This window comes from Lysinibacillus sp. NPDC093712, assembly GCF_050280025.1.
In the GTDB taxonomy this organism is placed as follows: Bacteria; Bacillota; Bacilli; order Bacillales_A; family Planococcaceae; genus Lysinibacillus.
The window spans coordinates 115,343-166,931 of sequence record NZ_JBNNUU010000004.1 but is presented as its reverse complement, the minus strand read 5'-3'; the positions used below and the strand labels follow the sequence as shown (position 1 = coordinate 166,931).

The window sequence follows — 51,589 nt, the reverse complement described above, 5'->3', positions numbered from 1 at the left end:
TAAAATATAAGCACCTGAAATTTCTTTTCAGGTGCTTATATTTTTGCTATGATTAAATAGCACATTTATGTATAAAGAATAGTCCTAAAAGGAGGATTTTTAGTATGGCATTAGTATCTATGAAAGAGATGTTAATTAAAGCAAAGGCAGAAGGTTATGCAGTTGGTCAATTCAACATCAACAACCTTGAATGGACACAAGCAATTTTACAAGCAGCGGAAGAAGAGAAATCACCTGTAATCCTTGGCGTATCTGAAGGCGCAGGTAAATATATGGGTGGATTTATCTCAGTAGTACACATGGTAAAAGGATTAATGGAATCTTATGGTATTACAGTTCCAGTTGCTATTCATCTTGACCATGGTTCTAGCTTTGAAAAGTGTAAAGAAGCTATTGATGCAGGATTTACTTCTGTTATGATTGATGCTTCACACCATTCTTTCGAAGAAAATATCGCAACTACTTCAAAAGTAGTTGAATATGCACATGCCAAAGGTGTCTCTGTAGAAGCTGAGCTTGGAACAGTTGGTGGGGACGAGGATGGCGTAATTGGTGGTATTATGTACGCTGATCCAGAAGAATGCCGTAAAATGGTTGAATTAACAGATATTGATTGCCTAGCACCAGCACTTGGCTCTGTACATGGTCCTTACAAAGGAGAACCAAACTTAGGCTTTAAGGAAATGGAGGAAATCTCAAACTTAGCAGATCTTCCTTTAGTATTACATGGTGGTACAGGTATTCCAACAAAAGATATTCAACGCTCAATTTCATTAGGTACTGCTAAAATTAACGTTAATACTGAAAATCAAATCGCAGCTACAAAAGTGATTCGTGAAATTTTGGACAATGATAAAGATGTTTACGATCCTCGTAAATTCTTAGCGCCAGCTCGTGAAGCGATTAAAACAACAGTTGTCGGTAAAATCCGTGAATTTGGAAGTGCACAAAAAGCATAATTTAGCTTCTTATATTGTACAAAAGCAAAGATGAATACACATAATAAGAGAAGTGTTGATGCTCGCAATCGACCTTCTCTTGTTTTTGACATAATAACTTTTTTGAAAAAAATTAAAAATATAAACAAATAGGGTTTAGGAGGAAATATTATGAAATTCTTTATTGATACAGCAAACTTTGACGAAATTAAAGAAGCACACGCATGGGGTATTTTATCAGGTGTTACGACAAATCCATCATTAGTTGCAAAAGAGGAAAACGTTTCTTTTCATGATCGACTACGTGAAATTGCAGAGCTTGTAGACGGCTCAGTAAGTGGAGAGGTAATTGCATTAGAAGCTGAAGGAATGATTAAAGAAGGTCTAGAATTAGCTGCGATCGCACCGAATATCACAGTTAAATTACCGATGACACCAGCTGGCTTAGAGGCTTGCCGCTTCTTTGCAAACAAAGGCATTAAAACAAACGTAACACTAATTTTTAGTGCAAACCAAGCATTAATGGCTGCGCGTGCGGGTGCTACATATGTATCACCATTTATCGGCCGTTTAGATGATATTGGTCAAAATGGTGTAGAGCTTATTGAAACAATTTCAGATATTTTTACAATCCATAACATTGAAACGCAAATTATTGCCGCATCTATTCGTCACCCTCAACACATAACGGCGGCAGCTCTTGCGGGCGCTCATATTTCAACAACTCCTTTTAAAGTATTAAAACAACTTTTCCACCATCCATTAACGGAAAAAGGAATTGAAGGATTTTTAGCGGATTGGAATAAGCGAAAAGGTGAATAATAAGATTATAAAGTGAGTCAAATGCTAAAATTACTTTCCAATCATGAGGGAGAACGCAAAATGGATGTTTATAAAATTACAGGCGAAAATCGTCTAAAAGGTACAATTAAAGTTAGTGGTGCAAAAAATAGTGCAGTCGCCTTAATACCAGCATCAATTTTGGCGAACTCTCCAGTGACAATTGGAGGGATTCCAGAAATTTCAGATGCTTGGACTTTAAAAGCCTTGTTAGAAGAAATCGGTGGAGAAGTACAATTTGAGAATGGCAAAATGATTATTGATCCTTCCGAAATGCTTGCACTACCTTTGCCAAATGGTAATGTGAAAAAACTCCGTGCCTCTTATTATTTAATGGGGGCAATGCTCGGTCGCTTCAAAAAGGCTGTCATTGGCTTGCCAGGTGGTTGCTTCTTAGGACCGCGTCCGATTGATCAACACATTAAAGGCTTTGAGGCACTTGGTGCTAAAATTACAAACGAGCACGGTGCGATTTATTTACGTGCAGAAGAATTAATTGGTGCCAAAATTTATTTAGATGTCGCAAGTGTTGGCGCTACAATCAATATTATGTTGGCAGCAGTACGTGCAAAGGGTCGTACGGTTATTGAAAATGCAGCAAAAGAACCTGAAATAATCGACGTAGCAACACTTCTTACAAATATGGGTGCCAATATTAAAGGTGCTGGTACAAGTGTAATTCGTATCGAAGGTGTTGATGAGCTGCACGGTACGGAGCATACAATTATTCCTGACCGTATTGAAGCTGCAACTTTTATGATTATGGCAGCAGCAGTTGGCGACGGCATTACGATAGACAATGTAATTCCGCTACATTTAGAGGCAATTACTGCAAAGCTTCGTGAAATGGGCGTCAAGATTGATATAGGTGACGAAAGCATTTTTGTTCCAAAAACAGACCTATCTACATTGCAGGCAGTTGATGTTAAGACGATTGTGTATCCTGGATTCCCTACAGATATTCAGCAACCACTTTCTGTGTTAATGACACAGGCATTTGGCTCCTCAAAAATTACAGATACGATCTATTCGGCTCGGTTTAAACATATTGATGAGCTACGTCGTATGAATGCCAACGCACGTGTAGAAGGGAATACAGCGATAATTACCGGTCAGAGTAAATTACATGGCTCAAGCGTAACTGCAACAGACCTTCGCGCGGGTGCAGCATTAGTATTAGCTGGCCTATTAGCAGAAGGTGAAACTGAAATTCACGATATCTATCATATTGAACGTGGCTATAGCTCACTTATTGAAAAATTACGTGACTTAGGCGCAGATATTCGACGTGAAACAATTATGGTCAGTGTTGCAGAGGCAAAGGAATAATGTGAGGTAAAAGTTTCGAGCCAATTATGTTACAATAAAGGTAATTTGAATGTTTCGGCACAATGAAACATGCCGATAACGGGAGGCAAAACAACAATGGAACGCAGTTTATCGATGGAAGTAGTACGAGTAACAGAGGCAGCAGCAATCGCATCCGGGAAATGGATGGGTCGCGGTTTGAAAATTGAGGCAGATGATGCAGCAACGACAGCAATGCGCTCAATGTTCGATACGATTCCAATGCATGCTACAGTAGTTATTGGGGAAGGTGAAATGGACGAAGCGCCAATGCTTTATATCGGTGAAGAGCTTGGCCTTCGTAATGGCGGTCCTCAAGTAGACATAGCAGTCGATCCTTTAGAAGGTACAAATATAGTAGCAAAAGGTACAAATGGTGCAATGACTGTATTAGCAATTGCTGATAAGGGTAATCTGTTAAATGCACCAGATATGTATATGGAGAAAATCGCTGTAGGACCAGAAGCGGCAGGAAAAGTTGATATTAATGCCTCTGTTACTTATAATTTATTACAAGTAGCGAAAGCAAAAAATAAAGATATTTCTGATGTAGTAGCTACTCTATTAGATCGCCCTCGCCATCAAGCAATAGTAGATGAGATTCGTGAAGCGGGAGCACGTATTAAATTTATTCAAGATGGAGATGTTGGTGCTGCTATTAACACGGCATTCGATGAAACAGGCATCGACATTATGTTTGGAATGGGCGGCGCACCAGAAGGTGTTATTTCAGCTGTTGCATTAAAATGCCTAGGCGGAGACTTCCAGGCCAAATTAGTGCCAGAAAACGAAGAACAGTTAGAACGCTGTAAACAAATGGGCGTAGATGTAGAGAAAGTTCTTTACTTAGATGACTTAGTAAAAGGTGACGATGCAATTTTTGCAGCAACTGCAGTCACTGATTGTGAGCTATTAAAAGGTGTTCAGTACAAAGGAGCTTACGCATTAACACATTCAGTTGTTATGCGAGCAAAATCAGGTACTGTACGATTTGTAGAAGGTCGTCACGCGCTTGATAAAAAACCTAGCTATTAATAATATTTTCTTCTAAAATATACCTAGTGCAACTTATTGCACTAGGTACCTTCTTCTTCATTAAAACCATCCCATAGTTTTACTTAAAACTTCTATGTTTACCCCAATACATGCATTATATTTTGAAAAAGACTGGAGTTGTGCATATGTCTGCATTGACAATCGCTCAATTAGAAAACATGACGTTAAAAGAGCTTTACGCCCTCGCACGCCAATACAAAATTTCGTATTATAGCAAACTAACGAAAAAGGAATTAATTTTTGCTATTTTGAAAACGCGTTCAGAGCAAGAGGGTTATTTCTTTATGGAAGGGGTACTTGAAATTGTTTCGCAAGAGGGCTTCGGCTTCCTTCGTCCAATAAATTACTCACCGAGTAAAGAAGATATTTATATTTCTGCTTCTCAAATTCGTCGTTTTGATCTTCGTAATGGGGATAAGGTGTCTGGCAAAGTACGCCCACCTAAAGAAAATGAACGTTACTATGGCTTACTACAGGTTGACGCTGTAAATGGAGAAGACCCTGAAGTAGCAAAAGAACGTGTTCACTTCCCAGCATTAACACCGTTATATCCTGATCGACAAATTAAGCTTGAAACAACACAGAGCAATCTATCAACACGTATTATGGATTTAGTAGCACCAGTAGGATTTGGTCAACGTGGTTTAATCGTTGCGCCTCCAAAAGCTGGTAAAACATCTTTACTTAAAGAAATTGCCAATGCCATTACTACGAATCATCCTGAGGCGGAGTTAATCGTCTTACTTATAGATGAGCGCCCTGAGGAAGTTACGGACATCGAGCGTTCAGTAAATGCGGATGTCGTGAGTTCTACGTTCGATGAAGTACCAGAAAATCATGTTAAGGTAGCGGAAATCGTATTAGAACGAGCTCGCCGTTTAGTAGAACATAAACGTGACGTTATTATTTTAATGGACTCTATTACGCGTCTTGCACGTGCGTATAACTTAGTTATTCCACCGAGCGGTCGTACGCTTTCAGGTGGTATCGACCCTGCTGCCTTCCATAGACCAAAACGATTCTTCGGTTCTGCTCGTAATATCGAAGAAGGTGGTAGCTTAACAATTTTAGCTACAGCTTTAGTAGATACAGGATCACGTATGGATGAAGTAATCTATGAGGAATTTAAAGGGACTGGTAACTTAGAGTTGCACTTAGATCGTCAATTAGCAGAGCGTCGTATTTTCCCTGCGCTTGATATTCGTCGTTCAGGTACACGTAAGGAAGAATTACTTCTTGAACCAGAACAACTTGAAAAACTATGGGCGATTCGCAAAACATTTTCAGATGCACCAGATTTTGCAGAGCGTTTCTTGAAAAAAATACGCACAACAAAATCAAACGAAGAATTCTTCGAAAAATTAAATGAAGATATGAAAAAGGCCACTAAAGGTAAAGGGCTACTTTAAAAATAAAGACACCATTGACTAGTAATAGTTAATGGTGTCTTTATTTTGTCATTTAACTGCCGTTGATTTCCGCTACTTTAAAGTGCCAGGCACTCAAACAATTTTACTAGTTGATTGGAGCGGAGGGCGGCGACTCCTGCGGGAACGCACAGAACGTAAGACGCAATAAACCGCGCGCCAGCGAGGGTTGCGGCTTACGTGTGTGCCCGCGGAAAGCGTCCGCCTGTAGCGGAAATCAACGACGCACAATTTACCGCTACTCTGACACCAGTAACTAATAATAGTAATTGGTGTTTTTTTCTTGCGCTCTAAAAATTATAATGAAATTGATAATCATTATCAATATAATGATGGTATGTCTTATTAGTTGAGGAGAACGCTATGAATTATGATGCTTACATGCTCCTATGGGAAAATGCACATATCAAGGTAAAACACATTGAATACGTATTTAACAACGAGGTGCAAAAAAAAGAAGTAATGAATTACAGTTCGTTATTAATCATAACAGTTGGTGAAGCAGAAATTGTTATTGGAAATAATCCTTATCATGTGCAACGATTTAGCATTTTTCATATTGGAAAGTCCCAAACACTACATATAAAATCAAAAAAGCCTTTGAATTACTTCCTAATTCACTATAAAGGCGATGTCATTTATGCCGATGCCTTTATGCAACATTTACAAATGCAATATCAGCCTTTTCAAACAGAGTTCTCATGTGTTCCTGCTAATCCTATTGTGATTCACAAGTTGTTACACGACATGTTTAACAAGTGGCAGACAGGTTCTATTCATGAGCATGTATTTGTAAAAGCATCCTTTTATGAGCTCATTTATCGTGTGTTTCAAGAGCTTGCTGAAGGGCAGGGTAGACCACATGAAATAGATAAGGTAGAATTAGCACGTTTGTTTTTAGAAGAACATATAAATGAGCCGTTATCAATACAAACGCTAGCAGATTCACTCCAAATTAGTACACGACATTTATTACGCATTTTTAAAGCTCGTTATGGAATAGGGCCACAAATTTATTTGCAGCAACTCAAAATTAAACGCGCAAAACAATATTTAATAGCCAATCAATATGACATTAAAGAAATTGCGGTTTCTCTTGGATATGAGGATGAATACTATTTTAGTAGAGCCTTTAAAAAGGAGACAAGTATGGCGCCAAGTATTTTTAGGCTGAAATATACAGCCGTTATGTCCGAAATCGCTATTACAAATGAGAATCATTTTCAATACAATAAGAATCAGCTCGAGCAAGCAAAACGATTTAAGATTGGGGAAAATGAAGTCATGATGAAAAAAATGCTTAAACATATAAAGACGCCCTTTTTGCTAAGTTTGTTAGTTTTACTAGCAGCGTGTGGTGAGGATACAAAACAACAAGCAGAAAATAATGATAGTGTACCTAAAACAGAAGAAGCAGAGACTAAAACTATTACGGACGACAGTGGCCGAGAAGTAGAAATTCCAGTAAAAGCACAGCGTATTGTGACAGACTGGTATATGGGACAAATCCTTGCATTGGATGTTGTGCCAGTAGGAGCAATCACAGCCAATTTAGACTATGCAGCATTTTTAAAACCGTACTATAAAGACGGAGAAATTACGAATGTCGGAACAGACGGTAATGCATCATTAGAAAAGATTTTAGAATTAAAGCCAGATTTAATCATTACATGGAATCCAGAAGATGTTGAAAAATATGAAAAAATTGCACCGACAATCGTTTTTTCTGATACAGCCTATAATTCAGCTACTGATGAGGTCAAAGCAATGGGCGAATTTTTAGGAAGACAGGAAGAAGCAGACGCATTTGTCAAAGATTTTGAAAATCGTGTAACGCAAGCACAACAAAAAATAAATGCTGCTATTCCAGATGGTGCTACTTTTACGATTTATGATTTATTTGAAAAAAATGCAACTGTTGTTGGAAATTCAAGTGTGTCAGGAGGACGAGCACTCTACCAAATTCTTGGTGTAAAACCACAAGAAAAAATTCAGGAGCTATTTGATACAAAGGAATCAAATGGCGGGCGCTATGAAATCTCCTATGAAGTAGTCGGTGATTATGTTGGTGATTACGTCTTCGTTATTAATTTCTTTAATAAAGACGGGAAACTCCCTCCAACTTGGACAAATCTTGATGTTATCAAAAATAATAAAACAATTCCTTTAGAAGCGGAATACTATTTTGCTTCCGATCCTTTATCTGGACTACATCAAGCAGAAGATTTAGCTGACAAAATAGTAGAGTATACAAAGTCTCAGGAAAAATAAAAAGTAGAAATGTGGAGAACACATGAGGTGAGCTACCTGATTTGCAATTAGGTAGCTTTCATTTAATAGAGCATAAACAATGCATGTTTATTAGGAGGTACATCCATGTTACTACAACGTTTCTTTACTTATTACAGGCCATATAAAGGATTATTTATATTAGATTTCTCCTGTGCAATTTTAGTTGCCCTAATTGAGCTGGCATTTCCATTAGTTTTAAATAAAGTAATTGATGATATTCTTCCAGATGGTGAATTAAAGTGGATTATGATGGCAAGTGGATTGCTGCTGTTGTTGTATGTTTTTAATTCAATTTTAGATTTTATTGTTTCATATTGGGGGCATATGCTTGGCATCAATATTGAAACGGATATGAGAAGGGAAGCGTTCAATCATATTCAAAAGCTCTCTTTTCGCTACTTTGATAACAACAAAACAGGACATCTTGTCTCACGATTAACAAATGATCTAATGGACATCGGTGAGCTTGCACATCATGGTCCAGAAGATATGTTTATTGCAATGATGACAATAATCGGATCTTTTTGCGTCATGTTTTATATTGATCCTACATTTACGCTATTAATCTTTATTCTTGTACCATTTATTCTTTTGCTAACCATTATTTTTGGCAAGCTTATGTCGAAAGCATTTCATCAAATGTTTAGCGATATTGCAGACTTTAATGCCCGTGTAGAAAATAACGTCAGTGGTATTCGAGTAGTACAAGCATTTACAAATGAAGACCATGAAAAGAAAAGCTTCAAAAAGAATAATGAAAAATTCCGAGCAACAAAATTGTTTTCTTATAAGGTGATGGCTTGGAATGAAGCTCTTTATGGCATATTAACAAAGGTTTTATCATTATTTACGTTATTTGTCGGAGCATACTTTGTTTTAAAGGGCTATTTAACGAATGGTGAATTTATTGCTTTTATTCTTTTATCTAGCATTTTAATTGGACCAATTAACAAAATAAATATGTTTATTGAGAGTTATCCAAAGGGCATGGCTGGTTTTAAACGCTATATTGATTTTTTAGAAACAGCACCAGAAATTGCAGACCGCCCAAAAGCTAAGCTAATAGAGTCTATTGATGGCAATATTACATTTAACCAAGTTTCATTTGGTTATACCGATACAGAACGAACATTAAATAATATTAATCTTACAGTTCAGTCTGGAGAAACAGTAGCGCTTGTTGGTCCATCTGGAGCGGGGAAATCGACCATTTGTAGTTTACTCCCACGCTTTTATGAGGTGAGTGAAGGATCAATAAAAGTTGATGGAATAGATATACGAGATTTTCAGCTTCATTCATTACGCTCACATATCGGCATTGTGCAACAGGATGTTTTTTTATTTGATGGTACGATTCGAGAAAACATTGCATACGGAGATTTACAGGCGAGTGAGAATGATATTTGGTATGCGGCAAAACGAGCACAGCTTGAAGAGATGATACAAGCATTACCAGATGGTATGGATACGTTAATTGGTGAACGTGGCGTGAAATTATCAGGTGGACAGAAACAGCGATTATCTATAGCACGTATTTTCTTAAAAAATCCTAAAATTTTAATTTTGGATGAGGCAACATCTGCTTTAGATACAGAAACAGAACAGGCTATTCAGCAGGCTTTACATGAACTTTCCAAAGGACGCACAACGTTAGTCATTGCACACCGCTTGGCGACAATAAAAGATGCAGACCGTATTGTCGTCGTATCGAAAAAAGGAATTATAGAAGAAGGAACACATGAACAATTAATGGCTATGAAAAATGCTTATTACGGTTTGTACACAGCACAATTTGGTTTGCAAATCTAAAAATGAAAGGAAGTTTTGTATGTCAGTATTGGAGATCGAACATGTGGCGATTGGTTACTCCTCAACGCTTATTGTGGATGATTTAAGTGTTGCCATTCCTAAAGGTCAAATCTCAACAATTATTGGCCCAAATGGCTGTGGAAAATCTACTTTATTAAAGGCTGTTGCGCGTGTATTACGAACACAAGATGGTGCTGTTTATTTAGATGGTAAGGCCATTCATCAATTAAAGACAAAAGAAGTGGCAAAAAAGATGGCAATTTTGCCTCAAACAGCAAGTGCACCAGGAGGATTAACTGTTTTTGAATTAATATCATATGGCCGTTTCCCTCATCAAGGAGGGTTCGGTACATTGCGCAAGGAAGACTACAAATATATTCATTGGGCAATTGATGTGACAGGACTAAGAGAGTTTTGCGATCGTCCCATTGAGGCATTGTCAGGTGGTCAACGCCAAAGAGTATGGATTGCGATGGCATTGGCTCAAGGTACGGATATTTTAGTACTGGACGAACCGACAACATATTTGGATCTAGCACATCAGCTAGATATTTTATTATTGCTTGAAAAACTCAATAGGGAAGAAGGACGAACGATTATTATGGTATTGCATGATTTAAACCACGCGTCTCGGTTTTCTCATTTTATGATGGCTATGCGAGACGGAAAATTGATCGTAAGTGGCAGCCCTCAAGAAGTAATGACAAAGGAGAATTTACAAACAGTATTCAATATCGACGCTGAAATGGCTGTCTGTCCATATAGTAAAAATCCAATTTGTCTATCTTATCAGCTATACAATATGAAAGATTAAGCGGAGGAATGGAAGTTAAGAGGAGGAAGTAGAATGACTGCGTCGACAGGAGTAGAAGGGCTCAGCGATATAGATGAGCTACAGAAACAATCTCACCCAATACGCGGAATAGTAGCTTTGATTTTAGGAGTAATTGCATTAATTTTTGCCATTGGCTTTGCTATTTCTTTAGGAGCAGCAGATATTTCATTAAGTACTGTTTGGACTGCAATTACACAATTTTCACCAGAATTAACAACACATCAAATTATTCATGATATTCGTTTACCACGAGTACTTGGAGCAGCGTTAGTAGGTGCAAGCTTTGCAGTTGCTGGTGCGATAATGCAAGGTATGACGCGCAACCCTTTAGCAGACTCAGGGTTATTAGGATTGAATTCTGGAGCGGCATTTATGCTCGCTGTTTGCTTTGCCTTTTTTCCTGGCATGCCCTATATGTTTTTAATTTTATGGTCGTTTGTAGGTGCAGGACTCGGTGTTGCGATTGTCTATGGTGTGGGCTCCTTGTCTAAAGGGGGCTTATCACCGATGCGTCTAGTTCTTGCTGGCGCTGCTGTTAGTGCTTTACTTGGTGCGCTCGGTGAAGGAATTGCACTTTATTACCGTATTGGACAAGACCTAGCATTTTGGTATGCTGGGGGTGTTTCTGGGACGATGTGGAGTCATCTTCAAATATTATCGCCATGGATATTAATTGCGATGATAGGTGCGCTTATACTATCCCGCTCAATTACGTTGCTAAGCTTAGGTGAAGAAATTGCGATAGGACTAGGTCAACGAACTGTTGTCGTGAGAGTGTGGGGGATGGTGATTGTTTTAATTTTAGCAGGAGCGGCAGTTTCAGTTGTAGGTGCTGTTGGATTTGTAGGATTAATTGTTCCCCATTTTACGAGATACATAGTTGGACACGATTATCGATGGATTATTTCTTGCTCATTAGTATATGGAGCATTACTCGTTGTACTCGCTGATTTAGTTGCGCGTACTATTAATCCGCCATATGAAACGCCGATTGGTGCATTAATTGCTTTAATTGGGGTTCCATTCTTTCTTTATTTAGCACGTAAAGGAGGAAAGGAACTGTGAGTAACAATTTTTTAACACAAAATCAGCAAAAGGTTAGAAGAAAAAATTTCCTCATAATAGCTACACTAATTATTTTGATAGTAATTACCTTTGTAATTAGTATGAATACTGGCGTAATTAAACTGACACCAATGGAAGTAATAAGTACTCTTTTTGGACAGGGCGATGCGCAACAGCAATTAATATTATTTCAATTTAGGCTTCCTAGAATTGTCATTGGTGTTTTAGTAGGGATGGGTTTAGCTATGGCAGGTGCTGTTTTACAGGGCATTTCAAAAAATGCATTAGCGGATCCAGGTATTTTAGGCATTAATGCCGGTGCTGGGCTAGCTGTAATGCTGTATATTTCCTTTTTCTCAACGACTAAATCAGCACCCGTATATTTACTACCAGTACTAGCCTTTTTAGGGGCAGGGATAACAGCGGTATTAATTTATACACTGTCTTATAAACGCTATGAAGGTATCACACCAATGCGTTTAATTTTAACGGGAATTGCGGCGGCTGCTGGAATTAGTTCAGCAATGATTGTATTAACACTTCGTCTTACCCCTGAAAATTATCAATTTGTGGCTACGTGGCTAGCGGGTAGTATTTGGGGCTCGAATTGGAGGTTTGTCCTATCCTTATTACCATGGTTATTAATTTTACTACCATTTATCTATTCAAGATCTCGAGTTTTAAACATATTAAATCTGGGCGAAATAACATCGATTGGATTAGGTGCTTCTATTGAAAAAGAACGTCGTTGGTTATTAGCTGCATCAGTTGGACTGGCTGGAGCTAGTGTTTCTGTTAGTGGCGGTATTGGATTTGTTGGATTAATTGCACCACATCTAGCTCGGCAACTTGTGGGAGCAAACCATCAATTTATGCTTCCTACCGCGGCACTTTTAGGTGGCTTTTTAGTGTTATTGGCCGATACGATAGGTCGCTCAATTTTAGAGCCTTCAGAAATACCAGCTGGAATTGTTGTAGCGGTTTTTGGGGCACCATATTTTTTATATTTATTAGCGCGATTAAAGGAATAAAATAGATTTCTCATATTACTAATTGAGAATGAATATCATTGTTCTTAGGAAGAATAGGACCAAACTTTATTAGTAGAAAAGGGGAGAAAGATATGGTAGAAGAATTGTATGATGTAACGATTGTTGGAGGTGGACCAGCAGGATTATATACAGCTTTTTATAGCGGAATGCGCGATTTAAAAACGAAAATTATAGAATTTAGCTCTCAACTAGGTGGACGCATGCTTATTTATCCTGAAAAAATGATTTGGGACGTTGGTGGTGTAAAGCCTATATTAGGTGAGGAGTTAATTCAACAACTTATCGAACAGGCAAAAACGTTTGATCCAACAATTGTTTTAAATCAAAAGATAGAAAAATTAGAAAAACAGAGTGATGGAACATTTATTTTAACGTCAGCATCAGGAGAGAAACATTATTCTAAAGCAATAATATTAGCAGTTGGTTATGGTGTACTTTCAATGCAAAAGCTTGAAATAGAAGGAGCAGACCGCTACGAAGTAACGAATTTACATTATACTGTGCAAGAATTAGAGATTTTCCGCAACAAACATATACTTATTTCAGGTGGTGGCAATTCCGCAGTGGATTGGGCGAATGAGCTAGAATCTATCGCTGCTAGTGTAACAATTGTCCATCGTCGTGATGAATTTGGTGGTCATGAAAAAAATGTCTTACGTATGCGAGAATCCTCTGTCAATGTTAAAACACCATACGAAGTGGTGCAATTACATAGTGATGGTGATGTAATACAGTATGTGTCAATTGTGAATAAAGAAACAAATGAAATGGAACGAGTGCGAGTAGATGCGGTTGTTGTTAATCATGGCTTAAAATGTGATTATGGAGCTCTTGAGGAATGGGGATTAGAAATTCAAGATGGAGTAGCTATCGTCAATGAGAAGCGTGAAACCAATATAGAAGGCATCTACGGAGCAGGTGATTTTATTGATCATCCTAGTAAAGTAAGATTAATTGCGGGTGCGTTTACGGATGGTATTTTAGCGTTAAATAGTGCAAAATTATTTTTAGAGCCAGATGCTCCAAAAGTGGCGTATGTATCATCACATAATATTCGATTTAAAGAGCGCAATAAACAAATAGGATTAGTAGATAACGATTATCGCGAAGTTCGTGGTTAAAAATTGTAATATAGTTTTTCAATATTTTTTGCTTGAAAAAAATAAAATAACTATGCTATACTTCAAAAGTATGCAACGTGTACATATGTAGCCGACATATTCGGGCTATGTAAGGTACAGTTCGATAATACTCTGTTCCAGATGGTTCAGGGCGAGAGGAGAAAACGAATATGAAACAAGGAATTCATCCAGACTACAAAGAAGCAACAGTAACTTGCTCTTGTGGTAACACTTTCAAAACTGGTTCAGTTAAAGAAAACATCGTTGTCGAGTTCTGCAACGAATGTCACCCATTCTACACTGGCCGTCAAAAATTCGCGTCTGCTGATGGTCGCGTGGATCGTTTCAACAAAAAATACGGTCTTAAAAACTAATGTTAGTTTAATACCTGCCAAGCATGTGCTTGGCAGGTATTTTTTTCAGTATATAAAAAGTGCATGCGTTCATTGCGTCTCGACGCATTTGTATCTTTCACAACGTTGCACGTAACGTTCAATATAAAACAAAGACCGGATTTTGAAATGTGCTTAAGCTAGCGCAAATCCATTCGATACTGACAGTAGGTTCGGTATAAAAGAATAGTACTATGGTGCAAGCATTTAAGCTCATTGCTAAAATAATTCCTTTCAAAATCCATAATTGCAAATAGAGAGGGAGAGGATACAATGGCACAGCTATACTATAAACATGGCGCGATGAATAGTGGCAAATCAATTGAAATTTTAAAAGTTGCACATAACTATGAAGAACAGCAAAAGCCTGTCATGATGTTTACATCTGGGCTTGATACGCGAGATGAGGTAGGTTTTGTTTCAAGTCGAGTAGGATTACGACAAGAAGCTATTCCGATTTATGAGGATACGAATATTTTTGAACTTGTAAAAAACAATGTTGTAAAACCATACTGTGTTCTTGTAGATGAAGTGCAGTTTTTAAAAAAGGCACATGTGCTACAATTAGCTAATATTGTCGACCAACTAGACATCCCTGTCATGGGCTTTGGCCTGAAGAATGATTTCCAAAATGAATTATTTGAAGGTAGTCAGTACATGCTTACATATGCAGATAAAATTGAAGAAATGAAAACGATTTGCTGGTTCTGTCATAAAAAAGCAACAATGAATTTGCGTGTCGATGAAAATGGCAAACCTGTGTATACAGGCGATCAAATAAAAATTGGCGGTAATGATTCTTACTATCCTGTTTGCCGCAAATGCCACGCACATCCACCACTTTGAATTAGCTTTAAGCGGAAGATGGCTTGATGATATTAAGCAATCGACCGAAGAAAATGTAGCATACATGCGGAATTTTCCTTATACTAAGTAGTGGAAATAATGCATGACTATTACGCCTAAACAAATCTTTAGTCAGACTCTATTGTAGGCGGAATGATTAGTGAATAGAGTAGAAAATACGTCTCGCTGTCTTTAATGGAGGCGGATTCCTACTGGATATAGAATAAATGAACTAAATAGAGGTGAAGCCCATGTTTGATAGACTACAAGCAGTAGAAGATCGTTATGAAAGGCTAAATGAGCTTTTAAGTGATCCGGATATTGTAAACGACAATAAAAAATTACGTGAATATTCAAAGGAACAATCGGATATTCAAGAAACAGTTGATGCTTATCGTGAATATAAAAGCGTAAAAGAGCAACTAGTTGATACACGTGAAATGTTAGATAACGAAAAAGATCCTGATATGCATGAGATGGTAAAGGAAGAATTCAACTCGTTAAAAGAACAGCAAGAAGAGCTGGAAGAACGTTTACGCGTTTTATTAATTCCAAAAGACCCGAATGATAATAAAAACGTTATTATGGAGATTCGTGGAGCAGCCGGCGGTGATGAGGCGAATATTTTCGCAGGAGATTTATTCCGTATGTATTCTCGTTATGCTGAGACACAGGGCTGGAAAATCGACATTATGGAAGCAACGCCAAACCCAATGGGCGGCTATAAAGAAGTTATTTTTATGATTAACGGGCAAGGCGCGTATTCAAAATTCAAATTTGAAAACGGGGCGCACCGCGTACAACGTGTACCAGCAACAGAATCACAGGGGCGTATTCATACATCAACTGCGACAGTTGCATGCTTACCTGAAGTTGAAGAGGTAGATGTTGAAATCCATGAAAAAGATATCCGAGTAGATACATTTGCATCTTCAGGTGCAGGTGGGCAATCGGTAAATACAACGATGTCTGCTGTACGTATGATCCATTTACCAACAGGTGTTGTCGTATCGATGCAGGATGAACGTTCACAAATTAAAAACCGCGAAAAAGCGATGAAAATTCTTCGTGCGCGTGTAGCTGATAAATATTTGCAGGAAGCACAAAAAGAAATCGACGCAACACGTAAATCAGCAGTAGGTTCGGGCGATCGTTCAGAGCGTATTCGCACATACAATTATCCACAAAACCGCGTTACAGACCATCGTATTGGCTTAACAATTCAAAAGCTCGATCAAATCGTCGAGGGTAAACTGGACGAAATCATTGATACACTAATCTTAGAAGAGCAAGCATCAAAGTTAGAGCGACTGAATGATGACCTATAAAAATGTAATGGAGGCCCTTGATTGGGCTTCTTCTTTTTTAGTGGATAATGGACGCGAAGAAACCGCGGGTCGTATTGTCATGCAACATATACTGGGCACAACGTATTCGGGTGTTATGCTACACTTACAAGATTCACTAACAGCAGAGCAAAGTCAACAGTTTGAAAAATTGGTTGAAGAGCATGCTAGTGGGCGACCTGTACAGTATTGTATCGGCAGTGAAGAATTTTATGGACGTACATTTATTGTGGATGAATCGGTGCTCATTCCAAGACCTGAAACAGAGGAATTAGTGCTAGCAACAAGCAATCGCATCGAACAATTATTTAATAAGAAAACATTAAAGCTAGCAGATATCGGGACAGGTAGTGGCGCTATTGCTATTTCTATGAAGCTAGAATGTCCTGAGCTAACAGTAGTGGCGACGGATTTATCTGCAGCAGCATTATCAACTGCACAAAAAAATGCACAAATACTTGAGGCGGATATTGATTTTCGTCTAGGTGATTTAACAGCACCCCTCGTTGGGGAAACGTTTGATATTGTTTTATCTAATCCTCCGTATATTGCAATGGAAGAAGCGAAGGACATGTCTAGCATCGTACTGGAGCATGAGCCGCATAGTGCCCTTTTTGCAGAAGAGGATGGGCTTATTTTATATCGCAAATTAGCACAACAGCTCCCAGCATTGATGAATAAGCCCGCTTTGATCGGTCTTGAAATAGGTTATACACAAGGAGAACAGGTAGCGAAATTTTTTAAAGAAAGTTTTCCACAAGCTACTGTTACCGTTGAAAAAGATATTAATGGAAAACCTCGTATGGTTTTTTGTGAAATTGATGTATAAAGAATCTCCTTCTTGACAACAATGTTGAGCAAGGAGGGATTTTTATGTTAAACGAATACAAGATTGTTAGATTTCCAAAACTAAATATTGTGCTAGCTTTTGCTAGACTAGTAATTATGGCGATAGCTTTACAACTATGTATTTTATATATTCCATCATTAATAGGTTCAGCAAAGGAAGCTACGAATAATGAACAAGAAAACGATTTTCGTATAAGAGTTATAGCTAATAGCAACACAACAGATGATCAGCTAGAAAAAGAACAACTTGTGCAAGATTTGAAACCTTATTTAATACAAGTAGGTTCAACTACAAATGTGGATAATGATAATTTTGTTATACTAAAAGAGAGTATTGAAGCAGAATTAAAAGAAAATTATCCACAATTGCGTACACAAGTATTACTTGGGGATAACTTATTTCCGCCGAAGAGACAAGATGCGATGTTTTATCCACAAAATATGTACCATTCGATTGTCGTGAAAATTGGCGATGCACGTGGTGATAACTGGTGGTGTAGCATTTTCCCGTCTATTTGTGAACCGGAAAAAGAGGAAGAAAAGGCAGAAGAAAAAGAACATGTAACATTCTTTATTTGGGAATGGATAAAAGGAATTTTTGAGTAATTGTGCACAAATTCAGATAACTTATACACAATTATTGATAAGTTATGAACAAAATGTGGATAATTCAGAAAAAAACAACGATTGAAAGAAGGTTTTTCATATGGAAACCGTGTGTAAGATTGTGGATAGTAATGTGAATAGTCAAATAACTTATGCACAAGCTGTGGATATCTTGAATGCTGGAGAGGTTGTGGCATTTCCAACAGAAACGGTTTACGGTTTAGGTGCAGTCGCTACAAATGATGATGCAGTCAGAAAGATATTTAAGGCAAAAGGGCGTCCTTCAGATAATCCACTTATTGTCCACATAGGAACGAAAGAGGAAGTTTATCTTTATATCGAACATATTTCTGAGCTAGCAAAAAAATGTATGGATGCATTTTGGCCAGGTCCACTTACACTCATTATGCCAGTAAAACCAAATATTCTTGCAGAAAGTGTGACAGCTGGATTAAAGACTGTCGGAATTCGTATGCCGGATCATCCAGTTGCACTAGCATTATTACAGCAAATTCAAAAACCACTTGCTGCTCCAAGTGCGAATCGTAGCGGGAAACCAAGCCCAACAGAAGCGATTCATGTAAAAGATGATTTAGATGGGTACATACCGTATATTTTAGATGGAGGTTCTACAGGTATTGGCTTTGAATCAACTGTGCTAGATGTTACGCATGAACCACCAGTTATATTACGTCCAGGTGGCATTACAAAGGAAATGTTAGAGTCCGTAATAGGTCCGGTTATTCAACCGACTAAAATAGAGCAGACAATGGAAGAGACGCCGAAAGCCCCAGGCATGAAGTATACACATTATGCTCCTAATGCACCCGTATATTTAATAGATTGTGATGAAGAAAAAGTACAGCAAGCCATACAACAACTTCAAGCCCAACAACATAAAGTAGCACTTCTAGCACCTGAGAGCTTTAAGCATATTAACATAGATTATTATTTTTCAATTGGTGCAGCAGGTAGTAAAGAAGAGATGGGCGCGGCACTATATCATGCGTTACGAGCTTGTGATAAAACAGAAGCTACCGTGATTCTAGTGACGACGACATCTACAGAAGGTGTAGGCGCTGCTATAATGAACAGACTTGAAAAAGCGGCTGGTGGCAAATGGTATTCACTTTAGTTAGTGGGTCTATCAGCGATTTTGCACTAGGTATCGGCGATTTCAGTGCTCTTATCGGCGTTTCGAGAACTTTTCCCGGCGATTCTCCCAAGTTTCCCGGCGATTTCATAAGACGACAAACAAAAACTCATCTATATAAGATGAGTTTTTTTGATATGAGTGCCAGGCACACAAACAATTTTCCATGCTAGCAAAACAACTAAGTAAAAATCCACGTAGACTCCTGTGGGACAGCACAAGTAGTAAGACGCAACAAACCGCGCGCTAGCGAGGGATGCGGCTTACGCTGTGCCCGCGGAAAGCGAAGTGGATTTTTACGATTTAAAGTGCCAGGCACACAAACAATTTTCCATGCTAGCAAAACAACTAAGTAAAAATCCACGTAGACTCCTGCGGGACAGCACAAGTAGTAAGACGCAACAAACCGCGCGCTAGCGAGGGTTGCGGCTTACGCTGTGCCCGCGGAAAGCGAAGTGGATTTTTACGATTTATAGTGTCAGGCACTCAAACAATTCACAAAAAATGATTTAAAAATAGGATTTTATATTATGGAAAATGTCTTATCGTTCATTATGATAATACTGTATTTCCGAGCATAAAATGATAAAATATTAGGAAGCGAAGGAGTGCATTCTTGCAGGGTATTCTTGCAGGTATTTTAACGTCTGTCGATGTCGTCGGTTTATTTGTATTAGTTCCAAATGTTAAATATCGATTGTTTTTGTCAATGTGGACAGCAACATTACATATGCTTTTTCCACTACTCGGCTTTGAATTAGGTCATTACTTAATGCGTTTTTTATTAGAATGGGGTCAATGGATTTCCTGTATTCTATTATTTGGTATTGGTCTACATTTACTTTTGTCTTCCAACAAAAATGATAAAATAACCATTTCACCTGTTTTATTAGCTGTGACTGCTAGCCTAGATACCTTTTCAGTAAGTGTTTCTTTTGGTATGCTTAACTTAGAAAAAACAATTTTTATTATTAGTGCTGGAATGAGTGCTTTTATTTGCGCATATGGGGCTTTAGTTATAGCACGCAGAAGTCAGGTTTTTTTTGGAAACAAAATTCAAATTATTGCAGGGTTTGTTTTTATCATTATGAGTATTTTAGCGCTCCAAAAATAAAAGGAAGGTGATAAGTGTGAATATATTATTTGTTTGTACCGGAAATACTTGTCGCAGTCCAATGGCAGAGGTTATTTTAAAACAGAAACAAATCGACAATGTTCAGGTTCGTTCTGCTGGTATTTATGCAATGCCGAACGCTGAAATGTCAGCACATGCGCAGCAAGTTTTAAATGAAGCGAATATGACACATCAACATTCAGCAACACAATTATCTATGGCTGAAATAGAGTGGGCCGATTTAATTTTAACAATGACGACAGCGCACAGAGATACTATTATCGCTTACTATCCAAACACAGAAAAAAAAGTTTTTACACTGAAAGAATATGCGAACGAAGGAAGTTTAGAAAATGTTGTAGACCCTTACGGCGGAAATAAAGCTATTTATGAGGAAACATTTACAGAACTAGAGAAATTAGTAGAACAGTTAGTTAAAATACTTGAGAAGAATTGAGGGGCACTATGAAAAAACAGTTTGGCTTACGACTTAAACTAGTATTATTTGTAAGTATTCTTGCACTGATCACGTATAGTATCAGCTTTATATTCATTGAATTTATACAACCTACTTTTTTCCCAGAAATTAATCGTAAGCTATTTGAAGTGATTACTTATTTATTAGGGATTATATGGTCAGGTATTTTAGCGGCAATTTTCAGTGTTATTTTAATCAAGCCGTTACAGCGACTTGAATACTCTGCTACACGCGTTGCAGAAGGAAAAATTGGAGAGGATGTAGTGATGCCAAAAACGAATGATGAGATTCGTTCAGTGGCAGTAGCATTCCAACAAATGGTGTTAAATTTACGCCACATGGTAGAAAGCATCGATCAAAACTTTCAACAAACAAATCAATCCATTATCAAGTTATCCGATGAAACCGCTGTTGCGACAAAAAAAGCAGACGGTATTGCGGTGACGGTAAAACATATTTCCGAAGGAGCAGAAGCTTCAGCTATAGCTGTACAAGATACAGCAGAGGCGATTGAAGATGTTCGCACATTAGCAACAGAAGTGAATACTAGAGCGGAACAGTCAGCAATACAATCGAAAGAGATTTTACATAATTTAACTAATACAACAAAAGCGATTGAAACGTTAGTCAACAGCATTCAACAAATTGCAGCTGGCAACAACGAAGCACTAGAAAGTATTCGTACATTAGAAGACAATGCTGGACAAGTTGAGCGTATCATTAGTTTAGTAGGCGATATTGCGGCACAAACAAATTTACTAGCATTAAATGCATCTATTGAGGCTGCCCGTGCAGGAGAACATGGCAAAGGCTTTGCGGTTGTGGCAGAAGAGGTTCGTGGCTTGGCCGATGAAAGTGCAAAGGCTGTACAAGGAATTACAACTCTTATTCAATCAATGCAACATAATGTTGAAGTTGTTGTGAAACAAATGAATCAACAGGTGTCATTTGCGACAAAAGAGGCGGCGCGTGTTTCTGAAACTACGACTGCGGTTGAAGGAATGTCATCAAGTGTCCATGAAATGGCAACCGCGATCGTAGAGATTTCTTCATTAATTGAAAAACAAATGCACAATATTGAAACAACTGCTCGACAATCACAAGAAGTAGCAGCAATTGCTCAAGAAACATCGGCTGGTGCACAAGAAGTGAGCAGTGCAACAGAAGAACAAGCACATGCAATTGAACAGGTAGAACAACTTGCGCAAGACTTGAAAAAACAATCCGAAGCGTTGCATAAAATGATTCTACAATTTGATAGAGAAGCATAGTAAGAAGAAGCATGTAAATAATACATGTAAATAACAGACTGTGGATAGGCTCAAAAAAAGAGCTTGTCCACAGTTTTTTCTATGGATTGACCAAATACTTGTTGACAGGAAGCTTGAACGTTATTAACAGGTACAAATGAAAAAATATTGAAATAGTATGTCCACTGTAGTTGAAAAGGTAGAAAAACTTCAGAAGAGGGAATATTACAACAAAAGACCATTATCCGAATTTATTAACAGGATATTCACATTATCCACAGAAAAAGGACTTAAAAATGAACGTTTTTCAATAGAATTACAATAAATGTTCGTCTTTTAGGAGAAATCAGCATAAAATTGCAACAAAAATCATGTTATTCTTGAAAGAGAAGTGGTAAACTAATGTTGACTATATTTCGAAATGAGGGAACCCAGTGAGAATAGCAATTTCTTCTGATCACGGAGGCAATAATTTACGTCGTGAGATTATGCAACTGTTAGATGAGCTTAATATTAGCTACGAAGATTTTGGTCCACAATCTGCGGATTCAGTAGACTATCCTGATTATGCAAAGCCAGTTTCTGAAGGTGTTGCTAACGGGGAATTTGATAAAGGCATTTTAATTTGTGGTACAGGGATTGGCATGTCCATCGCTGCGAACAAAGTAAAAGGCATTCGTTGTGCATTAGTGCATGATGTATTTAGTGCAAAGGCAACACGTTGCCATAATGATTCAAATATTTTAGCGATGGGTGAGCGCGTAATTGGTCCAGGCCTAGCACGTGAAATCGCGCAAACATGGCTTGAAACTGATTTTGAAGGTGGGCGTCATACACGCCGCGTAGAAAAAATCGCTGAATTAGAACAGTAAGACAAAAACGTCTTCAGCCGTTAACGCAAAAACAAATAGGTAGTGACAGTCTTGCACTGTCACTTTTACCTTAGATTGACGCCTAGCGTAAATAGAAGACATTAAAATAAGGGGCTGAGCTTAATGGTTGTGCAACAGATACAAACGCAATTGACTCAGTTACTCAGTGAATTCGAAGAGCAGGTAGTATTGCGACCAAAGACTATTTTTGTCGTAGGCTGCTCTACGTCTGAAGTGATTGGTCAGAAAATTGGCACAGCAGGTGCACTTGAAACAGCGGAAGCAATTTTTGCGCCCTTGCAGGCATTTGCAAAGAAACATCAATTATATTTAGCGTTCCAAGGCTGTGAGCATATAAATCGAGCTATTACGATGGAAGCTTCAGTTGCAGAACAGTTGGGCTATGAACCTGTGGCTGTTATTCCTGTACGCACTGCGGGTGGGTCGATGTCAGCTTATGCTTATACAAAATTGGAAAGCCCGGTAGTTGTAGAGGCGATACGTGCACATGCAGGTATTGATATAGGCCAAACTTTAATTGGTATGCATTTAAAAGAAGTAGCTGTTCCAGTTCGTACATCAGTGCGATCAGTAGGAGAAGCGGTTGTCACAGTAGCAACAACACGTCCAAAACTAATTGGTGGCGAACGTGCTGTATATAAATAACAATACTTCTGTTGTCAGAGGTACATGTAAATAACGATTATACTTAGGAGGCTTTTCAAACATGGCATACGAAAATTTAGCAGTACAAGACAAAGCAGTATTAGATGGGATTTTAGCGGAGAAAAAACGTCAACAAGCGAATATCGAGTTAATTGCATCTGAAAACTTTGTATCTGAAGCAGTAATGGAAGCACAAGGTTCAGTTCTTACTAACAAATATGCTGAAGGTTATCCTGGAAAACGTTACTATGGTGGCTGTGAACACGTAGACGTAGTAGAAGATATTGCACGTGATCGTGTGAAAGAACTTTTCGGTGCAGAATATGCTAACGTACAACCGCACTCTGGTGCACAAGCAAACATGGCTGTATACCATACAATTTTACAACCAGGTGACACAGTTCTAGGAATGAACCTGTCTCATGGTGGTCACTTAACACATGGTTCTCCTGTAAACTTCTCAGGTATCCTTTATAATTTCGTAGAGTATGGTGTAACAGAAGATACACATGTAATCGACTATGAAGATGTTCGTCAAAAAGCGTTAGCACACAAACCAAAACTAATTGTAGCGGGTGCATCTGCATACCCACGTGAAATTGATTTTTCTAAATTCCGTGAAATCGCAGACGAAGTAGGAGCTTACTTTATGGTTGATATGGCGCACATCGCTGGACTAGTAGCTGCTGGAGAGCATCAATCACCAGTTCCTTACGCTGATTTTGTTACATCTACAACACATAAAACATTACGTGGACCACGTGGTGGTTTAATTCTTGCGTCAAAAGAATGGGAGCAAAAATTAAATAAATCTGTCTTCCCAGGTATCCAAGGTGGACCATTAATGCATGTTATCGCTGCGAAAGCTGTAGCATTTGGTGAAGCTTTACAACCTGATTTCAAAGACTACGCAAAACAAATTAAAGCAAATGCACGTGCTTTAGCAGAAGTGTTAATCGAAGAAGGTGTAGAAATCGTATCTAACGGTACGGATAATCACTTATTACTTTTAAACGTAAAATCTCTTGGCTTAACTGGTAAAGTAGCAGAGCACGCGCTTGATGAAGTGGGAATTACAACTAACAAAAACACAATTCCTTACGATACAGAATCTCCATTTGTTACTTCTGGTATTCGTATTGGTACACCTGCAGTTACATCACGCGGCTTTAAAGAAGAAGACATGAAAGAAGTAGGCGCTATTATCGCTGCTGTACTTAAAAATCCAGAAGATGAAGCGGTAAAAGCTGATGCAAAAGATCGTGTTAAAGTTTTAACTGATAAACATCCATTATACGCATAATTAGTATTGTTTAATTATAGGCTGTGTCTTAAGTGTGTTATTCACTTTAGGCACAGCCTTTAGTTTGTTTAATTTAATTATTGAAATTAAGTGAAGGTACGAATGGCTGGTTTTCAAGCGATGTACTAAAAATTGTTGAAGTGTAATTGTTAGATTAAACTGCAAAACTATTTTTTGCTAATATAAAAATAAATTTATCTTATTTTTGTATTTTTTTACATAAATATAAGATGAAAGGTTATATTATATTGGATAAGGACAATTGATGTCCCAAAGAAGGAATGTTTTTTATAAAAGTGACAATTTATTGAATTTTTATGTACAATATAAAGGGGTAGAATTGATGGATATAGACGGGAGGGGTTGGATGGTTACTAAATCTATGGACGTACAAAAAAATATTTTATTAACTACAATTCGTAACTTAGGTGAACAATCTAAAGAAAGCTATGTTATTTTGGATGCTAAAACTAATTTCATAGTGGAATGTAATAATTCTTTTTGCACGCTTACAAATGCAATACGTTCACAGATTCTAGAAACAGATTATTTTGCGATGCTTTCAAGTGGGTTACCGACGACAATGCTTGAAAAAATAAAAGAGAATATACATAGTGGAGCAATGGTGACAGAAAAGTTGCACCATCATCGCTTCGAACAGCCACCATTTTGGGCAGAAATGCAAACCCTTCCTTTTCAAAATAATGATAATGAAACATTATTTGTGTTAATAATCGTGAAGGATATTACGTATTATCATACTGAAGATTTTATAGCGGAATTAGAGAAAGCCGTTTATGAGGCAATTGAAAAGGACTATCCATTTTATAAAAAAATGGACACTATTTGTAGCAAAATAAATCAATTTTTCATGCCATATGTGTTTAGCTCGGTTCTTATCAAAATAGATTCAAATTATTTTCAAGTTTTTACTTCTAATAGTGTTCACCAACATGTACCTCAGCTTTTCGAGATGAGTGACTTCTATAGAAAGGTGATGCAACAGGAAACACCGATAGTAGCTAATAAGCTAGAAGAGGTTGCTATTCCAATAGAATTTAAAAACTTTGCTAGTCTAACAAATAATCACTCGGGATGGTTTGTACCTATTCGCAATCAAAAGCAACAAGCAATCGGACTTTTTGCAATATTTTCTCAATATCCAGGTGAAAGAGTGTTTTTTAACAATGTGTTTCAAAAAATAGGGGCGCTCGTTGCATTAGCGTATTCGTATGCGAAAACACAGAAAAAAATATGGGATTTAGCATATAAGGATATTACGACTGGCTTGCCAAATCGACATAGCTTTTTAAATAAGATAGAAAAGGAAGAACAACGAGGTCGAATAGGCTTTATTAAAATCATAAAACCAAGTGAATTTCATCAAGTCGTTGAATTATATGGCAGAGAAGCGGGGGATGAATTATTAAGACAAATTGCTAGACGTCTTCAAGAACATAAAAATGATTTAAAAGAGTATATTGCTAGATTCACAAGTTCTAGTCTTATTATTTCACAAGTGACACCCAATGAAGAGTTAAACGATTATGAGCTTCGCATAAAAGATTTAACACGCCAGCCGTTTCTTATAAATGGTAAGCATATTTATATTACATTAAAGACTGGCGTCTCTTCCTTCGATAAGGATATTAAAATTGCAGATGCAATCAGATTTGCAGATAATGCATTATCTTATGCAGCCAACAAACCAGGAACGCATATGGAGATATTTACGAAGGAACGTAACGATTTACTAGAGCAACAGATGACTGTTTTAAATCATTTATCACAAGCGCTTAAAAATAAAGAGATTTCTGTGAATCTACAACCAAAAGTAGATTTACGAACAGGGGAAATTCAAAGTATTGAAGCGCTAGCTCGTTGGCATTCACCGGTTCTCGGTTTTGTATCACCAGCTATGTTTATACCAGTTGCCGAAAATGCAGGCAAGGTTCGTGAAATTGACATACAAATTTTAGAAATTGTTCTTACTTGGCTAGCGGAGCGTCAACAATTGGGAAAGAAGTTAGTGAAAGTTGCCGTTAATATATCGCCTGATCACTTTTACTACCCTCATTTTGTTAAGGATATACGGCAGTTAGTTGAAAAGTATAGCATTAATCCAAGTAATATTATTTTAGAGGTAACAGAAAATATTGGCTTAGTAGATTTTCAAAGCGCATTCGCCATTATTCAAGAGTTAAAAAGCTATGGCTTTAAAACATCGGTGGATGATTTTGGAACAGGGTTTTCTTCACTTAGTTATTTACAAAGATTACCGTTCACTGAGTTGAAAATTGATCGTAGCTTTATAAATGATATAAATGATGCAGCAACATTAGCGATTGTCCGTTCAATCATTCAGCTTGCATTAAATTTAGGTATGACATCTGTTGCAGAGGGAATCGAAAATGAGGAACAGGTAGAGATATTACGTGCGCTTGGTTGTAAAGTCGGACAAGGTTACTTCTATTATAAACCGATGGCGATTGAGCAACTGGATTCTATACTTGACGTATAATTTGCTTCTACATGTAGCAAACACTCTTGAAAAGGGGATATCTCGAATTTATTTTTGAGACAACTCCTGTTTTCTGTTATACTAGTTGAGATAAAAATGAAATCCGAACGGTTAGGAGAGAACCCCTTTGAGCAAAGTATACGTATTTGATCATCCACTAATCCAACACAAGTTAACTTATATTCGTGATAAAAATACAGGAACTAAAGAATTTCGTGAGCTAGTTGATGAGGTAGCAACATTAATGGCATTCGAAATTACGCGAGAAATGCCTGTAGAAGAAATTGAAATTGAAACACCAGTAACAATCGCGAAAACAAAAGTTCTTTCTGGGAAAAAACTTGCAATTGTACCGATTTTACGCGCAGGCATCGGCATGGTTGACGGCGTATTAAAACTAATTCCAGCTGCGAAAGTTGGTCATATTGGTCTTTATCGTGACCCTGAAACATTAAAACCTGTTGAGTATTATGCAAAACTTCCAGCAGATGTGGAAGAACGCGATTTCATTATTGTAGACCCAATGCTCGCTACGGGTGGTTCAGCAGTGGAAGCTATCAATTCACTGAAAAAACGCGGTGCGAAAAGCATTAAATTTATGTGTTTAATTGCTGCGCCAGAGGGTGTAAAAGTAATTCAAGATGAACATCCAGATGTGGACATCTATATTGCTGCACTTGACGAAAAGTTAAATGACCATGGTTACATCGTTCCAGGTCTAGGTGATGCTGGAGACCGTTTATTCGGTACGAAATAAAAAGTGGAGTAATTGCTTAAAGAGCAATAACGTTTTTCCTACAGCAACTTTATAGCATTTGAAAGCGTCCTTCAATATTGAAGGACGTTTCATAGTATGTTTAGGCAATTAAGTCTCTCTTCTTAATAATGAATGTGGACCATTGCACTTGATATACAATATAACCAAAGGACGGTGCAAATCGTTTGACGAAAAAATGGAAAGTGATGACGATTTTCGGTACGAGACCAGAGGCGATAAAAATGGCCCCGCTTGTATTGGAATTGCAAAAACATCCCGAGCAAGTGGAATCAATCGTGACTGTAACAGCACAACATCGCCAAATGCTTGACCAAGTATTAGAAACATTTAAAATAACACCAGACTACGATTTAAATATAATGAAGGATCGTCAAACTCTAATTGATGTGACAACCAATGCATTACAAGGTTTAGATAAAGTCATGAAAGAAGCGCAACCTGATATTGTCTTAGTGCATGGTGATACTGCCACAACATTTATTGCAAGCTTAGCAGCGTTTTATAATCAAATTGCCATTGGTCATGTTGAAGCAGGTCTTCGAACATGGAATAAGTATTCACCTTACCCAGAGGAAATGAATCGTCAGCTGACAGGTGTCATGGCTGATTTGCACTTTGCACCAACAGAAGTATCAAAGAAAAATCTTTTAGATGAAAATAAAAACGCAGATACTATTTTTGTTACAGGCAATACAGCTATTGATGCATTAGCTACAACGGTGGGTGAGCATTATACACATCCGGTGTTAGAAAAAATAGCAAACGATCGAATGATATTATTAACAGCACATCGTCGTGAAAATCTAGGCGAGCCTATGCGTCATATGTTCCGAGCAATTACTCGACTGTTAGCGGAGCACGAAGATGTTCAAGTTGTTTACCCTGTGCATATGAACCCGGCTGTGCGAGAAATTGCCAATGAAATATTAGGCGATAATGACCGCGTGCATTTAATTGAACCTCTTGAAGTTTTTGATTTCCATAACTTCGCTGCAAATTCGTACATGATCTTAACTGACTCTGGTGGTGTTCAAGAAGAAGCGCCATCATTAGGAAAGCCAGTTCTAGTGCTTCGTGATACGACAGAGCGTCCGGAAGGAATTGCTGCTGGAACTTTGAAACTAGCAGGAACAGAAGAGGAAACAATTTATTCTCTTGCAAAAGAATTGCTAGAGGATAAAGAAGCGTATGAAGCAATGGCAAAAGCCTCAAATCCTTATGGAGATGGACATGCTTCACAACGTATCGTGGAAGCTCTCTTGAAATTTTTGCAGAAAAGCAAGTAATACACCATTTTAAACTTTAAAAATAAGCAAAAAGAACTAAAAATTAATGTGTAGCTAATTTACGAGCAAATTTCTGTCGTAAATTAGCTTTTTTTTGCATTATTCCAAAAAAAAAATTGTAATCTATGAAAGTTCATACACAAATTTGTCAACAATTTGACAAGAGTATAGTAGCTGTGAAGTTTTTCTCCTTTACTAATTGACTTCAAATATCACCTATTGTATGCTTACAAAGGGTAAGAATGATAAGGGTTTCTAATCGTTGATAGACGTTGAAACACTTGTTATATCAAGTTTCTACTAAATTGACAGTTCAAACCATCACTGTCGATTTGCAACGTTTTGTGCGTTTCGGTTTAACACCGAATCAGTAAGGGGTGTAAGGCATTATTAGGAATTTACACCTGTAATTTCATTCAAATGACTCTCCCATTACTATTCCGCTGTGAGTAGTGTTTTTCACTGCTCTTTTCTGATTTCACAAAGTGGTAAGCAAACGTTTTCTTTACTCGAAAAAATGATTCAGGAGACTACAAACCAATGCTAGATTTGCATCACATTTTTGCTGTGCAGAAGAGAGCGTTATTTTTTTTGCTCGCACTTTGCGCATTAGGCTGGGGCTTTACGTCCTTTCAAACAGTTTTTGCGGGCATCGCAATCGGTGCATTTTTTGGTACGTATAATTTTTGGATTTTAGTTCGCCGTATGGAGAAGTTTGATCGTTCCATTAGTGAAGGGAAGAAAATAGGTTCACTTGGTACAGCACTGCGTTTTGGATCAGGTGTAGCGGCAGTCGCTATAGCCATTTCGTTGCCAAACTATTTTCACTTGATTAGCACGGTCATAGGGCTAATGATTCCGTACGTAGTTCTCTTTGTCGAGAGAATTGTATCTCATGTAAGGAACCACTAATTGTGCTTTATTAGAAAGAGAGGTGAAAAATAACAATGAATCATGAAGCTCCGTTAGTAACCATTGGTTTTTTAACATTTAACTTATCTACAGTTATGATGTTACTAGTTGCAGCAATAGTCGTATTTTTAATCGCTGTTATCTCTACTAGAAACTTAAAGTTAAAACCAACTGGTATGCAAAACTTTATGGAATGGATTATGGATTTCGTAAAGAATATCATCAAAAGCAACATGGACTGGAAAACTGGTGGACGATTCCACATTTTAGGTATCACACTTATTATGTTTATCGCAGTATCTAACTTATTAGGTCTTCCATTCTCTATCGTCTATGACCATGAACTTTGGTGGAAATCGCCAACAGCTGACCCAACGGTTACAATGACTCTTGCAACAATGATTTTAGTATTATCTCAATACTATGGTATCAAAATGAAGGGTACAGGCCATTATGTTGGTACATTCTTCAAACCAATGTCATTTATGTTCCCGCTAAAAATTATTGAAGAGTTTGCAAACACTTTAACATTAGGTCTGCGTCTTTACGGTAACATTTATGCAGGTGAAATTTTACTTGCATTAATCGCAAGTTTAGCAATATCAGGTCCGCTCGGGTTCGTAGGTGCAATTGTTCCTATGATGGCATGGCAAGGTTTCTCTATTTTCATCGGCTTTATCCAAGCCTTTATCTTCACAATGTTAACAATGGTTTACATGGCTCATAAAGTGAGCGATGACCATTAATATAAAGCATAAATTTTATGCTTGAACCAAAAAAACAAACAATTCCAAGGAGGAAATTTTAAAATGACAGGTTCATTAGGTTTATTAGCAGCAGCAATCGCAATCGGTTTAGGTGCACTTGGTGCAGGTATTGGTAACGGTCTTATCGTATCTAAAACAGTTGAAGGTATCGCTCGCCAACCAGAAGCTCGTGGCGTTCTTCAAACTACTATGTTCATCGGGGTTGCATTAGTTGAAGCCTTACCGATTATCGCAGTAGTAGTAGCATTCATCGTAATGAACAAATAATTCAGTTGTATACTGAATTTTACTAGTGGCGAAGCAGGATTCACCAGATGAAACTTCGCCCTTCATTTTGGAACAGATAAAAGCTATGTGCAAATATAGCTTTTTAAAATAGGTAAGTTTTTAAGTATTACAAACTAATATGTTGAAGTTAAAGCTCTTGAAGGGAGTGAAACAATCGTGTTTTTAGACAATCTTGTACTAGGTGCAGGTGGAGGATTCAATGGTGGAGATGTCATCTCAACATTAGTCATCTTCTTAGTATTAATGCTTCTACTTAAAAAGTTCGCTTGGGGTCCATTAATGGGCATCATGCAACAACGTGAAGAATTAGTAGCTAGTGAGATCGAAGCAGCTGAAAAGGCTCGCAAAGATTCGCACAAATTTTTAGAAGAACAAAAAAGTCTTCTTAAAGAAGCTCGTACGGAAGCACAATCGATTGTTGAGGGTGCTAAGAAGCAAGGCGAAATGCAAAAAGAAGAAATTCTTACAGCAGCTCGCAATGAAGCTAACCGCTTAAAAGAATCGGCTTTACGTGAAATCGAGTCTGAAAAAGAAAAGGCTATCGCAGCTGTACGTGATGAAGTCGTTTCATTATCTGTACTTGCAGCATCTAAAGTCCTTAGCAAAGAGATTTCTGAGGCAGACAACCGTGCTCTAATTGAAGAGACGATTGCGAAGGCAGGGGAAGCTCAATGAGTAATTCAACTGTAGCAAAGCGTTACGCTCAAGCTCTATTTGAAATTGCGCAACAAAAAAATATTCTTGCAGAAGTTGGGGCAGACTTAAACGAGTTAACAAAAGTTGTTACAGAATCTCCAGATTTTTTAACACTTTTAAACGCGCCTAAGTTCTCTATCGAACGTAAGAAACAAATGGTAGCTGAAATCTTTGCAAGTGCAACGCCAGAAGTTTTACACACAGTTCAACTACTTGTTGAGAAGAAACGTGTAAACGAAGTGAAGCTAATTGCTAATGCATATGCTGAGCTTGCTGCACAGGCACAAGGTTCTGCGGATGCAACTGTATTCTCAACGCGTGAACTTTCTGCTGAAGAAAGCGCTAAAATTTCTGCGGCATTCAGTAAACTTGTTGGGAAACAATCATTAAACATTACAAACGAAATCGATCCTTCATTATTAGGTGGTATTCGTGTTCAAATCGGTAACCATATTTATGATAGCTCAGTAGTGAACAAGCTTGAGCGTCTAAAACGTGAATTAATCGGTTAATAATTTAGAAATGTGAGAGGTGACATACATGGGCATCAAGGCTGAAGAAATCAGCAGTCTGATTAAACAACAGATTGAGAATTATGAATCTGAACTTAAAGTAAGCGAAGTTGGTACAGTTATCCGTATTGGTGACGGTATCGCTCTTGCTCATGGCCTCGACAACGCCATGGCTGGAGAGCTTCTAGAGTTCTCTAACGGTGTTATGGGTATGGCTCAAAACCTAGAAGAAGGTAACGTTGGTATCGTTATTTTAGGTCCATACACAGACATCAAAGAAGGCGATGAAGTTCGTCGTACAGGTCGTATTATGGAAGTACCAGTTGGTGAAGAACTAATTGGCCGTGTTGTAAACCCACTAGGTCAACCAGTGGATGGACAAGGTCCAATCAACACAACTAAATCTCGTCCAATCGAAAGCCCAGCTTTCGGTGTAATGGCTCGTAAATCAGTACACGAACCACTACAAACTGGTATCAAAGCTATTGACGCACTTGTACCAATCGGTCGTGGTCAACGTGAATTAATCATTGGTGACCGCCAAGTTGGTAAAACATCTGTAGCAATCGATACAATCCTTAACCAAGGTGACCAAAACATGATCTGTATCTATGTTGCAATTGGTCAAAAAGAATCTACTGTACGTGGTGTAGTAGAAACTTTCCGTAAACATGGCGCTTTAGATTACACAATCGTTGTGACAGCTTCAGCTTCTCAACCAGCTCCATTATTATTCTTAGCACCATTCGCTGGTGTATCTATGGCAGAGGAATTCATGTTACAAGGTAAACACGTATTAATCGTGTATGATGATCTTTCTAAACAAGCATCAGCTTACCGTGAACTTTCACTTCTTCTTCGCCGTCCTCCAGGTCGTGAAGCATACCCTGGTGACGTTTTCTACTTACACAGCCGCTTATTAGAACGTGCTGCGAAGTTAAATGAAACATATCAAAATGGTTCAATTACAGCTCTTCCATTCGTTGAGACACAAGCTGGGGATATCTCTGCATACATCCCAACTAACGTTATCTCAATCACTGATGGACAAATTTTCTTACAATCTGACTTATTCAACTCAGGTGTACGTCCAGCGATTAACGCCGGTCTTTCTGTATCACGTGTAGGTGGATCTGCTCAAATTAAAGCGATGAAAAAAGTTGCGGGTACACTACGTCTTGACTTAGCTGCATTCCGTGAGCTTGAATCTTTCGCTCAATTCGGTTCAGATTTAGATAAAATCACACTTGCTAAACTTGAGCGTGGTAAACGTACGGTTGAAGTTCTTAAACAAGACCTAAACAAACCACTTAAAGTTGAAAAACAAGTTGCGATCCTTTATGCATTAACTAAAGGTCACTTAGATGACATTCCAGTTCAAGATATCGTTCGTTTTGAATCTGAATTCTTAAGCTGGTTAGATACAAACCACACAAACGTTTTAGATCATGTTCGTACTACTAAAGAACTTGCTCCTGATGCGGAATACGTAGCAGCTTTAACTGCATTCAAAAAAACTTTCGCTAAATCAGAATAAGCAAGATAAATAGTCTCTTGATTAAAAAACAAAAGGTGGTGAAATACCAGTGGTAAACTTACGCGAAATAAAAGGTCGTATTAATTCAACAAAGAGTACGAAACAAATTACGAAAGCGATGCAGATGGTTTCTTCTTCAAAGTTACGTCGTGCAGAGCAAAACGCTAAAGCTTACGTTCCTTACATGGAAAAAATTCAGGACGTAGTAGGCGCTATCGCATCAGGTACAAAAGACAGTGGACATCCAATGTTAACTGCCCGTCCTGTAAAGAAAACAGCTTACTTAGTCATTGGTTCTGACCGTGGTCTTGCAGGTGCTTACAACTCAAGTATCCTTCGTCAAGTGCAACGTACAATCAACGAGCGTCATAAATCAAAAGACGAATACGTGATTTTAGCAGTAGGTCGTGTTGTTCGTGATTACTTTGTGAAACGTGATCATAATGTTATTAGCAGTGTAGTTGCTCTTCCTGACCAACCATCATTCGCTGATATTAAAGAAATCGCTCGTAATGCTGTTGGTATGTTCATTGACGGTACGTATGATGAACTTTATATGTACTACAATCACTTTGTTAGCGCTATCGCTAACGAAGTGACAGAGAAAAAACTTCTTCCATTAACTGATATTGCAACTGTAAGCAGTAAAGCTTCTTATGAATTCGAGCCATCTGGTGAAGCAATTCTTGAAGTATTACTTCCACAATATGCGGAAAGCCTAGTTTACGGCGCATTATTAGACGGAAAAGCAAGTGAACATGCTTCTCGTATGACTGCTATGAAAAATGCAACTGATAACGCATCTGATCTTATCGGAGAACTTTCATTGCAATATAACCGTGCACGTCAAGCAGCAATTACACAAGAAATTACAGAAATCGTTGGTGGGGCTGCAGCCTTAGAATAGGCTTCAGCTCACCAATGTCGTATAAGAATACGATAGGAGGGTACACAGTAATGAATAAAGGACATGTTATTCAAGTAATGGGTCCGGTTGTTGACGTAAAATTCGACAATGGCCAATTACCAGCAATCTATAACTCATTAACAGTTAAGATTGAACGTCCTAATGAAGAACCAACAACTCTTGCATTAGAAGTTGCACTTCATTTAGGTGATGATTCTGTTCGTACAATTGCAATGTCATCTACTGATGGCTTACAACGTGGAGCAGAAGTAACAGACTCAGGAAAAGCTATCTCAGTACCAGTTGGTGAAGTGACTCTTGGTCGTGTATTCAACGTATTAGGAGAAGTAATCGACTTAGGTGAAGAAATTCCAGCTGATGCTCGTCGTGATTCAATTCACCGCGAAGCACCAACTTTCGATGAGCTTTCAACTTCAGTTGAAATCCTTGAAACAGGTATCAAAGTAGTAGACTTATTAGCACCATACATCAAAGGTGGTAAAATCGGTCTATTCGGTGGTGCCGGTGTAGGTAAAACTGTATTAATCCAAGAATTAATCAATAACATTGCACAAGAGCACTCAGGTATCTCTGTATTCGCTGGTGTAGGTGAGCGTACTCGTGAAGGGAACGACTTATTCTTCGAGATGAGCGATTCAGGCGTTATCAAGCAAACAGCGATGGTATTCGGTCAAATGAACGAGCCACCAGGTGCACGTATGCGTGTAGCTTTAACTGGTCTTACAATGGCAGAATACTTCCGTGATGAGCAAGGTGCAGACGTACTTTTATTCATCGACAATATCTTCCGTTTCACACAAGCAGGTTCTGAGGTTTCTGCCCTATTAGGTCGTATGCCTTCTGCGGTAGGTTACCAACCAACACTTGCAACTGAAATGGGTAAATTACAAGAACGTATCACATCTACTAACAAAGGATCTGTAACTTCTATTCAAGCGATCTATGTACCAGCCGATGACTATACTGACCCGGCTCCAGCTACAACTTTCGCCCACTTAGATGCAACTACTAACCTTGAGCGTAAATTATCTGAAATGGGTATCTACCCTGCGGTTGACCCATTAGCTTCGACTTCTCGTGCATTATCACCAGAAATCGTAGGCGCTGAGCACTACGCAGTAGCAACTGGCGTACAACGTACAATCCAACGTTACCGTGAATTACAAGACATCATTGCTATCTTAGGTATGGATGAGTTATCTGATGAAGATAAACAAACAGTTGAACGTGCTCGTCGTATTCAATTCTTCTTATCTCAAAACTTCCACGTTGCGGAACAATTCACTGGTCAAAAAGGTTCTTACGTTCCTGTTAAAGAAACGGTTCGTTCATTCAAGGAAATCCTTGATGGTAAACACGATCACCTACCAGAAGATGCTTTCCGTTTAGTTGGTTCTATTGAAGAAGTAGTTGAAAAAGCGAAAAGCATGGGCGTAGAGGTTTAATACTAGGGACGAGGAGGAAAAAATATGAAGACAGTTACAGTCAATATTGTCACTCCCGACGGCCCAGTATACGATTCTGAAGTAACAATGGTAATCGCGAAAACAACTTCAGGTGAAATTGGTGTTCTTGCTGGCCATATTCCAATGGTTGCTCCACTTGCAATTGGTGCAGTGAAGCTGAAAAAAGAAGACGGTTCAACAGAAGTTGTAGCTGTAAGCGGTGGTTTCATTGAAGTTCGTCCAGAAAAGATCTCAATTTTAGCACCTTCTGCTGAAATTGCTGAAAACATCGATGTTCAACGTGCTAAAGAAGCCGTTAAACGCGCTGAAGGACGAATTCAAAGCAAACAAGATAACATTGATTTCAAACGTGCTGACCTAGCATTAAAACGTGCGTTGAATCGTATCAACGTTCATGAGGGTAATATCTAATTCAATTTTTAACGGGCAGATTCAATATCTGCCCGTTTTTTAAATGGAGGAACACGATGTGGAAATTTATGAAGCAGTAGGGCAAGAAGCTTTAATGGGGATTCTATCGCATCTATTTTTTATTGCTATCACATTTTACGCTTTGCAGGCCTTCATGCTAGAGAAACTATTTAAGAAAAATAAAGTTTTTCAAATACAGTTGATTTATATTTTGCTGAGCATTGCGATAGGCACAGCAGTTTCTAATTTCTTTCTTCAAATTTCAGGATGGTCTGGAAAACTTCCGTACTTATTTTAAATTTAGCGAAGTAAACATAATAAGTAGACGGAAGCATAATTTTATAGGTACATATTTCGAAGGGCTCCATAAGATAACTTATGTGGTCCTTTGAAATATGTACAAAAGAGGTTTAACAATCCGTATAAACGGATATATTTTAGTCACGAACTTTCGTTATGTATAAGAGAATTACATTTTTTTACCGTGTTATTGGTCATTCACAAAAAAAAAAATAATGCGTACAATAAATAAATAGCAAAATATCAATAAATGCATTAAAATAGTGATTTGGACGCTTGAACGAGCGTGTGAAAAGTTGTACTATAAAGTTGTTTGTTTACTGATTATGACATTATACATCTTTTTTTAAAATAAATTTTCGATAGGTTAAGAGATTGAATTCGGAGGGACGTAGGGTGGATAAAATTATAGTGACTGGCGGCCAAAAGCTACAGGGGAAAGTTCGTGTAGAGGGCGCAAAAAATGCAGTGTTACCAATCCTGGCAGCAGCTTTACTTGCTTCAAAAGGAGAAAATGTAATTAAAGAAGTCCCTAACTTAGCAGATGTTTATACCATAAATGAAGTACTTAAAAGTCTAAACGCTGATGTTACATATATACCAGAAGACAATATAGTATATATAGACGCAACAAAGGATCTTTCAAGTGAAGCTCAATTTGAATTTGTGAGTAAAATGCGTGCATCTATTTTAGTGATGGGTTCTTTACTTGCTCGAAATGGCTTTGCACGTGTAGCTTTACCGGGTGGTTGTGCAATCGGATCACGTCCAATAGAATTACATTTAAAAGGCTTTGAGGCAATGGGCGCAAAAATTTCATTTGGGCACGGGTATGTGGAAGCGAAGGTAGAGGGTCGTTTACAAGGTGCGAATGTGTATTTGGATTTCCCAAGTGTTGGAGCTACAGAAAATATTATGACGGCTGCATCTTTAGCAAAAGGAACGACTGTCATTGAAAATGCAGCAAAAGAACCAGAAATTGTAGATCTTGCTAACTTCATTAATAGTATGGGTGGCCGTGTTATCGGTGCAGGTACGAATACGATTCGTATAGAAGGCGTTGACACATTATATGGAATAGAACATCATATTATTCCAGACCGTATTGAGGCAGGTACATTTATGGTAGCTGCAGCGATAACAAAAGGTGATGTAACGATAGAAAACGCTGTGCCAGAGCATATGACGGCTTTAATAGCTAAAATGCGAGAAATGGGCGTTGAAATTACAGAGCTAGAAGAAGGTATACGCGTACATGTACCGCAAACATTAAAAGCCGTGGATATTAAAACAATGCCACATCCAGGATTCCCAACGGATATGCAATCACAAATGATGGCCTTAATGTTAACTGCTGAAGGTACGAGTATTATTACCGAAACTGTTTTTGAAAACCGTTTTATGCACGTAGAAGAGTTTCGTCGCATGAATGCAGGTGCAAAAATTGAAGGCCGCTCTGTCTTTATCGAAGGGCCAGTAAACCTACAGGGAGCTGAGGTTATGGCAACTGATTTACGAGCTGCCGCTGCACTAATTTTAGCTGGTCTTGTGTCAGAGGGCATTACGAGAGTTACAAAGCTTCACCACTTAGATCGTGGTTATGTAGACTTTCATGGGAAATTAGCGTCACTTGGCGCTAATATTGAACGTGTAACAACTATGGAAGTTGCACAAAAAGAAAAAGCGTCATTGGAATTACCAACAAACTAATGCTATTGAAATCTCTTTGCTAATAATAAGCAAAGAGATTTTTTGTTGTGAAATCAAAATCTACTCTTCAAAACAAGATAATAAGTCTTTTGCGTTTAGTAGAACGCTCATATATTAAAGAGTTCTCGCATATTATTCCATATGAAAAAATGGATAATGAATATTGGTGTTATTTGTTTAATTGGCGCATTATATGTGCTTCCTTTAGCATTCAGTGAGAGACGAACGGATGACAGTTTAAACAATTCTCCACAAACGACGGAAAAAGCCTGTGAAATATTCATAGAAGTGGAGGGACAACAGGAAAAAATTCCTTTAGAAACGTATATAGTTGGTGTAGTTGCTGCGGAAATGCCCGTTTCTTTTAATAAAGAAGCCTTAAAAGCTCAAGCAATTGCAGCAAGGACATATGCTCTGAAAACGACAAATTACGGCAAGAATACTATTGCACCTACAGTTGCAAGGCAAGTTTACTATAATAAGGAACAAAGAAAAGCAAATTGGACTAGCAATTTCCCGGGAAATGAAAAGAAAATTGTCGAAGCCATTACAGAAACACAAGGACAAGTGCTTCTATATGATAATGAATTAATAACGGCAATGTTTCACTCAACGAGTAATGGGAAAACGGAGAGTGCTTATGGCTACAGCGGTAATGACTTACCATATTTACAAAGCGTTGCAAGTATGTCCGATCAAGCATCTCCAAAGTTTGCAACTATAGAAGAATGGACGTTAGCCGAATGGAATGCCTTGTGGTCGATTAAATGGCAGGCGACAGATTTTGGCCGTATACAATTGTTCCTTAATGATTCAGGACGTGTTGAACGGTTACAGATGGGGAAAAACGTCTGGTCAGGTAGAGAGGTTAGAACACTCTTGCAATTACCGTCAACAGATTTTAAGATTTCATATAGTAGAGATACTGGAAAAGTTCAAGTAGCAACGAAGGGATATGGTCACGGAGTTGGTATGAGTCAGTATGGTGCAAATGCGATGGCAGGCGAAGGAAAGACCGCCTCAGAAATTTTACACTATTATTATCAAGAAGTTGAGATAAAAAAAATAGATGCATGTTTAAAATAACTTCTAGTTGTTCACACTGCAATTAGAGGTGATGAAAATGAGAGAGGATAAAAATAGTAAAACTTCTCAAAATGAAAAAGGACAATTGCAGAAAAAACCTTGGTTTTGGCCGGTAGTATACGGTGGTGGTGCGCTAGTGTTAGCAGGTTTGTTATTTGGTTACAATAGTCTCGTATCAAAAGAAGAGGCGCCATTACCAGATTTAGCACAGGTAGACCCAGGTCCAGTAGTTGAAACAAATGCACGAACAGAAAACATGAAGTATCCATTCAAAGAAGCTGACTTTAGTAAAGTACAAGTTTCACAGGAATTTTATGAGGTAGAAGCCAATGAAGAGTCACGTGAGAATGCTTTAATGGTATTCAATCAAACTTTTACAACTTCATCAGGCATTTCTCTTTCTATGAATGGAGAGGAATTTGAAGTAGTTGCTGCGTTGAGTGGTAAAGTACTAGAAGTAAAACTAGATGCATTCACAGGCAATAAGATCGTTCTAGAGCATACAAATGGTATGCAAACACATTACAGCTCTGTGAAGGATATTGTCGTAAAAGAAGGCGATGAAGTTACACAAGGTCAGCCACTTGGAAAAGCGACTGACAATGAGTGGAATCAAGCAGCGGGCGTTCACATGCATTTTGAAGTACTAGAAAACGGAAAATATATCAATCCTAAAAAATTACTAGCATTTTAAAAAAATCAGCATTTTAACGAGAAAGTGCAAAACGTGTTCTGAATAGCTTTGTCCTCACATAAGGTGAAGAAATGCGCAGACGTGCATCTGATGCCAAAGCCATTTTGTGAAATTGTGTGGAAAGGACGAAGAACGTGCACGAGCACATTCGGAAGCGCTGCATACGCCTCGGTGAATTATTGATTGAGACGCGTGAAACTGTGCGTGTCCTCGCGAAAATGACAGGTTACTCAAAAAGTACGGTGCATAAAGATTTAACAGAGCGATTACCAACAATTCATGAAGGATTAGCTGATCAAGTGAAAGAGATTCTCGCCTACCATAAAGCCGTACGTCATATTCGTGGAGGAGAGGCAACGAAAAACAAGTGGAAAGAAAGAGCGAGTCAAGAATGATTCGTTCTTTTTTTGTACTTTTCTACTTGTGTACATATAATTGTAGGAAAACAAGCGGAATAACTAAATTTAGGTGAAATTACCAATGGGGTGTGATAAAATATTCTAGATAAATAGACAATAGGAACGTTATGTAGTTTGAACTGGCGGGAAGGAGAAATTTAAAATGTTTTCGAAGGATATAGGCATTGACTTAGGAACTGCGAACGTATTAATTCATGTAAAAGGTAAAGGAATCGTCCTTAATGAACCTTCAGTGGTAGCAATAGATAAAAAGACAAACAAGGTTTTAGCTGTAGGAGAAGAAGCTCGTCAAATGGTGGGTCGCACGCCCGGTAATATAACTGCAATTCGTCCATTACGCGATGGAGTGATTGCAGATTTTGATGTTACTGAAGCGATGCTTAGACATTTCATCAATAAATTAAATTTAAAAGGGTTTTTATCTAAACCACGTATCTTGATTTGCTGTCCTACAAATATTACAAGTGTAGAGCAAAAAGCTATTCGCGAAGCCGCTGAAAAATCTGGTGGTAAAAAAGTATATTTAGAGGAAGAGCCAAAAGTTGCGGCAATCGGTGCAGGTATGGATATTTTCCAACCAAGTGGCAATATGGTAGTTGATATCGGTGGTGGAACTACAGATATTGCAGTACTTTCAATGGGTGACATTGTAACAAGTGAGTCTATTAAGGTAGCGGGCGACGTTTTTGATAATGATATTTTGCAATATATTAAAAAGGAATATAAATTGCTAATTGGTGAACGTACAGCAGAAGCAATTAAAATAACAATCGGCACAGTTTTCAAAGGTGGACGCAACGATTCAATGGATATTCGCGGTCGTGATATGGTAACAGGCTTACCTCGTACAATTACGATCCATTCTGAGGAAATTGAACGTGCATTACATGAATCGGTAGCAATGATCGTACAATCGGCTAAAAACGTGTTGGAAAAAACACCGCCTGAGTTATCAGCTGATATTATTGATCGCGGTGTAATTATTACTGGTGGTGGCGCATTGTTACACGGTATGGACCAACTGTTAATTGAAGAGTTAAAAGTACCAGTCTTTATTGCTGAATATCCAATGGACTGTGTGGCAATTGGCACTGGCATTATGCTAGAAAATATTGATCGTGTTCCAGCATCCCTATAAAAATACAATGAGGTGATTCCTTTGTTCAAAGGGTTTTATACAGTAGCAACAGGTATGATAGCACAACAAAGACGAACAGAATTACTGACAAACAACTTATCAAATGCAAGTACGCCTGGATTTAAAGCTGATCAATCTACAATTCGTTCATTTCCAGATATGCTAATGTCGAGCGTAGGTAAAACAAATGCACCTGCCAATCAGCAATCCGGCTCGCAGTATATGAGCCAAGTTGGTGCATTAAATACAGGAATTTATATGCAAGAAACATTGCCAAATTACATACAAGGTCAAATCTACAGCACTGATTTAACGACAGATATGGCCCTAATTGATGGATACTTACCACAAAATGAAGATGGTGTTACTGGCTCAATTTTCTTCCGTCTGGCACATCCAGACGGTGGAGAAGCCTATACACGTAACGGGAATTTTACATTGGATGGTCAAGGCTATTTAGTCAATGCGCAAGGTCTTTACGTATTATCAGACAGTGGACAACGCATCCAGCTACCAAATGATGATTTCCGTCTTGATCAGGATGGTACAATTTTTGTAAATAACCAGCAAGTAGCACGTGTAGGTGTATCTTTTGCTGCCAATCCGAACATGCTAGTTAAACAAGACAATGGCTTAATTCGTACAGAAAATGGAGACGCTTTACCTACTGCTTATGGTGCAAATGGCGTATCGTTTACATTAGGTCAAAATTATTTAGAGCGCTCTAACGTAGACTCTGGTCGCACAATGACAGACTTAATGACAGCGTATCGAGCTTTCGAAGCAAACCAAAAAGTGTTGCAGGCTTATGATCGCAGTATGGAAAAGGCTGTTAACGAAATCGGCAAACTATAATAAGCGAACAGGAGGCGTTTTCCCATGCTACGAACAATGATTACCGCAACAAATACAATGGGCCAATTGCAAAATAAACTAGATACAATTAGTAATAACATCGCTAATAGTGGTACGCATGGCTATAAAGCACAGCAAGCTACTTTCAATGAACTAATGTATCAGCAATTTAATACTGATAAACAGGACCCTACTGTGCGCCAATCACCAGTAGGTATACGCTATGGCTCGGGCGCAATGCTTGGCCAAATTCAAACGAATCATAAGCAAGGTTCCCTTCAAACAACAGACCGAGACCTTGATGTAGCTTTTACAAAGCCAAAACAATATTTCAACATTTTAATGCCAGATGGTGAAAATGGTACAAAAACAGTGTATACTCGTCAAGGTGACTTTTATTTATCACCTTTAAATAATGGGACGGTAATGCTTGTTAATACAGATGGCTATCCAGTAGCAGATGCAAATGGACAGCCTATAACATTACCTGATAATGTAAAAGGATTCGCTGTTCGCGATGGAGGCTCGTTAGAAGCTACATATCCGAATGGAGATATTATTCGGACGGATTTAGCTGTAACAGAATTTCAAAAGCCACAGCTAATGGAGCATGTATCTGGCACATATTTAGGCTTACCGAATAACTTAGCGGAGCTAGGATTTACACAAGCTGAAGTTGTAACAGATTTACAAGGCGCAAATCGTCAGCAAATCGGCATGCAAAATGGTACACTCGAATTATCGAATGTAAACTTGTCGAAGGAAATGACAGATTTAATTGAAACACAACGTGCTTATCAATTTAATGCAAGAGCTGTAACACTAGCTGACCAAATGCTAGGGCTAATTAATGGCATTAGATAGGTACGTTTGAGTAAGTAATGAAGGGGTACAATATCTATGACAAACGATTCACGTCGACGTTCTGTGCCGACACAAGAAACCGATACGCCACCAGTAGAGAAGGGACGTCGCTCAAATGGAGAGCAACGCGAGGTTCGATGGGTGCAAATACGGCTGATTCCGATTTGGTTACGTGTTGTACTTGTTCTTGTTTTAATCGTTGTTGCTGCTATTTTAGGTACGATGGTCGGCTACAGTGTGATTGGTCAAGGAAAAGCAATGGATGTCTTTAATTTAGAAACATGGCGGCATATATTTGACATAATGAATGGTAAAGAATAATAATATTCTTTACCATACTTTGTGTTATCACATAAAAAGGTTTAATACTGTAATTTGTATATCAAATACGCGCTTTTGGATTAGAACAAAGGCGAATTGTGTTTGAGACCTTCATTCTGTTGTCCGAGCTGGCTCGTTGCTTGCTAAATGGAGAGGACTCGGGATTGGACGTTAGGTACGTATTTTATGTAAAAAGCCAACTTACATACTCATGAGGGGGAAAAGAAATGTTAACAGCAGAACAAATTCAAGCAATTTTACCACACCGTTATCCTTTTTTATTCGTAGATCGTATTGTGGAATTAGAGGAAGGTAAGCGTGCGGTAGGTTTCAAAAATGTATCAATTAATGAGGATTTTTTTAATGGACATTTTCCAGGATATCCAGTTATGCCAGGTGTTCTAATTGTTGAAGCATTAGCACAAGTTGGTGGTGTAGCCTTATTAAAATCTGAACAATATCAAGGGCGTTTAGTATTTTTAACGGGCATTGATAATGCACGCTTTAAGCGTCAAGTAGTACCAGGCGATCAGCTTCGATTAGAAGTGGAATTCATTAAATTGCGCGGTTCTATGGGTAAAGGACACGGAATTGCGACAGTTGATGGCGAGCTTGTTTGTGAGGCAGATATTTTATTTGCAATAGGGCCAGAACAACCAAAACAGCCTTAATTTGCAATTATAGGCTAAAAGTTATAAAATAATCTTGTCGAATAGTGTTCTTAATGTCAATTTTTTTTGACAGAAATTAGTATAGTTTTAATAATACGATGGAATTGTATTGAAATACATGAGATTTTAGGTTTTTTAAAAAGTAGGAGGATTATATAGATGTATAAGGAATTGTCTTCAGGTGTTAAAATTAGCATTACGCGTTCGATTTCAACATCTTTCGAATCATACTTAGCGAGTATTGGTTGGGAAGAAGAGCGCTTTTCTATGGAAGACTTCATTGCTAGCTGGCAGTCTTATTTTCAGGAAAATGCCGCTTGGATCGAAAAAATCCCAGCCGATGTTTTGATGAGTACTGAATTCCATGAAGAAATGGCAAAAAAAATCGATGAAGTAATTGCAAAAATTTTAAATGAAGAACCAACCGCTAAACAGGTCGAAACAATTGATGCTTTACAAAAAGAGCTAGGTACAAACTATTCTTATAATTGTAAAGCAGAAGCAGCTTATATTGAGCAGTTGCTAAAAGAAAAACAAAAATAGTTTTTGTACAAAAAATCGGATAGTTCCCTCCTTTCCCGGGCAATCTATGTAGGATCACAAATGCACAAGTTGTATTTGATGACATAGAACTCAAGAAAGGAGGTTTTTAAATATGTGGAAAATGTCATTTTTCACCATTATTCTTGCTACAATATTCCTTGGAGGTTGTAACTGGGGTAACAATGCGGCTAATGAAACACCAATGGAAAATGCGAAGAACGACGTTCGAAAAGGTGTTAACGATGTGGAAGATGTTGTAGATCCAAATAGAAACCATGATGTCTATGATCGCAACGTAAACAACAACACTCGTGGCACTGTGAACGAAGGCACAGTAAATGAAAATACTGTAATGCCTGAAGCGACTACACCAGGATCAAATGCGGATGTAAATGGCTCAAACGGCTATGATAACGTTCCAAATGCAAACGGTGTAAACGGTGTTGAAAGAAACAACAATGCTGTTAATGAACGTAATACCATGACTACTCCATAAATACAAAAAGTGATTCCGTCAATCGGAATCACTTTTTCTTTATATCGAGCTGGATGAATCCTGCTGCACGGAAGGTGGTGATGGATTCCGCGAAAGCGAGGAGAGATTCCGCGGAAGAAGGGTGTGATTCTGCGGGGCAGAGGAATGATACCGCGAAAGAAGGGTGTGATTCCGCGGAGCAGAGGAATGATTCCGCGAAAGCGAGGAGTAAATCCGCGAAAGCGAGGAGTAAATCCGCGAAAGCGAGGAGTGATTCCGCGAAAGTGAGGAGTGATTCCGCGAAAGCGAGGAGAGATTCCGCGAAGCAGGTGAAGAATTCCGCGAAAGCGAGGTGTAATTCCGCGCAGCAGAGGAGGAATCCCGCGAATCACACCATATTTTATTCAAAAATGACAACTTGTCCAGCACAAAAAAACGATACGTTATACAACGCATCGCTAAAATTAATCATTTTTAAGTTTTGGTCGTTCTTTCATACCTTTTGAGAAGCGGTCTAGTAACTCTATTTGCGAAACACCCTCTGTTAGGAGATCAGCGAGTAATTGTTCAGCGTATTTTGAACGCTTAATTTTTAAAGTACCCTTTAAAAGTACAGAGATATGCTCGCCAATTTCTTGCACAGTATGAACGACAACCCGAAATGGTGCTGGTTCATTATCTGGAAATGAAATAACTGCTCGCACATTAACTACTGTAGCATTCGCTAATAACTCATCAAAAATCGGTCGATATTGTCGATCGATAAACAGTTCAAGAATCCAAGATTGATGGCTGTTTTCCTGGTTAATAATAATGCCATCGACTAAAGGAAATGCTTGCATGCCTTCTTGAGTGACAAGGTCAAAGGAAAGCATTTTAAATGTTTTCATTATGTATCCTCCTAAGTCGGTCATTCATTTTAGTATAACATAATCAATTACAGCTTGTTGCTGATGAGTCTGTTACTTCAATTCTCGATTAAATATGCAAAATTTAATTTTTGTGGAATGTACTATTTTACTTACAGCCATCAAGACTCTACACGGAAAAAACCACAATATACAAAAAATAAAAGGATGAAAAAACGATTTTTCGGATTGAATAACGCGTTAAATATCAAAAATCGACTTTTGCCAATAGGGACTGCCATCTTGTAAGATGAGAGCAATTAAAAGCAAAGGAGGTGAATCGATGAACCAAGTCGGACTGGTTGGAAGACTAACAAAGGATCCTGTGTTACGACAACTATCTAGAAATCGAGTGCAATCTCATTTTTCCCTCGCCATTAATCGCAATTACAAAAACAGTCGTGGGGAAGTAGAAACTGACTTTATTCTTTGTACAGTATGGGGAAAGCTGGCAGAGCATATCGTTAGATTTTGCGGAAAAGGCTCATTGATTGGGATAAATGGGCGAATTCAGTCCAGATCATTTATGAATGAAGAAAGCACAAAAATTTATATTACTGAAGTGGTTGTAGAAGATGTCCGCTTCTATAGGCTGAAGCCGCCAGATAGTAGCGGGAGCAACGTACCACCATCTTCATCCGTCGATCAGGAGATTCTTAAGGATTTTGTACTACCAGAGAAAGAGTTGCAATTACCAGTAGTATAACCGACTATTGCAATACATACGGAGCAATGCTAAAACATTTTTTAAATTCGCCATTCTCCTTTAAGAATGCTAGGCACTTGCGCCGTAATATATTAATTAGAAGGGATAGATGTGGACTTTTAATACTACTTGTCATTGCTGAAGACCGCACAGCAATGAACATTTCACACAACTAAATATTAGAAGTAAGTAGGAAAGAAGAAAAACATTGTTCACTGAAATGTTGCTAATTAAAAGAGCGCCAAGAACGTTAAGCTCTTGGCGCATTTTTAAGATAAATTATAGTCCAATGACATTAGATCACGAAGTTCATCATCATCTAGCTCTGTTAACCACTGGCTCGATTGAATGAGTTCCTCTGATAATGCAGATTTCTGTGCCAGCATTTTATCAATTTTTTCCTCAATCGTCCCTATGGTCACAAACTTATGCACTTGCACAAATTGTGTTTGCCCAATTCGGTAGGCACGGTCTGTTGCTTGATTTTCAACAGCAGGGTTCCACCAGCGATCGGCATGCAATACATGGTTTGCAGCTGTTAAGTTTAACCCTGTTCCTCCTGCCTTTAATGAGAGAATGAATATAGGGAATTCACCTGCTTGAAAAGCCTCTACTAAACGGTCACGTTGCTGTTTTGGCATAGCACCAGTTAAAAATGGTGCATCTACATTATAAATTTCACTGAAACAATGCTGAAGTAATTGTCCCATTCCAATATACTGAGTGAAAATAAGACATTGTTCACCATTGTCCACGATTTCCGCTGCCATATTTACAATACGCTCTAGCTTGACGGAACGAGTAAGCATCGTTGCAGCGTCCTCGAAAGGTTCCTTTAAATAAAGTGCAGGGTGATTACATAATTGCTTCAATTTACTAAGCATCTTTAAAACACGGCCTTTCTTTTGAAAGCCTGTTAGTTGCTCTAGCTGATCAAGCGTTTCTAAAATATAACCTTCATACAGTGATGCTTGTTCTGCGGTTAATGCGCAATAGGCATGGGATTCTTGCTTATCAGGTAAATTAAGCTGTAAATTTGGATCTCGCTTTGTACGACGAAGTAAAAACGGTTGAATTTTCGCACGTAGCTTTTGCTTATGTGACTCTGATTCATCGCGTTCAATAGGTAATATAAATTCTTCGTTAAAGCGTCCAAAGCTTCCTAAGTAACCTTTATGAATAAAATCAAAAATAGCCCAAAGCTCCGATAATCGATTTTCAACAGGTGTACCTGTTAGGGCAATATGGTGGCTACCTTGTAATTTTCGTATCGAACGAGATTGTAATGTCTGCATATTTTTTATATTTTGTGCCTCATCTAGTACAACGGTTGCCCAATCGATTTCTTGTAGAAATTCTGCATCCTGTGACACTGTACCATAAGTAGATAAAATAACATGCGGTTTTTCTTGTTCAATAAGCCTTGCAAATGCATCTTCTTTCGTCCGATTTGCTTGATAATGCGTATGCACGACCAACGATGGAGCAAAACGAGCAAGCTCTTTTTGCCAGTTACCAAGTACTGAAGTCGGACAAATAATAATGGTTGGCTCTTTGGCATCCGTTGTTTCATAGACATGCAGCAAATAAGAAATAAGCTGAACGGTTTTGCCAAGTCCCATGTCATCAGCTAGACAGGCACCAAAACCTTGTTCACGCATAAAGACTAGCCATTCAAATCCTTCTTGCTGATAAGGACGTAAGCTAGCATTTAAAGAAAGAGAGACTGGTACTGGTGGAAGACCTTTCTTTTCCTGAAGCTGCTCCATATAAGATTTTAAAGATTGCTGTAACTCAAAGGCAAAAAGTGGATCGTCACGCATCGCATCATCGGCATCTTCTTCTTCCTCAGGTGCAGATAAATCTTCAGGTAGCTCGCGGAATAAAAGCTCACGAACAGTCCAACTTTCATCTTCAGCCTGTTGCATTAAAGCACGCATTTCTTGCATCCAGTTGGCATCCACTCGAAACCATTCTGTACCAATGCGAATGAATTCTCGTTTTTCATCGACAAGCTTTTTAAATTGCTCGGCTGATATCGACTCACCGTTCATTGAAAATTGCCATTTAAACGTCAAAATATCATCGAGTCCAGCAACCTTTTTCGTTGATAAATTGCCCGTGCTAACACGCACGCGAATTTTTGATTGTTTTAAATCTTTTAGCCAAGCAGGTAGCACAACATCAAAACCAAGTGCCTGAAGCCGTGCTAAGTCTTCTCGTAAAAATTTGCGTACCTCTAGTTCGTCTAGAGTAATATGAATAAAAACATCAGGTTGTAAATCTTCAATTGATAGCAGCTCCACAATCTGTGTTTGTTGTTGCTCAATATCAAGCGCAAATGCCTGCCATTTAGTCGGTAATGCATCTACTAATGGTAATAATTTTTTACGAACAGCGGGTGTCCAATAATTTTTTGTTGAAACAGTACTTAGAACAGTTTCCAAAAGCCAAACTTCCGAATCTTCCTCAGGCTCACTTAAACGTAGAGAAGCAGTAACAGCGCCAGCTTGGCGATCCTGCTCTAATGGCCAGCCACCACGTTCGAAAAATGGGAGTAGCTTAGGCACATCAGACACAAGTAATCCAGCGTGAGCGAGTTTTTGTTGCACGGCTATTTCAAGTAATGCAGTATCTTCACCATCTATAGAAAATGACAGTGAAGAAAGATCATCTGCAATAACTGCATGAGACCAAAGTGAAGGTTCTTGCCAATACTGCTGTAATTTTTGCGCTTGTTCTATCATCGCACTACTTTCAGCATTAATCCCTTGCCAATGGATAAATGGATGACTGTAGCGCGAAGAAAAGATATCGAGTAGTTCTGCAGTAGAAATATCGATGGAAAGCTCTGTACGATTGGTCATTAAGCCATAAGTATTTGCCTCATACGTGAAAAATAATGAAGAAATAAGTGTCTCTACCTCTATTGCGGTACCACTTGCAGTAAAGCCATGCACCGTATAATTGCCATTCTGAGCTGATTCAATGCGTAGCTGTAGTCTTTTCGTAAACGGAGAGGGCGCATTTAATGTCATCATACTAAGTTTCCTTTCTCAATCTCTTCCTGTAGTGCACGAAGTCTTTTATATTCTGCACGGATTGTTTGCATGTATGTTTCAAAATAAGCAACTTTTCCTGCTCGTTTTGCTGCGCTTCGCATACTTTTCCATATACGTACAGCTTGCTTATAATTCATACGTGATTTTTGTGTAATCTCTGCCATTGCATAGACATGATACAAAGGTAATACTGCTGCAGGAGCTATGTGTAACACATCTTTTAGACCACACATTTCCAAATAAGAAAATGAGGAAACATTTAACTGATGTAACGCCGCCCATTCACGGTAGCGTTCTTTTCGAATAAGGAAGAAAGAATATGGCTGTAATCCGTATACACCGAACGCACTATATAACGTAGTTTCTTCCTCTTCGGTCAATTGTATATCTTCATATAAAAGTTGGAATTGTCGCACGTATTGCGCTCGCTGTACGACGGGCACAGTTTCTTGTAAAAAAGCTTCAGCAAATGGGAGCATAGCGCGCAAAATTAATGCTTGTGAATGTGACTCGCCAGCTCGCTTTGCAAAAGTAGCTAATTCGAACAAGTCTTGCATCTGTGGTAAGGCAACGTGTGCAATGCTTTCCTGTAATAATTGTTCTTTTTGTAATAGTACATAAAATATGAGCTTTAATGATTGTAAAGAAATCTCGGGTGACAGATTGTCGAGGTTGCTAATAAGTATTAGCTCCTGTTCGCGTCTAGGCTTCTCATAAAAAAGCACTGCCCATAGCAGCATGTAGATTTGCAGTCGATTAGCAAACAGCCCTTTGCGTTCAAGTAAAAAGTTTCGGACGATTTGCTGAAGTGCATCATAAAATGGATCGGTTGCAAAAAGTCGAGAGCGATTCGTTAATTCTGTCAGTATACTTTCGAATGATTGCACACTTTGATCGATAAAGTATTTCATATAGGGTGAATCTAATGAATGCCCCTGTGTATTGTTTAAATGACGCCAAATCACATTAAAGATGGACAGCTCTATAAATAGCTTATAGATAGGCTGCCACTCACGTTCAAATGGCATATGTTTGCGTAGTCGCTCCAATGCATCAGAACGAATTGCCGAAAGTCCGT

Annotated in this window: 51 protein-coding genes (1 of these 51 only partly in view); 48 read left to right on the top strand and 3 right to left on the bottom strand. The window is 38.3% G+C overall.

Translation table 11 applies throughout. From position 1 onward, the window contains the following. The first annotated feature begins 104 nt into the window (after positions 1-104). The 47 genes from ACQKNX_RS16325 (at position 105) to ACQKNX_RS16095 (ending at position 45,856) form a co-directional block, all read left to right on the top strand. A complete protein-coding gene (locus tag ACQKNX_RS16325) occupies positions 105-959 on the top strand; it encodes a class II fructose-bisphosphate aldolase (protein ID WP_427429787.1) in 855 nt (284 codons plus the stop codon). Between the two features lie 150 nt (positions 960-1,109). Further along, complete coding sequence (gene fsa, locus ACQKNX_RS16320) at positions 1,110-1,760, top strand: fructose-6-phosphate aldolase (RefSeq protein ID WP_427429786.1); 651 nt, start codon at positions 1,110-1,112, stop codon at positions 1,758-1,760. A gap of 60 nt (positions 1,761-1,820) precedes the next feature. Further along, positions 1,821-3,107, top strand: a complete 1,287-nt coding sequence (locus ACQKNX_RS16315) for a UDP-N-acetylglucosamine 1-carboxyvinyltransferase (RefSeq protein ID WP_427429785.1) — start codon at positions 1,821-1,823, stop codon at positions 3,105-3,107. Positions 3,108-3,203: 96 nt separating this feature from the next. Further along, a complete protein-coding gene (gene glpX, locus ACQKNX_RS16310) occupies positions 3,204-4,160 on the top strand; it encodes a class II fructose-bisphosphatase (protein ID WP_427429784.1) in 957 nt (318 codons plus the stop codon). Positions 4,161-4,306: 146 nt separating this feature from the next. Further along, entirely contained in the window at positions 4,307-5,590 is a 1,284-nt protein-coding gene (gene rho / locus ACQKNX_RS16305; RefSeq protein ID WP_340821000.1) for a transcription termination factor Rho, read from the top strand. A gap of 381 nt (positions 5,591-5,971) precedes the next feature. Beyond that, positions 5,972-7,879, top strand: a complete 1,908-nt coding sequence (locus tag ACQKNX_RS16300) for an AraC family transcriptional regulator (RefSeq protein WP_427429783.1) — start codon at positions 5,972-5,974, stop codon at positions 7,877-7,879. Positions 7,880-7,984: 105 nt separating this feature from the next. Then, positions 7,985-9,709 (top strand): ABC transporter ATP-binding protein, encoded by a 1,725-nt coding sequence (locus ACQKNX_RS16295; RefSeq protein ID WP_427429782.1) that lies wholly within the window; start codon positions 7,985-7,987, stop codon positions 9,707-9,709. Positions 9,710-9,728: 19 nt separating this feature from the next. Next, positions 9,729-10,523 carry an ABC transporter ATP-binding protein gene (locus ACQKNX_RS16290; protein WP_427429781.1) on the top strand — a complete coding sequence of 265 codons (795 nt, stop codon included), beginning with the start codon at positions 9,729-9,731 and terminating at the stop codon, positions 10,521-10,523. A gap of 33 nt (positions 10,524-10,556) precedes the next feature. After that, complete coding sequence (locus ACQKNX_RS16285; RefSeq protein ID WP_427429780.1) at positions 10,557-11,609, top strand: FecCD family ABC transporter permease; 1,053 nt, start codon at positions 10,557-10,559, stop codon at positions 11,607-11,609. After that, positions 11,606-12,640 carry a FecCD family ABC transporter permease gene (locus tag ACQKNX_RS16280; protein ID WP_427429779.1) on the top strand — a complete coding sequence of 345 codons (1,035 nt, stop codon included), beginning with the start codon at positions 11,606-11,608 and terminating at the stop codon, positions 12,638-12,640. Before ACQKNX_RS16285 ends, ACQKNX_RS16280 begins: the two co-directional genes overlap by 4 nt. Before the next feature lie 92 nt (positions 12,641-12,732). Continuing rightward, the gene (locus ACQKNX_RS16275) at positions 12,733-13,782 is read left to right on the top strand and encodes an NAD(P)/FAD-dependent oxidoreductase (protein WP_427429778.1); all 1,050 of its coding nucleotides are present in this window, start codon (positions 12,733-12,735) and stop codon (positions 13,780-13,782) included. Positions 13,783-13,952: 170 nt separating this feature from the next. Next, positions 13,953-14,156, top strand: coding sequence for a 50S ribosomal protein L31 (gene rpmE, locus ACQKNX_RS16270; RefSeq protein WP_004269457.1), 204 nt, complete (start codon positions 13,953-13,955; stop codon positions 14,154-14,156). 291 nt (positions 14,157-14,447) lie between these two features. Continuing rightward, positions 14,448-15,020 (top strand): thymidine kinase, encoded by a 573-nt coding sequence (locus ACQKNX_RS16265; protein WP_401010767.1) that lies wholly within the window; start codon positions 14,448-14,450, stop codon positions 15,018-15,020. A 251-nt stretch (positions 15,021-15,271) separates the two neighbouring features. Further along, positions 15,272-16,348, top strand: coding sequence for a peptide chain release factor 1 (gene prfA, locus ACQKNX_RS16260; RefSeq protein WP_427429777.1), 1,077 nt, complete (start codon positions 15,272-15,274; stop codon positions 16,346-16,348). After that, positions 16,335-17,195, top strand: a complete 861-nt coding sequence (prmC, locus tag ACQKNX_RS16255; RefSeq protein WP_427429776.1) for a peptide chain release factor N(5)-glutamine methyltransferase — start codon at positions 16,335-16,337, stop codon at positions 17,193-17,195. The genes prfA and prmC overlap by 14 nt, the downstream gene beginning before the upstream one ends. 44 nt (positions 17,196-17,239) lie before the next feature. Further along, on the top strand, positions 17,240-17,821 hold the full coding sequence (locus ACQKNX_RS16250) for a stage II sporulation protein R (RefSeq protein ID WP_427429775.1): 582 nt from the start codon (positions 17,240-17,242) through the stop codon (positions 17,819-17,821). A gap of 100 nt (positions 17,822-17,921) precedes the next feature. Then, positions 17,922-18,956, top strand: a complete 1,035-nt coding sequence (locus tag ACQKNX_RS16245; RefSeq protein WP_427429774.1) for an L-threonylcarbamoyladenylate synthase — start codon at positions 17,922-17,924, stop codon at positions 18,954-18,956. Between the two features lie 634 nt (positions 18,957-19,590). Further along, positions 19,591-20,088 carry a manganese efflux pump MntP family protein gene (locus ACQKNX_RS16240; protein WP_427429773.1) on the top strand — a complete coding sequence of 166 codons (498 nt, stop codon included), beginning with the start codon at positions 19,591-19,593 and terminating at the stop codon, positions 20,086-20,088. Positions 20,089-20,104: 16 nt separating this feature from the next. Then, complete coding sequence (locus ACQKNX_RS16235) at positions 20,105-20,545, top strand: low molecular weight protein arginine phosphatase (RefSeq protein WP_427429772.1); 441 nt, start codon at positions 20,105-20,107, stop codon at positions 20,543-20,545. An 8-nt stretch (positions 20,546-20,553) separates the two neighbouring features. Continuing rightward, positions 20,554-21,837 (top strand): methyl-accepting chemotaxis protein, encoded by a 1,284-nt coding sequence (locus ACQKNX_RS16230; protein ID WP_427429771.1) that lies wholly within the window; start codon positions 20,554-20,556, stop codon positions 21,835-21,837. Between the two features lie 413 nt (positions 21,838-22,250). Next, a complete protein-coding gene (rpiB, locus tag ACQKNX_RS16225; protein WP_173478613.1) occupies positions 22,251-22,688 on the top strand; it encodes a ribose 5-phosphate isomerase B in 438 nt (145 codons plus the stop codon). A gap of 123 nt (positions 22,689-22,811) precedes the next feature. Next, a complete protein-coding gene (locus ACQKNX_RS16220; RefSeq protein ID WP_427429770.1) occupies positions 22,812-23,354 on the top strand; it encodes a TIGR01440 family protein in 543 nt (180 codons plus the stop codon). Positions 23,355-23,415: 61 nt separating this feature from the next. After that, positions 23,416-24,657 (top strand): serine hydroxymethyltransferase, encoded by a 1,242-nt coding sequence (gene glyA, locus ACQKNX_RS16215; protein ID WP_427429769.1) that lies wholly within the window; start codon positions 23,416-23,418, stop codon positions 24,655-24,657. Between the two features lie 367 nt (positions 24,658-25,024). Continuing rightward, on the top strand, positions 25,025-27,178 hold the full coding sequence (locus tag ACQKNX_RS16210) for an EAL domain-containing protein (protein WP_427429768.1): 2,154 nt from the start codon (positions 25,025-25,027) through the stop codon (positions 27,176-27,178). A gap of 127 nt (positions 27,179-27,305) precedes the next feature. Further along, positions 27,306-27,935, top strand: a complete 630-nt coding sequence (gene upp, locus ACQKNX_RS16205) for a uracil phosphoribosyltransferase (RefSeq protein ID WP_173478609.1) — start codon at positions 27,306-27,308, stop codon at positions 27,933-27,935. Between the two features lie 185 nt (positions 27,936-28,120). Next, positions 28,121-29,242 carry a non-hydrolyzing UDP-N-acetylglucosamine 2-epimerase gene (gene wecB, locus ACQKNX_RS16200; protein WP_427429767.1) on the top strand — a complete coding sequence of 374 codons (1,122 nt, stop codon included), beginning with the start codon at positions 28,121-28,123 and terminating at the stop codon, positions 29,240-29,242. Positions 29,243-29,782: 540 nt separating this feature from the next. Beyond that, complete coding sequence (locus tag ACQKNX_RS16195; RefSeq protein ID WP_139860289.1) at positions 29,783-30,154, top strand: ATP synthase subunit I; 372 nt, start codon at positions 29,783-29,785, stop codon at positions 30,152-30,154. A gap of 35 nt (positions 30,155-30,189) precedes the next feature. Then, entirely contained in the window at positions 30,190-30,900 is a 711-nt protein-coding gene (atpB, locus tag ACQKNX_RS16190) for a F0F1 ATP synthase subunit A (protein WP_427429766.1), read from the top strand. 63 nt (positions 30,901-30,963) lie between these two features. Next, complete coding sequence (gene atpE, locus ACQKNX_RS16185; protein WP_004269474.1) at positions 30,964-31,188, top strand: F0F1 ATP synthase subunit C; 225 nt, start codon at positions 30,964-30,966, stop codon at positions 31,186-31,188. Positions 31,189-31,365: 177 nt separating this feature from the next. Continuing rightward, complete coding sequence (gene atpF / locus ACQKNX_RS16180) at positions 31,366-31,884, top strand: F0F1 ATP synthase subunit B (RefSeq protein ID WP_340820980.1); 519 nt, start codon at positions 31,366-31,368, stop codon at positions 31,882-31,884. After that, the gene (locus tag ACQKNX_RS16175; RefSeq protein WP_340820979.1) at positions 31,881-32,417 is read left to right on the top strand and encodes a F0F1 ATP synthase subunit delta; all 537 of its coding nucleotides are present in this window, start codon (positions 31,881-31,883) and stop codon (positions 32,415-32,417) included. Before atpF ends, ACQKNX_RS16175 begins: the two co-directional genes overlap by 4 nt. 28 nt (positions 32,418-32,445) lie before the next feature. Beyond that, positions 32,446-33,954 (top strand): F0F1 ATP synthase subunit alpha, encoded by a 1,509-nt coding sequence (gene atpA, locus ACQKNX_RS16170; RefSeq protein ID WP_401010734.1) that lies wholly within the window; start codon positions 32,446-32,448, stop codon positions 33,952-33,954. A gap of 49 nt (positions 33,955-34,003) precedes the next feature. Then, the gene (atpG, locus tag ACQKNX_RS16165) at positions 34,004-34,861 is read left to right on the top strand and encodes an ATP synthase F1 subunit gamma (protein ID WP_427429765.1); all 858 of its coding nucleotides are present in this window, start codon (positions 34,004-34,006) and stop codon (positions 34,859-34,861) included. A 50-nt stretch (positions 34,862-34,911) separates the two neighbouring features. Further along, the gene (gene atpD / locus ACQKNX_RS16160; RefSeq protein ID WP_173478604.1) at positions 34,912-36,327 is read left to right on the top strand and encodes a F0F1 ATP synthase subunit beta; all 1,416 of its coding nucleotides are present in this window, start codon (positions 34,912-34,914) and stop codon (positions 36,325-36,327) included. A 24-nt stretch (positions 36,328-36,351) separates the two neighbouring features. Continuing rightward, positions 36,352-36,759, top strand: a complete 408-nt coding sequence (locus tag ACQKNX_RS16155) for a F0F1 ATP synthase subunit epsilon (protein WP_427429764.1) — start codon at positions 36,352-36,354, stop codon at positions 36,757-36,759. Between the two features lie 58 nt (positions 36,760-36,817). After that, entirely contained in the window at positions 36,818-37,057 is a 240-nt protein-coding gene (locus ACQKNX_RS16150; protein ID WP_340820974.1) for a DUF1146 family protein, read from the top strand. 398 nt (positions 37,058-37,455) lie between these two features. Beyond that, positions 37,456-38,769 (top strand): UDP-N-acetylglucosamine 1-carboxyvinyltransferase, encoded by a 1,314-nt coding sequence (murA, locus tag ACQKNX_RS16145; RefSeq protein ID WP_427429763.1) that lies wholly within the window; start codon positions 37,456-37,458, stop codon positions 38,767-38,769. Between the two features lie 141 nt (positions 38,770-38,910). Continuing rightward, the gene (gene spoIID / locus ACQKNX_RS16140; RefSeq protein WP_427429762.1) at positions 38,911-39,855 is read left to right on the top strand and encodes a stage II sporulation protein D; all 945 of its coding nucleotides are present in this window, start codon (positions 38,911-38,913) and stop codon (positions 39,853-39,855) included. A gap of 37 nt (positions 39,856-39,892) precedes the next feature. After that, positions 39,893-40,549: a peptidoglycan DD-metalloendopeptidase family protein gene (locus ACQKNX_RS16135; RefSeq protein ID WP_427429761.1), complete on the top strand. Its 657-nt coding sequence runs from the start codon at positions 39,893-39,895 to the stop codon at positions 40,547-40,549. A 134-nt stretch (positions 40,550-40,683) separates the two neighbouring features. After that, positions 40,684-40,944 carry a sporulation transcriptional regulator SpoIIID gene (locus tag ACQKNX_RS16130; protein WP_004269485.1) on the top strand — a complete coding sequence of 87 codons (261 nt, stop codon included), beginning with the start codon at positions 40,684-40,686 and terminating at the stop codon, positions 40,942-40,944. A gap of 166 nt (positions 40,945-41,110) precedes the next feature. Then, positions 41,111-42,106 carry a rod shape-determining protein gene (locus ACQKNX_RS16125; RefSeq protein ID WP_173478598.1) on the top strand — a complete coding sequence of 332 codons (996 nt, stop codon included), beginning with the start codon at positions 41,111-41,113 and terminating at the stop codon, positions 42,104-42,106. A 21-nt stretch (positions 42,107-42,127) separates the two neighbouring features. Continuing rightward, complete coding sequence (locus tag ACQKNX_RS16120; RefSeq protein WP_340820968.1) at positions 42,128-42,961, top strand: flagellar hook-basal body protein; 834 nt, start codon at positions 42,128-42,130, stop codon at positions 42,959-42,961. A gap of 24 nt (positions 42,962-42,985) precedes the next feature. After that, positions 42,986-43,825 carry a flagellar hook-basal body protein gene (locus ACQKNX_RS16115; RefSeq protein WP_427429760.1) on the top strand — a complete coding sequence of 280 codons (840 nt, stop codon included), beginning with the start codon at positions 42,986-42,988 and terminating at the stop codon, positions 43,823-43,825. Between the two features lie 36 nt (positions 43,826-43,861). Beyond that, positions 43,862-44,146: a DNA-directed RNA polymerase subunit beta gene (locus tag ACQKNX_RS16110; RefSeq protein WP_427429759.1), complete on the top strand. Its 285-nt coding sequence runs from the start codon at positions 43,862-43,864 to the stop codon at positions 44,144-44,146. Between the two features lie 227 nt (positions 44,147-44,373). Next, complete coding sequence (gene fabZ, locus ACQKNX_RS16105) at positions 44,374-44,817, top strand: 3-hydroxyacyl-ACP dehydratase FabZ (RefSeq protein ID WP_340820965.1); 444 nt, start codon at positions 44,374-44,376, stop codon at positions 44,815-44,817. A 159-nt stretch (positions 44,818-44,976) separates the two neighbouring features. Beyond that, positions 44,977-45,360 carry a hypothetical protein gene (locus ACQKNX_RS16100; RefSeq protein WP_427429758.1) on the top strand — a complete coding sequence of 128 codons (384 nt, stop codon included), beginning with the start codon at positions 44,977-44,979 and terminating at the stop codon, positions 45,358-45,360. Positions 45,361-45,472: 112 nt separating this feature from the next. Further along, the gene (locus tag ACQKNX_RS16095; RefSeq protein ID WP_427429757.1) at positions 45,473-45,856 is read left to right on the top strand and encodes a hypothetical protein; all 384 of its coding nucleotides are present in this window, start codon (positions 45,473-45,475) and stop codon (positions 45,854-45,856) included. A gap of 443 nt (positions 45,857-46,299) precedes the next feature. On the opposite strand, the gene ACQKNX_RS16090 is transcribed toward ACQKNX_RS16095, so the two are convergent. Beyond that, the gene (locus ACQKNX_RS16090; RefSeq protein ID WP_427429756.1) at positions 46,300-46,725 is read right to left on the bottom strand and encodes a YwpF family protein; all 426 of its coding nucleotides are present in this window, start codon (positions 46,723-46,725) and stop codon (positions 46,300-46,302) included. A gap of 301 nt (positions 46,726-47,026) precedes the next feature. Here ACQKNX_RS16090 and ACQKNX_RS16085 point away from each other — a divergent pair, with 301 nt between their 5' ends. Continuing rightward, positions 47,027-47,449, top strand: coding sequence for a single-stranded DNA-binding protein (locus ACQKNX_RS16085; RefSeq protein WP_427429755.1), 423 nt, complete (start codon positions 47,027-47,029; stop codon positions 47,447-47,449). Between the two features lie 269 nt (positions 47,450-47,718). On the opposite strand, the gene ACQKNX_RS16080 is transcribed toward ACQKNX_RS16085, so the two are convergent. After that, a complete protein-coding gene (locus ACQKNX_RS16080; protein ID WP_427429754.1) occupies positions 47,719-50,490 on the bottom strand; it encodes a DEAD/DEAH box helicase in 2,772 nt (923 codons plus the stop codon). Beyond that, on the bottom strand, positions 50,487-51,589 hold the 3' portion of the coding sequence (locus tag ACQKNX_RS16075; RefSeq protein WP_427429753.1) for a hypothetical protein. It continues 472 nt past the right edge of the window; only the last 1,103 of its 1,575 coding nucleotides appear in the window; its start codon lies off the right edge, out of view; its stop codon occupies positions 50,487-50,489. Before ACQKNX_RS16075 ends, ACQKNX_RS16080 begins: the two co-directional genes overlap by 4 nt.

Bases quoted from the DNA above. Each gene is read 5' to 3' on its own strand.
- ACQKNX_RS16325 (WP_427429787.1), top strand. From the start codon at position 105: ATGGCATTAGTATCTATGAAAGAGATGTTAATTAAAGCAAAGGCAGAA.
- fsa (WP_427429786.1), top strand. From the start codon at position 1,110: ATGAAATTCTTTATTGATACAGCAAACTTTGACGAAATTAAAGAAGCA.
- ACQKNX_RS16315 (WP_427429785.1), top strand. From the start codon at position 1,821: ATGGATGTTTATAAAATTACAGGCGAAAATCGTCTAAAAGGTACAATT.
- glpX (WP_427429784.1), top strand. From the start codon at position 3,204: ATGGAACGCAGTTTATCGATGGAAGTAGTACGAGTAACAGAGGCAGCA.
- rho (WP_340821000.1), top strand. From the start codon at position 4,307: ATGTCTGCATTGACAATCGCTCAATTAGAAAACATGACGTTAAAAGAG.
- ACQKNX_RS16300 (WP_427429783.1), top strand. From the start codon at position 5,972: ATGAATTATGATGCTTACATGCTCCTATGGGAAAATGCACATATCAAG.
- ACQKNX_RS16295 (WP_427429782.1), top strand. From the start codon at position 7,985: ATGTTACTACAACGTTTCTTTACTTATTACAGGCCATATAAAGGATTA.
- ACQKNX_RS16290 (WP_427429781.1), top strand. From the start codon at position 9,729: ATGTCAGTATTGGAGATCGAACATGTGGCGATTGGTTACTCCTCAACG.
- ACQKNX_RS16285 (WP_427429780.1), top strand. From the start codon at position 10,557: ATGACTGCGTCGACAGGAGTAGAAGGGCTCAGCGATATAGATGAGCTA.
- ACQKNX_RS16275 (WP_427429778.1), top strand. From the start codon at position 12,733: ATGGTAGAAGAATTGTATGATGTAACGATTGTTGGAGGTGGACCAGCA.
- rpmE (WP_004269457.1), top strand. From the start codon at position 13,953: ATGAAACAAGGAATTCATCCAGACTACAAAGAAGCAACAGTAACTTGC.
- ACQKNX_RS16265 (WP_401010767.1), top strand. From the start codon at position 14,448: ATGGCACAGCTATACTATAAACATGGCGCGATGAATAGTGGCAAATCA.
- prfA (WP_427429777.1), top strand. From the start codon at position 15,272: ATGTTTGATAGACTACAAGCAGTAGAAGATCGTTATGAAAGGCTAAAT.
- prmC (WP_427429776.1), top strand. From the start codon at position 16,335: ATGATGACCTATAAAAATGTAATGGAGGCCCTTGATTGGGCTTCTTCT.
- ACQKNX_RS16250 (WP_427429775.1), top strand. From the start codon at position 17,240: ATGTTAAACGAATACAAGATTGTTAGATTTCCAAAACTAAATATTGTG.
- ACQKNX_RS16245 (WP_427429774.1), top strand. From the start codon at position 17,922: ATGGAAACCGTGTGTAAGATTGTGGATAGTAATGTGAATAGTCAAATA.
- ACQKNX_RS16230 (WP_427429771.1), top strand. From the start codon at position 20,554: ATGAAAAAACAGTTTGGCTTACGACTTAAACTAGTATTATTTGTAAGT.
- ACQKNX_RS16220 (WP_427429770.1), top strand. From the start codon at position 22,812: ATGGTTGTGCAACAGATACAAACGCAATTGACTCAGTTACTCAGTGAA.
- glyA (WP_427429769.1), top strand. From the start codon at position 23,416: ATGGCATACGAAAATTTAGCAGTACAAGACAAAGCAGTATTAGATGGG.
- ACQKNX_RS16210 (WP_427429768.1), top strand. From the start codon at position 25,025: ATGGTTACTAAATCTATGGACGTACAAAAAAATATTTTATTAACTACA.
- ACQKNX_RS16195 (WP_139860289.1), top strand. From the start codon at position 29,783: ATGCTAGATTTGCATCACATTTTTGCTGTGCAGAAGAGAGCGTTATTT.
- atpB (WP_427429766.1), top strand. From the start codon at position 30,190: ATGAATCATGAAGCTCCGTTAGTAACCATTGGTTTTTTAACATTTAAC.
- atpE (WP_004269474.1), top strand. From the start codon at position 30,964: ATGACAGGTTCATTAGGTTTATTAGCAGCAGCAATCGCAATCGGTTTA.
- ACQKNX_RS16175 (WP_340820979.1), top strand. From the start codon at position 31,881: ATGAGTAATTCAACTGTAGCAAAGCGTTACGCTCAAGCTCTATTTGAA.
- atpA (WP_401010734.1), top strand. From the start codon at position 32,446: ATGGGCATCAAGGCTGAAGAAATCAGCAGTCTGATTAAACAACAGATT.
- atpD (WP_173478604.1), top strand. From the start codon at position 34,912: ATGAATAAAGGACATGTTATTCAAGTAATGGGTCCGGTTGTTGACGTA.
- ACQKNX_RS16155 (WP_427429764.1), top strand. From the start codon at position 36,352: ATGAAGACAGTTACAGTCAATATTGTCACTCCCGACGGCCCAGTATAC.
- spoIID (WP_427429762.1), top strand. From the start codon at position 38,911: ATGAAAAAATGGATAATGAATATTGGTGTTATTTGTTTAATTGGCGCA.
- ACQKNX_RS16135 (WP_427429761.1), top strand. From the start codon at position 39,893: ATGAGAGAGGATAAAAATAGTAAAACTTCTCAAAATGAAAAAGGACAA.
- ACQKNX_RS16125 (WP_173478598.1), top strand. From the start codon at position 41,111: ATGTTTTCGAAGGATATAGGCATTGACTTAGGAACTGCGAACGTATTA.
- ACQKNX_RS16115 (WP_427429760.1), top strand. From the start codon at position 42,986: ATGCTACGAACAATGATTACCGCAACAAATACAATGGGCCAATTGCAA.
- ACQKNX_RS16110 (WP_427429759.1), top strand. From the start codon at position 43,862: ATGACAAACGATTCACGTCGACGTTCTGTGCCGACACAAGAAACCGAT.
- fabZ (WP_340820965.1), top strand. From the start codon at position 44,374: ATGTTAACAGCAGAACAAATTCAAGCAATTTTACCACACCGTTATCCT.
- ACQKNX_RS16100 (WP_427429758.1), top strand. From the start codon at position 44,977: ATGTATAAGGAATTGTCTTCAGGTGTTAAAATTAGCATTACGCGTTCG.
- ACQKNX_RS16095 (WP_427429757.1), top strand. From the start codon at position 45,473: ATGTGGAAAATGTCATTTTTCACCATTATTCTTGCTACAATATTCCTT.
- ACQKNX_RS16090 (WP_427429756.1), bottom strand. From the start codon at position 46,725: ATGAAAACATTTAAAATGCTTTCCTTTGACCTTGTCACTCAAGAAGGC.
- ACQKNX_RS16085 (WP_427429755.1), top strand. From the start codon at position 47,027: ATGAACCAAGTCGGACTGGTTGGAAGACTAACAAAGGATCCTGTGTTA.
- ACQKNX_RS16080 (WP_427429754.1), bottom strand. From the start codon at position 50,490: ATGATGACATTAAATGCGCCCTCTCCGTTTACGAAAAGACTACAGCTA.